Here is a 57,234-nt window from a genome sequence, read left to right on the forward strand (position 1 = left end):
CCAGTACGTGGCAAGCGACGCGGCCCAGCAGGCGGCCGCGCAGCAGGCCGGGTCGGCGCCGCTGTCGGCGGCGCTGTCGGCGAAGGTGATCGCCGCCGCACAGTCCATCAAGTGAGACACCGACCGGCCCGGCACCCGACGCACGGGGCCGGGCCGGCCATCGGCCCGAGACCGACTCGGAGAAGGAAGAGCACAAGATGAGCACGACCGCCGTCCGCCCCGTCACGGGCAACGGATCGAAGGTGCGGGTCGGCGACCGTGTGTTCGCCACGACCACCGTCGTGGCCGGCTCGCTGATCCTGGCGATCCTGGCGGCCGTCGCGATCTTCCTGGTCATCCAGGCCCTCCCCGCCCTGGTGGCGAAGCCGGGCCAGCTGCCGGGTGAGGCGGCGAACTTCTGGCAGTACGTCTGGCCGCTCGTGTTCGGCACCGTCTGGGCGGCGTTCCTGGCGCTGCTGCTGGCGACCCCGCTGTCGATCGGGATCGCACTGTTCATCACGCACTACGCCCCTCGGCGCCTGTCGCAGACGCTCGGCTACATCATCGATCTGCTCGCGGCGATCCCCTCGGTCGTGTTCGGCCTGTGGGGCATCGTCGCCCTCGCCCCGTTCGTGCAGCCGTTCTACCAGTGGTTGGGTGAGAACCTGGGCTGGTTCCCGCTGTTCGCCCCGCCGGTCTCGGGCACCGGGCGCACGATCCTCACGGCGGCCATCGTGCTCGCCGTCATGGTCATCCCGATCATGACCGCGATCTGCCGCGAGATCTTCCTGCAGGCCCCGCGCCTGCATGAGGAAGCCGCGCTCGCACTGGGCGCGACCAAGTGGGAGATGGTGCGGATGGCCGTACTGCCGTTCGCCCGCAGCGGCATCATCTCCGCCATCATGCTGGGTCTGGGCCGAGCGCTGGGCGAGACCTTCGCCGTCGCGATGGTGCTCTCCCCCGCCCTCGTCGTCAAGTTCGCGGTGCTGCAGGCGCAGAACCCGAACACGATCGCCGCCAACATCGCGCTGCAGTTTCCCGAGGCCACCGGTCTGTCGGTCAACGCCCTGGTCGCCTCGGGCCTGGTGCTGTTCGCCGTCACCCTGCTGGTCAACGTCCTCGCCCGCTGGATCGTCAGCCGCCGAGCCGCCTTCTCTGGAGCCAACTGATGGCCATCGCCACGGCAGAACGGCCCACGGCCACCGGCATCCGCACCCACAACGCCCTGGCCGCGGGGCAGTTGCCGCGCGGGTCGGCCTGGATGGTGCTGGCCGGCGGCCTGATCTTCTCGAGCACGTTCTTCGCGCTGCTGGCCGCCGCCGGCGCCACCGCCGGTTTCAACATCGTCGGGGCCGTGTTCGTCGGCACCGTGCTGTTCGACATCGTGCTGTACGCCTTGTCCCGCATCGTCGAGGGCCCGCGCCGCGCGCTGGACCGACTGGTCACCTCGCTCGTGTCGACCGCGTTCATCATTGCGCTGCTGCCGCTGATCTCACTGCTGTGGACGGTGCTGATCGGGGGCCTGGCCCGCTTCGACGTCACGTTCTTCACGCAGTCGATGCGCAACATCATCGGCGACGGCGGCGGGGCGCTGCACGCCGTCATCGGCACGCTGCTGATCACCGCGATGACAACCCTGATCTCGGTGCCGATCGGCCTGCTGACCTCGATCTACCTCGTGGAGTACGGCCGCGGTGCACTGGCGCGCGCGATCACGTTCCTGGTCGATGTGATGACCGGCATCCCCTCGATCGTGGCGGGTCTGTTCACGTTCGCCCTTTTCGCGATGCTGTTCGGCCCGGCCGTGCGCAACGGCTTCATGGGCGCGATCGCGCTGTCGGTGCTGATGATCCCCGTCGTGGTGCGCTCCAGCGAAGAAATCCTGCGGCTCGTGCCCAACGAGCTGCGCGAGGCATCCTATGCACTCGGCGTGCCGAAGTGGCTGACGATCCTGCGCATCGTGCTGCCGACCTCGATCGCGGGTATCGTGACCGGCATCATGCTGGCCATCGCCCGCGTGATCGGCGAGACGGCACCGCTGCTGCTGGTGACCGGCTTCACGTTCAGCATGAACTACAACCTGTTCGAGGACCGCATGATGACGCTGCCGGTGTTCGTGTACACGCAGTACACGCAGGCCGCCGGTGTCAGCGCGCAGGGATCCATCGACCGTGCCTGGGCGGCAGCGCTCACGCTCATTCTCATCGTGATGGTGCTGAACCTCATCGGTCGCCTCATCGCCAAGGTCTTCGCGCCGCGGCGCGGCTTCTGAACCGAAGGAGACATCTGTGTCAAAGAGCATCGACGTCAACGATCTGGACGTGTACTACGGCGACTTCCTCGCCGTGGAGGGCGTGTCCCTGCACATCGAGCCACGCAGCGTCACGGCGCTGATCGGCCCCAGCGGCTGCGGCAAGTCCACCTTCCTGCGCACCCTGAACCGGATGCACGAGGTGATCCCCGGGGCCCGCGTGGAGGGCGAGGTGCTGCTGGACGGCGACGACCTGTACGCGAGGGGCGTGGACCCGGTCGCGGTGCGGCGCAACGTCGGGATGGTGTTCCAGCGGCCGAACCCGTTCCCGACCATGTCGATCCGCGACAACGTGCTGGCCGGGGTGCGTCTGAACAGCAAGCGCATGTCGCGGTCGGACGCCGAGGAGCTCACCGAGAAGTCGCTGCGCGGCGCGAACCTGTGGGAAGAGGTCAAGGACCGACTGGACAAGCCCGGTTCGGGACTGTCCGGCGGCCAGCAGCAGCGACTGTGCATCGCCCGCGCGATCGCCGTGGCGCCGCAGGTGCTGCTGATGGACGAGCCATGCTCGGCGCTGGACCCGATCTCCACGTACGCCATCGAAGAGCTGATCGCCGAGCTGAAGAACGACTACACGATCGTGATCGTGACGCACAACATGCAACAGGCCTCACGCGTGTCCGAGAAGACCGCGTTCTTCAACATCGCCGGCACCGGCAAGCCCGGCAAGCTGATCGAATTCGACGAGACCAAGACCATCTTCACGACCCCGTCGGTGCAGGCCACCGAGGATTACGTGTCGGGGCGGTTCGGGTAGGCGGGGCTTCGCGGGCCGTGCCCAGTCGCGCGGCGTGAGCAGCAGCCGGCTCAGTCGCGTGGCGTGAGCAGGTATCGGTTCAGCGATGCCGTGAACTGCGCGTCCACGGCCAGTGCGGCACCGTCCACCGAGACCACCGGCGCGGCCAGGCGCACGCTCGAGACCAGCCACGCGGCATCCGCCCGCGCCAGCTCGGCAGTGCGGATCGTCTCGTACGCCGTCTCGTGCCCGGCGGTGGCGAGGTGTTCGAACACGCTCACCTGCGTCGTGCCGTGCAGAATGCCCGACCCCGGCGCCGGCGTCACGAAGCGGTCGCCGAACCGCGCGATCACCGAGGCAGTCGGCGCCTCGAGCACGATGCCGTCCGACGAGACGAAGATCGCGTCGTCGGCGCCGCGGCGGTGCGCTTCGCGCAGCGCGGCCATGTTCACGGCGTACGACAGGGTCTTCGCGCCCAGCAGGAGCCAGGGCGCGCGGGCCGAGGTCGTGCTGTCGATGCCGCGATCCAGCGTCACCACACGCACGCCATGGACGCGGACGGCGGTGAAGTCGGCGGCATCCGATGCCGTCACCCATGCGGTCGGGGTCGGCCCGTGCTCGACGCCGCGGCTCAGGATCAGCTTGATGACATGCTCCCCCGTGCCGCACTGCGCGGCCGCGGCGGCCACCGCCTGGCGCCACTGATCCCGGTTCGGGGCAGGCAGGTCGCACAGCGCTGCAGAGTGGGCGAGCCGCTCCAAGTGCGCCTCGAGCTCCTGCGGATGCGCGTCGATGACGCCGATCGACTCGAAGATGCCGTCACCGCGCTGCGAGCTCAGCTCGCCGACGCTCAGCGCGGGCGCGGTCGGGTCGATGGCCTGAAACGTATCGGCGAAGTCGCGCCGCTCATCGTCGGGTGCAGCGGGGTCGATCAGCAGGGCGAAGTGGGCGGCCATGGTCCGAGCGTAGCCGTGTCGCACAAGCAGGCTGGATCGGCCGACGGGTGCGTCGTCCGGCATCGTATCGCGATTCCAGCCTGCTTCTGCGACACACCCGTGCGAACGACCCGTGGAATACCCGCCGGCCGGTCTCGGTTACACTGGATCGGCCGGGCCGCAGTAACCCCGGGCTCCAACTTCTGCCGCTTCGAGCGGCCTCGCGCCGAGAGGCGTTCTGCGGCCCGGCATCTTTGCGCCCGGACGAGGGCACGGCCCGCGGAGCTTGCGGCCCCGCTGGGCCCACACCGCGCCGCCTCAGCGCCTGCGGCACGGCTTCGGCGCGCAACGCACCACCTCGGGACGAGACGCACCGCCTCGGCGCGCAACGCACCACCTCGGCACACGGGGCCGGGAACCGCCTCGGCCCGGCGGGTGCAGTGCAGGTCAACCGAGGTCAGGTCAGGTTCTCGTGCCGCCAGAGGGCGGCGCAGGCGGACAGGTCGGCGGCGTATGTCGACAGCCGCAGCGCCCGCGTGGTCAGGGCGGTCGCCCGCTCGGACTCGGTGTGCTCATAGTCGTCGGCGACGTGGGTCGCACCTGACGCCTGCACTCGGCAGAACGCCGCAGCGCGATCCAGCGCCACGGCGAAGTCGCCCACGAACACGCCACGCATGATCTGGTCGACCACGGCGACCAGCTCCTCGGGTGCGGCCGGCACCGGCGCCCCTGCGATCACCGGATCAGCCGAACTGATCTCGATGCGTCCGCGGTCATACAGCAGCGCCGCCGTCTGCGCATCGTCGTGGATCATCAGCTGCAGCAGATAGAGCCGCCACAGCGCACCCGGCAGCGACCGTGCCGGTGCCTGCGACCACAGCTCCGCGAGGTCGTCGATGCCGTGCGTCTCAGTGAACGCGACGAGCCGGTCGACGATCTGCGCGTCCGGCTGCGCCCGCACGCGCGACAGCAGCGCCGCGGCGGTCGAGTGCGCGACGCGCGACGCCTCGGCAGGGTCGTGCGCGCCGAACAGCCGGTCCAGCTCGTCGGTCGAGCGGCGCACCGGCTTGTGGAACTGTCTGGCGTCGTCGGTCACACCATCAGGCTACCTGGGGTCCGCGGCAAGCCTTCGGGCCCGCCGGCCGACGCCGGCGCGGCCAGAACTCCGCCACACCTGATCGGCAGAAGTCGACACCCCGCCGAAAACGGCCTCCGCGCTGCGGATCGAAGGAGTTCCGGCCACGGATCCCAGGAGCTCCGGCCACCCGCTCGCCGCACTGGCGGCCCTGCGGGCTCGCCCCACTGGGCCGGGTGGCGGCGCCGGCGTGAGCAGAACTCCTCCAAAACCGACCGACCGGGGCCGATTCCGCGCCGAAAGAGACCTGAGGCTCCGGATCGAAGGAGTTCTGCTCGCTGTACGGCCGGGCCGCAACGCCGTCAGGCGGTGCCGTTGATCCGCACCATGTTGCCGGCGGGGTCGCGGAACGCGCAGTCGCGCGGGCCCCACGGCTGGTCCATCGGCTCCTGCAGCACTTCGGCGCCGGTGGCGCGGATCCGCTCGAACGCCGCGTCCAGGTCCGTCGCGGCGAACACGAGGGGGCCGGGCCCGGCTCCCTTGGCGATCAGCCGATGCAGCGCGTCGGCGTCGTCCGGCGAGCGCCCGGCGCCGGGCGCCGACAGCACGACCGCCAAGCCCGGCTGGTCGGCGGTGCCCAGGCTGAGCCAGCGCCAGCCGTTGCCCGACACATCGCTCAGCACGGTCAGCCCGACGGCGTCCCGGTAGAACGCGAGGGCCTCGTCGACGTCATCGACGGTGAGCGGGAAGTATCCGAATCTGATGTCATTCATGTCGGCAAGGCTACGCAGGATGCCGGCGCCGGCGCTTCTCGGATCCTGCTCGATGCCGGCCCGGCTCAGGCATACCGCGTCGGGCGGGTGAGCAGGCGCGCGAAGCATTCCGGCAGCGCTTCGGCATCGTCGTGCCGCCGCTTCCGATACGCGCTCGGCGTCTCGCCGACGATCTCGGTGAACGTTGAGCTGAACGATCCGAGGGATGTCGCGCCCACGGCGGTGCAGGCATCCGTCACACTCGTGCCCGCCCGCAGCAGCGCCATCGCCCGCTCGATGCGCCGGGTCATCAAGTAGGCGTACGGCGTCTCGCCGTACGCGAGCTTGAACTCACGGGAGAAGTGCGCCGGCGACATCAGGGCGCGGGCGGCCATGGTCGGCACATCCAGAGGCTGCGCGTAGTTGCGGTCGATCAGATCGCGGGCGCGACGCAGGTGGGCGAGTTGCTCGGGAGTCTGCGATGCGGATGCCACGCCACGAGGTTACTCGCGGGCCGGCGGCGTTACGCTCGGAGCATGGCCACAAGGATCGTGATCGCCGGCGGCACCGGGACGGTCGGCCGCCTGGTCACCGAGATCGCCGCCGGGCGTGGGCACGAGACCGCGGTGATCTCACGTTCCACCGGGATCGACCTGCGCACCGGCGACGGATTGGATGCGGTGCTGCGGGCCGGCGACGTCGTGATCGATGTCAGCGGATCGCAGGCGATGTCCGCGTCGGCGGCGATCCGCGACTTCGAGACGATGACGCGCAACCTGCTCGCCGCCGAGGAGCACGCCGGGATCCGCCATCACGTCGTCTTGTCGATCGTCGGGGTGGACACCTCGGAGAACGGCTACGGGTACTACCAGGGCAAGCTCGCGCAGGAGCGTGCCGTCGCCGCCGGTGCGGTGCCGTGGACGCTGCTGCGTGCCACCCAGTTCCACGAGTTCGCCGGGCAGATGGCCGAGCGGATGAAGTTCGGCCCGTTCGTGCTGGTGCCGCGGATGCGCTCGCAGCCGATCGCCGCCCGCGCCGTCGCGACGCGGCTCGTCGATCTGGCCGAGGGCAAGCCCGCCGGGCGGGTGGGGGACGTGGCCGGCCCGCGCATCGAGCGGATGGCCGAGCTGACCCGCCGCTATCTGCGTGCCAAGGGCCTGCCCGGGCACGTCGTGGAGATGTCACTGCCGGGCGCGTTCGGGCGCCAGATGCGCGATGGCAGCCTGCTGGCGGGCGTCCACACCCACCTCGCCGAGCAGACCTTCGCGCAGTGGCTCGTCGAGCAGACCGGCTCGGACGGGCAGGCCAAGACACCGCGCCCGGTCGGCATCGCCGGCATCCCGATCGTGCGCGCTCCGCTGCCGGACGCACCCGAGCCGTCGTTGTCGAACGCGCGCGAGCTGATCGCCGGGCTGACCACGGCCGGCATGCCGATCACGTTGCGGATCGAGGGTGCTGAGCGGCCGCTGCCGCCGCGCATCGACGAAGCCGCGTTCCGCGCCCTGCAGGAGGGCGTCGGCCTGGTGCTCAGCCGTGCGCGCGGGGTGGATGCCGCGGCCGTGGTCCGCTATCTGCCGCACGCCGTCGAGGTCGAGGTGTCGCACGAGCCGGGCGGCCTGACGCCGCAGGCGTCCCAGTCCACGTCGTTGTCGCGGTCACGGTCGACGGTGCGGGCGCTGGGCGGTGCGGTGGACTCCGGCGACCGGGCCGACGGCGTGTTCTGGGTGTCGGCCACGATCCCGACGCCGCAGTGACCTGCCGGCGTCGGCATCCCGTCTCGGTTATCACCGCGGGCCGGTCGCGAAGTAGTCTTGAGGTCGAGGGCCTGTAGCTCAGTCGGCAGAGCATCGGACTTTTAATCCGCGGGTCGAGGGTTCGAGCCCCTCCGGGCCCACTCGATGTCATCCTCGCGGGCGCTTCGTGCATCGGCGCGCCGGATGCCTGCGCCGACGCGGCTCACGCGTCCGACGCGGCTCACGCGCCCGAGGCGGCACCCTCGGAAGCGTCTGATGCGGCAGCCGCATCTGATTCAGCGGCTGCGTCTGATGCGGTGCCGGTACTGGCCGCGGACGCCGACGCCGCCTGCTCGCGGGCACGCTGCGCGGCGCGGCGGCCGAGTTCGACCAGAGCAGCCGATCCGGCGACACCGGCTCCCAGCGCGGCCAGCGCCCAGCCCGGCCCGGACTTGACGCGGCCCAGCGCGGCATCCACCGACGGGCGGCCGGGGCCGGCCTCGACCAGCAGTGTGAGGGCTGCGACGATGATGGCGTTCAGCTCCCATCCGCGGTTGGAGTTCCACGGCCCGTTCTTGCCGTGCACCTTGCGCACCGCGGTGGTCATGCTGCCGATCAGTCCGGCCGCGGCCAGCGGTGTGGCGCCACCCGCGATCAGCAGCGCGCCGCCGGCGGTCTCGGTGACACCGACCGCGATCGCATTGCGCCGCACCGGATACATGTCCACGGCCGCCATCATCTTGTCGGTGCCCTCGAGGCCGCTGCCGCCGAACCAGCCGGCGAGCTTCTGCGTGCCGTGTCCGATGAACAGCCCGCCGATGACGACGCGCACTGCCAGTCTTCCGAAACTCACACTCATCCTCCGATTCGCTGCGCCCGTATCGCGCGGACGGGTTTCGCTGTCAGAGAACAGCGCGGGCGGGCGGGATATTCCGGACGGGCGATATGCCCCGCCCGCACTACCGGCTGGCTTCGACCAGTTGCGCGCCGGCATGCGCCAGCTCGGCGAGCGCGGCTGCGCTGGATTCGGATGCGACCCCCGCGATCAGGTCGGTGAACACGCGCACGTGCCGGCCGTGCGCGATCGCATCCAGGGCGGAGGCGCGCACGCAGTAGTCGGTGGCGATGCCGCAGACATCCACGTCGACGATGCCGTGCTCATCGAGCAGCTGCACGACGGTGTGCCCATCGTCGGTGGTCCCTTCGAACAGCGAGTAGGCGGGTTTGCCCTGCCCCTTCTTCACGTGATGGGTGACGGTGCTCACGTCCAGATCCGGGTCGTAATACGCGCCCGCGGTGCCGGCCACGCAGTGCACCGGCCAGGTCGTCACGAAGTCCGGCTCGCCCGCGGCGAAGTGCCCGCCGTTGTCGCTGTCGGCATCGTGCCAATCGCGCGACGCGACGATGATGTCGTAGTCGCCGGCATGCGCGGCCAGGTGCCGTGTGATGGCGGCCGCGACGTCGTGTCCGCCGGCCACCGCCAGCGCCCCGCCCTCGGTGAAGTCATTCTGAACGTCGATGATGAACAGTGCGGTGCCCATGTGCCGAGCCTATGCGAATCGGGCGCCGGCCGGGCCGCCTCATCGGCGCGGTGCGGGCTCGCGTCCGACCAGGAAGTAGGTGATCGGCCCGACGAAGTTGACCAGCGAGATCAGTCGCCACATCCGCTTCGGCCCGCGCACCTGGTCGTCAGTGCGGCGGCTGAGGTCGCCGTGGGCCAAGCCGATGAGTCCGATCTGCACGACCGCGGCCATCACGATCGCGGTGCGGGCTCCTGTGGAGAGCTCACGCCATCTGCGCTTTTCCGCCATGGTGCGATTCTACGTCGGGGCCCAGCCCCGGCAGCCGCCCGTAGACTGGCACGACCGTCCCCGCGGCGGCACCGGCCCGCATCTCCAGGAGAGCCCGATGTTCACGATCACCGATGACGCCAGCCTGATCATCAAGGCGATCGCGCTGCGCACCGGCGGCGGGCGGGCCGCAGGCGGCGTGCGCATCTACGACGGCTCGTCGCGCGGCACCGACCTCGCCCTCGAGCCCGCGGACGGGCCCGAGGACGGCGACACGGTGTTCACCTACCTGGGTGCGCGGGTGTTCATCGCACCCGAGGTCGCCGACACCGTCGACGCGATCATGCTCGACGCCGGCGTCAATGACGACGGTGTGGTCGACTTCGTGCTGGGATCGGCCGGCGGCACGCGCCCCGAGGGGATGACCGGGGTGCGCGGCACGAGCCGGACCGCCGGCTGAGCCCCGAGCACGCCAGATGCAGCCCCGGCTGAGCCCTGGGCGGTCAGCGCCGCGACAGACGAGACGGCCACCAGATCGCCCGCCCGATGTCATAGGAGAGCGCGGGCACCAGCAGTGAGCGCACCACGAAGGTGTCCACCAGCACGCCGAACGCGACGATGAATGCGATCTGGGCCAGGAACAGGATCGGGATGACTCCGAGCGCGGCGAACGTGGCCGCCAGCACCAGCCCCGCCGACGTGATCACCCCGCCGGTGGCCACCAGGCCGCGCAGCACCCCGGAGCGGGTGCCGTGCCGGCGCGACTCCTCCCGCACCCGCGTCATCAGGAAGATGTTGTAGTCCACGCCCAGCGCCACCAGGAACACGAATCCGTACAGCGGCACGGCCGGGTCGGCCCCCGCGAAGTGGAAGAGGTGGTTGAACACCAGCGCGGCCACCCCCAGCGCGGCCACGAACGAGACGACGACGCTGAGCACCAGCAGCACCGGGGCCAGGATCGAGCGCAGCAGCAGCATCAGGATCAGCAGGATCACCACCAGCACGATCGGGATGATCAGGGTGCGATCGCGGATCGACGTGTCGTTGGTGTCGACGTCGGTCGCGGTCGTGCCGCCGACCTTCGCGACGCCGGCGCCGACGTGGGTGGCCAGATCGGCGCGCAGCATGCGCACCACCTGGTCGGCGGCACGGGAATCCGCCGCGTCGGCGAGAGTGCCGATCAGCAGCACCTCGCCGCGCGAGACCGTCGGGGTCGGGGCGGGCGAGCCGGGCGGACCGGGCGCGGAGAACACCGGCTTTCCGTCGGTGACGGTGATCGTCGCCTGCCCGGTCACCGAATCAGCGGATGACGCGGCCAGCGCGTCGATGCCGTCGGTGCGCTCCAGCACCGCGATGGCCGCCGAGGCATCCTGCTGCGGTACCAGCACGTACACCGGGCTGCCGCTGCCGGCGTCGAAGTGCTCGCCGAGCACCGCCTGCCCGTCACGGGCCTCGGAGTGGCCGAGCACCAGGTCGCTGGCGGGAACCCCGTTCGCGTTCAGCTGGAGGATCCCGCTGCCGGCCGCCAGCAGCGCGATCAGGCACACGACCCAGATGGGCCGGGCCCGGCGGGCGATGGACCGTGCCTGCCGCGCCCACAGGCCCTTCACCGGCTGCGTCAGGTCATCGGGGATCATCGCGATCGGATGGCGCGGGATGAACGGCCAGAACGCCGATCTGCCGAACAGCGCCATCACCGCCGGCAGGAACGTGAGGGCGGCGAGCATGGCGAACGCGATGCCGATCGAGGCGATCGGCCCCAGGGCGCGATTGGTGGCCAGGTCGCTGAGCAGCAGACAGAGCAGCCCCGCGATCACGGTGCCGCCGGACGCCAGGATCGGCTCGAACGCGCCACGCCACGCGCGGGTGGTGGCATCCCACCGTCGCCTGCCCTCGCCGATCGCCTCGCGGAATCGGGCGGCGTACAGCAGGGCATAGTCGGTGGCCGCCCCGATCACGAGGATGAACAGGATGCCCTGCACCTGTCCGTTGAGCACGACGACGCCGTTCTTCGCGAGCCACCAGACCGTCAGCAGCGCCACGCACAGCGCGAACGACGCCGTCGCCAGCACCAGGATCGGCAGCAGCGGCGACCGGTACACGACGACGAGGATCAGGAACACCGCCAGCAGGGCCACCCCCAGCAGCAGCCCGTCGATGCCGAGGAAGCCGCCCACCAGATCGGCCGTGAAGCCGGCAGGTCCGGCGATCCACGCGGTCGTACCGGCGGGCAGCCCGGCATCCAGAGCCGTGCGGACGGCGGTGGTGGCATCGATCAGGGTGCCGCTGGTCAGCGGCACGAAGATCTGCGCGGCCTTGCCGTCCGTGGAGACGATCGGCGGTGAGATCGTGCCGTTGACCCCGGGCACGTCCGTCAGGCTCTTGGAGAGCGTGCGCAGATCGGTCAGCTGCGTATCGGTGAGCGCACCGTCGCCGGTGATGACGATCACGGCCGGGATGCTGTCGCTTCCGACGAAATCGGCCAGGCGGTTCTGCACCGCGGTCGAGGCGGCCGAATCAGGCAGATAGGCGGATTGGTTGTTGGTGGAGACCTCGCTGACCCGGCCGAAGTAGGGTCCGCCCACGGCGCCGCCCACCAGCCACACCACCACCAGCAGCACCGGGATCCCGATCCGCAGCCAGCGGGCGGGTTGCGCGGATTGTGCGCGCAGGCTGCGCCGCGTGATGGCCATGATGCAAACTTACCGGCCGGAAAAGGCCGCTTTGTCCGGGCCGGATCGCCTCCGGCGGCGAGGCGGGTGGCGCACCATAGGCTGAGTTGGTGCCCGCAGCTCTGATCGCCCTGTTCGGTGCGTTCGTGTTCGGCTCTGCCGATTTTCTGGGCGGACTGGCCGCGAAGAAGCTCCGCTCGATCGTGGCGACCGCCGTGGCCGCCCTGTCCGGGCTGGTGCTGCTGGTCGTGCTGTATCCCCTGCTGGGCGGTGCGTGGGCCCTGCCCGATGTGCTCTGGGGTGCGGCATCGGGTGTCTTCGGCGCCCTCGCGATCGCGCTCTTGTACGCGTGTCTCGCGATCGGGCCGATGAGCATCCTGTCGCCCCTGACGGCGATCGTCTCGGCGATAGCGCCGATGCTGTGGGGGCTGCTGGTGGACGGCGAGCAGCTGAGCGCGGTCGGTTATGCGGGGCTGGGCGTCGCGCTGGTGGCGGTCGTGCTGGTGGGGTTCATCCCCGGTGCGAAGGCCGTGCGGCCCGCACCGCGCGGGCTGCTGATGGCCGTCGGGTCGGGCCTGGCGATCGGCGGGTTCATGATCGTGCTGAACCAGACCTCGCATGCCAGCGGCATCGTGCCGCTGATCATGAACCGCGCGACCAACGGCGTGCTCACCGCCGCCGTCGTCCTGGTGCTGCTGGTGGGCGCGGCGCGCAAGCGGCTGCCGATGGCGGCGGCGCTGGGCGCGCAGGGCGCCGAACTGGGGGCGACCCCCACCGGCCACGCCGATCTGGAGCGTGCCGTCGAGGACGCCCCGGCGCCGCCCCCGCCGCGCATCCCGGTCAGCGCATGGTGGCTGGCGATCTCGTGCGGCGTCGTGGACTCGACGGCCAATGCCATCATGCTCGGCGCGCTGCGGCTGGGCGACCTGTCGATCGTCTCAGCGCTGACCGCGATGTATCCGGCGGGAACCATCGTGCTGGCGGCCATCATCCTGCGGGAGCGGGTCGCGGCGGTGCAATGGGTCGGCCTGGTGCTGGCGCTGGCGGCCGGCATCATGCTCGCCGTCGCGTGAGGGATGGATGCCGCGGGCGGCCTGAGGCCGGGGCACCGGTGTCGTGCGGGGCGCGGACGCGGCCCGGACCGCCGGTCAGGTGCCCGGGCCTGGGCCGCGGACGCCGCCACCGCCTCGGCTGCCGCACCCATGCCGCCGATGCCGATCCGTCCTCGTCGAACAGTCCCGGCGGCCGCGGCATCCGCGCCCCGGCCGACCGGCTGACCGCTGCGAAGGCGCGGCCGTTGGCGGCCTCGGCGCGTCCCCAGGCCGCCTTGGTGCCGGTTCCGGGCGCCGCGTCGATCGGGCCGGCATAGCCCCACTTCTGCGTGAGCCACTGCTGGACGGCCTTGCACGTGGTCGCGTCGAGCGCGCCGTCGACCGGCAGCTCCGCGCCGATCGCGCGGCGGGCATAGCCGGCCGCGTTCAGGAACGATTGCAGGCCGCGCACGGTGTTCACGCCGGGGTCGTTGTCGATGCGACCGGCGTACCGTCCGGTGCCCTTGAGCATCCGCTGGATGCCGGTCCATCGCCACGCCAGCATCGCCGCCGGCCTGGCGATGCCGGGAACCGGCGCGGGGGCGGCGGGCATGTCCTGATAGACGCCGACCGTGATCGCGTGGTTCTCGAAGTGCCAGCCCTCATAGTCGGGCACACCCCATCCGCCCCACGTGAAGCCGTGCTTCCCGCCCAGCCGCACCGCGATCTGCCACCGTGTCGAGCCCTTCACGGTGACACCGGCGTCGGCACCCGAATCGCGGATGTCGAGCGCACGGGGGCCGGACGGGCCGACCTCGCAGTGCGATGACTCGGACGGCTTGGCCCACTTCACCCCGCCGGACTGCCCGGCCAGATACCTGAGGTAACCGCTCCGCTGCTCTCTGGCGGTGCGCACCCCCGACGAGATGGACAGGCTCAGACCGGTCTCGGCGGTGAAGTCCGCCCGCCACTTCACGAAACGGGCGGCGACGTTGCGCTCGACGCGCTGCCGGTCGATGAACTCGTAGCGGTAGTTCACCACAGCTGCTCCGATCGACGGTGGGCCTTGCTGGCTGAGAGTACGCGATGGCCACCGGTGATACCACAGCGGGCGGCGGGCAGCCGGGCCGACGAAGCTGAGTGGGGGGAGAGCCACCTAAGGGAATCGAACCCTTGACCTATTCATTACGAGTGAATCGCTCTGCCGTCTGAGCTAAGGTGGCATGCGGCGCCGGAGGCGTTGCACGATGTTCGATCTTACATGGCCACGCCGGGGCCGACGAAACCGGGCGCCCGCAGATCGCGGTACATCCACCTCCGAAGCGGCGCCCGACTCGCTCGCGCTATGGAAACCCGCATCCGCGTACGAAAAGAACATGCGCGGACGCAAGAGACGGGCGCCGATGGGCGCGCGAACCAGACGCAGATGTGCGACCCGTCCGGGCCGGCGCCGGCTACTGCGGGCAGCGGATGTCGCCGGAAGGCACGGTCCCCCGCACGAAGTAGTCGTTCACGACGCCATCCACGCAGGCGTTGCCCTTGTTGAAGCCGGTGTGACCCTGGCCCACCCGGGTGATCAGGATGCCGGAGTCCAGCTGCTTCGCCAGCGACTGCGCCCAGCTGTACGGCGTCGCCGGGTCGTTGGTCGTGCCGATCACGAGGATAGGGCCCGCGCCGGGCGCGTGGATCTGCTCCCGCACGCCGGTGGCCTTGACCGGCCACACGTCGCAGAGGTTGACATCCACGCTCCAGTACGGCGCGATCGTCGGGGCCTTCTGCTTCAGCTCGGCCGCGGCGGCGGTCAGCTGCGCCGGGGTGGCATCATCCGGATAGTCCATGCAGTTGTAAGCGTTGAATGCCTCATACGAGTTGTCCTGGTATCTGCCGTTGACGCGGTTGTAGTAGAAGTCGGCGAGCCGGAATGCGGTCGCCGCGTCGCCCCGCGTGACTTGGGCCAGCGCCTGGGTCAGCACCGGCCAGCTGTCCTGCGCGTACAGCGCCGCGACGATCGCCGTCGTCAGCGAGTCCGCGCCCAGCAGTCGCCCGTCGCTGCTCCGCAGCGGCGTGCGATCGACCTTCGCCAGCAGTGCACCGAGGTCGGCCATGCCGTCGTCGACGGTGCCGGCGAACGGGCATCCGCGCGCCTTCAGGCACGACACCATGTAGGCCTTCAGCGCCGACTCGAACCCGATCGCCTGCGTGACGCCGACATCCAGCCCCGACACCGAAGGGTCGATCGCGCCGTCGAGCACGAATCGACCGACGCGCTGCGGGTACAGCTTCGCGTAGGTCGCGCCCAGGAACGTGCCATACGAGTAGCCCAGGTAGTTCAGCTTCTTGTCGCCGAGCACGGCGCGCGTCAGATCCATATCGCGTGCCGCGAACACAGTGGTGATATCGGGCAGGATGCCTCGGCTGTTCGCCTTGCAGGCGTCGGCGAAGGTCTTGCCCGACGCCAGCACCTCGGCGCGCCAGGCAGGCGTGTTGCGGGGGGCCTTGGGGATGTCGAACAGATACGCATCCATCTGCTTCGCATCGAAGCACTTCACCGCGGTGGACTCCCCCACCCCCCGGGGATCGAACCCGATCACGTCGTACGAGCGGGAGAGCGTGTCGCCGACGGCGAACTGCAGCGAGTCGCGCACCAGCGCGATGCCGCTGGCCCCCGGGCCACCGGGGTTGACCAGCAGCGAACCCAGCGGCTTGCCGTCGGACGCACGGTGCCGGATGATCGCCAGATCCACGGTCCCCGAGCCGGGATCGTTCCAGTCCAGCGGCGCCGTAATGGTGGCGCAGTCGAAGCCCGGCGTGCACGATTTCCAGTCGACGGCCTGCGAGTAGAACGGCAGCAGGTCCGCCGCCACCCCGGCGCTGTCCGGCGCGGTGGTCGCACCCGAGGTCGGCCGGCTGCTGTGCTGGTCGTCGGGGATGACCGAGAACAGGCATCCGGTCAGCAGTGTGGCAGCCGCCGCCAGCCCGGCGATGACGGCGATGACACGGTTTCGGGCTTTCACGGGGTCCTTCCGCTGGCGACGGTGATCAGCATGCTCTCGAGGGCGAGCACGGGAGACACGTTGCGTTCGAGACTACGTCGCGTCTTCGCGATCTCATCGAGCACCACCAGGGTGCGCGCGGGGTGCCAGGCGGCGGCGATCGCGTGCAGCGGGCCGGCCAGCTCGCTGTTGATCAGGTCGTCGCCGCGCCCGTACTGCACCATCAGCACGTCCCGATACATCGACTGGAGGTCGGTGAGCACCCGATCGATGCCGTCGCGCAGGCTGCGCGTGGCGCGGCGCTTCTGGTCGTCTTCGAGCGCCTTCAGCTGCGCCCGCACGGCGGGCGGCACGGCGGCGCCCGGCGCGATGCCGAAAGTGGTCAGCAGCCCGCTGCGCTCGGACTCGTCGCGTTCGGCGGTCAGCGCCTTCGCGTCGTCGGTCGCACCGGCGACGATCTCGGCGGCTGCGGCGACGGCGGTGCCGACGCCGCGCACGCCGAGCACGGCGCGCAGCAGCTCGTCGCGCCGGGCGCGGGCGGCGGCATCCGTGGCCAGCCGCTGCGCCATGCCGATGTGCCGCTGCGCATGTCGGGCGGACTGCTCGGCGGTGGCGGGGTCGACGCCGGTGCGCTCGGCGATCAGCCGGGCGATGTCGGCGACCTCCGGATCATGCAGCCGCAGCGTGCGCACGCGCGAGCGGATCGTGGGCAGCAGGTCGGCGGCGCTGGGCGCACACAGCACCCAGACGGTGCGCTCGGGCGGCTCCTCCAGAGCCTTCAGCAGCACGTTGGAGGTGCGCTCGGCCATCCGGTCGGCGTCTTCCATCACGATCACCCGGTAGCGGCCGAGCGAGGGCGCGAAGTACGACCGCTCCACGAGCGCCCGCGCATCCTTGATCGTGATGATGACGCCCTCGGTGCGCAGCGCCGTGTAGTCGGGATGCGTGCCGGCCAACACCTGCCGGGCAGCCCGCTCGTCGCCGGGCTCGGCGATCAGAGCGGCGGCGAACGCGCGGGCCAGCGTCGAGCGGCCCGAACCGGGTGGGCCGGTGATCAGCCACGCGTGCGTGAGCGCGGTCGGGTCGGATGCCGCGGCCTGCAGCGTGCGGACCGCCTCGTCCTGCCCCCAGACCTCGCCCCACGGCACTGGCCGAGCGGCGATCACGGCGGCAGCATCCATGCCGAACAGCCTAACCGGCGCACCCGACACTGCTCGCTGCACCGTCGGTTTGCGCGGTGCTCAACGTCCCCTTCTTGGTGCCGACCGTAGACCACCACCTGCGGGCGGTCTCTCATCCGGCGGGCGCACCAGCATCCACCCACCCGCACTGAGACCACCACCTGCAGGCGGTCTCTCATCCGGCGGGCGCACCAGCACCCACCCACCCGCACTGAGACCACCACCTGCAGGCGGTCACACGTCCGGCGGGTGCACCAGCACCCACCCACCCGCACTGAGACCACCACCTGCAGGCAGTCACACGTCCGGCGGGCGCACCAGCACCCACCCACCCGCACCGAGACCACCACCTGCAGGCGGTCACACGTCCGGCGGGCGCACCAGCCTCCACCCACCCGCACTGAGACCACCACCTGCAGGCGGTCACTCGTCGAGTGGGTGCTCGGCCGATGACCCACCAAAGTGGGACTCGCTTGAGCAGCGGAATCGAGGAGTGGGGAAGCCGATCGAACGGCCGAACCGAAGAGTGGACAGCGGGGCGGTCAGCCGAGCCGGGCGGACACGCGGTCGCGCACCCGCGCGGCGATCTGGTCGACCGGCAGGCTCGCGTCCACCACCAGGAACCGATCCGGCTCGGCCCCGGCGAGCGCCAGGAATGCGGCGCGCACCCGGGTGTGGAACTCGGCCTGCTCGGCCTCGAGCCGATCGTACGGCTTGTCGTCGGCATCCAGTCGGCGGCGGGCGGATGCCTCGTCCAGGTCGAGCAGGACGGTGACATCCGGCAGCAGCCCGTCGGTGGCCCACAGCGACAGATCCCGCACCTGCTGCGGGTCGAGCACGCGGCCGGCGCCCTGGTAGGCAACCGATGAGTCGAGGTAGCGATCCTGGATCACGACGTCGCCGCGCACCAGCGCCGGCCGCACCACGGTGGCGATGTGGTGCGCACGGTCGGCGGCGTACAACAGGGCCTCGGCACGCGGGTCGATGTGCCCGCGATGGTGCAGCACAATGTCGCGGATGCGCTGACCCACCTCGGTGCCGCCGGGCTCCCGGGTGCGCACGACGCGGCGCCCCTGCCCGGACAGCCACTGCTCGAGAGCGGCCGCCTGCGTGGTCTTGCCGACGCCGTCGCCACCCTCGAACGTGACGAAGAGCCCGGTCACTTCTTCTTCGCCGCGGGCTTGCGCGTCGTCGCCTTCTTCGCGACCGGCCGGCGCTTGGGGGCCGGACCCTTCGCGCGCTTGTCGGCCAGCAGCTGCACGGCGCGGGCGAAGTCGACCGCCATCGCGTCTTCGCCGCGCGGCACCGTCGCGTTGGTCTCGCCGTCGGTGACATACGGGCCGAACCGGCCGTCGCGCAGCTTGATCGCCTTGCCGCTGACGGGGTCGGCCTCGAACTCCTTCAGCGCGCTGGATGCGCGCTTGGCGCCATACTTGGGCAGCTTGTAGCGCTCGAGCGCCTCCTCGAGCGTGATGTCGAACAGCTGCTGCTCGGCATCCAGCGAGCGCGAATCGGCGCCCTTCTTCAGGTAGGGCCCGTAGCGCCCGTTCTGCGCGGTGATCACTTCGCCCGTCTCGGGGTCGGCGCCCAGCACCCGCGGCAGCGACAGCAGTCGCAGCGCTGTGTCGATGTCGATGGTGTCCACCGACATCGACGCGAACAGCGATGCGGTGCGGGGCTTGGGCGCCGCGGTCTTCGCGGGCTTCTTCGCTGCCGCCTTCTTGGCTGCGGGTTTCTTGGTCGCCGGCCCCGCTGCCGCGCCGCCGGCGGCCTCATCCTCGGCGGTGACCGCGGTCGCTTCGACGGCGGTCGTCTCGCCCGCGGCATCCGGCGTCGGCTCGTCGGCAGGCAGCTCCTCCTGCACATACGGCCCGTACCGGCCGTCTTTGACGACGATCAACCGGCCGTTCTCGGGGTTCTCCCCCAGCACCCGGTCGCCGGCGACCGGGGCATCGATGAGCTCCTGCGCCTTCGCGGCGGTCAGCTCGTCGGGCGCGAGGTCCTCCGGGATGTTCACCCGCCGAGGCGTGGCATCCGGCGCTGCCGTCGGATCGACGATCTCGAGATAGGGCCCGTAGCGACCGATGCGCAGCGTGACGTTGTCGGCGATGCGCGTCGAGTTCAGCTCGCGCGCGTCGATCTCGCCGACGTTCTCGACGATGTTGCGCAGCCCGGTGTGCCCTTCCGAGCCGAAGTAGAACTCCTTCAGCCAGTCCACCCGCTTCTGCTCGCCGCGGGCGATGGCGTCCAGGTCGTCTTCGAGCCCGGCCGTGAAGTCGTAGTCGACGAGTTCGGTGAAGTGCTGCTCGAGCAGGCGCACGACGCTGAACGCGATCCAGCTGGGCACGAGCGCCTGACCGCGTTTGGTGACGTAACCGCGGCCGAGGATCGTGTCGATGATGCTGGCGAACGTCGACGGGCGGCCGATGCCCTTCTCCTCCAGCGCCTTGACCAGCGATGCCTCGGTGTAACGCGGCTTCGGGGTGGTGGCGTGTCCCTTCGGCTCGACGTCCCGCACCGCGAGGATGTCGCCGACGGCCAGCTGCGGCAGCGCCTGATCGTTCTGCTTGTCGGCGTCGGAGCGCTTCTCGTCGCGGCCCTCTTCGTACGCCTCGAGGAATCCCTTGAAGGTGTAGACGGTGCCGGATGCCGTGAACTCGGCGACCTCCTCGGACAGCGTCACCGCGAGGGTCACCGTCGTGGTCTCGTACGTGGCGTCGGACATCTGGCTGGCGACGGTGCGCTTCCAGATCAGGTCGTACAGCCGCTGCTCGTCGCGATCGAGCGAGCCCGACACGGAGGACGGCGTGCGGAAGTGCTCGCCGGACGGGCGGATCGCCTCGTGCGCCTCCTGCGCGTTCTTGCTCTTGCTCTTGTAGACGCGCGGATTCAGCGGCACCGCCTTCGGCCCATACAGCTGCACGGCCTGCTCGCGCGCCGCCTGCACCGCCTGGGTCGACAGGGCGACCGAGTCGGTGCGCATATAGGTGATGAACCCCTTCTCGTACAGTCGCTGGGCGACGCTCATCGCCTGCTTGGCGCTCATCGAGAGCTTGCGGCCGGCCTCCTGCTGCATCGTCGAGGTCGTGAACGGGGCGTAGGGGCGGCGGGTGCCGGGCTTGGACTCCAGCGCGGTCACGGTCGCCGCGCCGACGGCGGCCACTTCTTCGGCGAGTGCCCGGGCCCGGGCCTCGTCGAGGATGACGACGGCCTTCTTCAGTGCGCCGCGGTCGTCGAAGTCGCCGCCTCGGGCGATGGCCGCACCGGCCAGACGCACCAGCTGGATGCCGAACGCGTCGGACTGCTTGGCGGCGTGGGCCTGCACATCCCAGTACGACGCCGACACGAACGCCATCCGCTCGCGCTCGCGGTCCACGACCAGGCGGGTCGCGGCGGACTGCACCCGGCCGGCCGACAGCCCCTGCTGCACCTTCAGCCACAGCACGGGTGAGACATCCCACCCGTACAGCCGGTCGAGGATGCGCCGGGTCTCCTGCGCGTCGACCAGGTCCAGGTCGAGCTCGCGGGTGTTGCCGACGGCGGCCTGGATGGCGTCCTTGGTGATCTCGTGGAAGACCATCCGCCTGACCGGCACCTTCGGCTTGAGCGCCTCGAGCAGGTGCCATGCGATGGCCTCGCCCTCGCGATCTTCATCAGTGGCCAGCAGCAGTTCGTCGCTGGTCTTCAGGGCGCGCTTGAGCTCGGCGACGGTCTTCTTGCCGCGGTCGGACTCGACGTAGAACGGCGCGAAGCCGTTCTCGATGTCGATCGAGTACTTGCCGACCGAGGTCTTCTTCAGCTCGGCGGGAATCGCCTTGCGATCCGCCAGGTCGCGGATGTGACCGACCGAGCTGAGCACCTCATACCCGTCGCCCAGGTATCCCTGAATCGACTTCATCTTCGTCGGGGACTCGACGATGACGAGCTTCTTGCCATGTGCCAAGGGGGTGGTCCTTTCTCCGAAGCACACCATACACACCGTTTGCTGGGTGCAGCGCCGCGAATGCTCTCAGCCGGCCGGGCTATTTTCCGCCCGCGCCCACGCGGGCGGGCCCGCACGCGCGGAGGCGGCGGCCCGTAGGGCGCCCACCGGCACGGTCACCGACACGGTCGCGGCCAGTCCGTCCACGGTGCACGAGGTGAGCGCCGCACCGCCGGCGGCGGCCACCTGACCGGCCCGGTCGCACGGCGTTCCCGAGGCTGCGCCGGATGCCGCGTCCGCCGCTGCCAGTGCCGCGGCGTCGGCCGCACCGGCGGCGCGCTGGGCCTGGACGGCGGCCATGCCGACCGCACCGAGGCCGATGCTCAGCGCGGCCGCACAGCCCACGACGCCGACGGCCAGTACCGTGCCGGCCATCAGCGCCCCCGCACAGCGCGCACAGCCCGCACAGCCCGCACAGCCCGCACAGCCCGCACAGCCCGCACAGCCCGCACGGTCAGCGCGCTCCGCACGGGCACGGTCCGCCATCGAGCGCGCACGGCCCCGGCCCGCACGGTCACAATCCGCCGTCCAGCGCGCAGGATGACGCCCGCAGCGGCGGAATCGGCACCGGCAGTCCCGCCGGGGCCGACGCGATCACACAGACCAGGTCGTCGTGGCGAGCCACCCGCGCCGTCGCACCGGCCACGGCGCCAGCCAGCACCGACCCGGCGCGGGCGGTGGATTCACCGCGCGCGACGAGCCGGGCGGCGTCGGCGGCGGCATCCTGCAGTCGCACCTGACGACTGCACGCGCCGAGCGTGGCGGCCCCCAGCACGAGCACCAGGACGACCGCGGGCACGGCGACCGCGAACTCGGCGGTCACCGAGCCCCGGTCGCCCCTGCGCCCGGTCATGCCACGGTCAGCGCGCGACGCACCAGGTCGGTGAGGATGCCGCGCACTTCGTCGGAGCGCATGATCACCACGAGCAGGCCGGCGAAGGCGACCGCGGCCATCGTCGCGATCGCATACTCGGCGGTGGCCGCACCGGTGTCGTCGCCGGCGGCGCGGAACAGACGTGCGGCACGCCGGCGGGTGAGGGTGGGAAGAGACATCATCGGACTCCTTATAGATAGGGACGGGTGGGCACGGCATCGGGCGGTCATAGCGACAACGGCGTCGAGGCCAGCACGCTCAGCAGCATCGGGGCGACGCCCAGCAGCAGGAAGGCGGGCAGGGTGCACGCGCCCAGCGGGATCAGCAGTCGCGCCGACAGCCGCGCGACGCGCATCCGGCCCTCGGTGCGGGCACGGTGGCGGGCCAGGGTCGCCGCCGCCCGCAGCAGCTCGGCGGCCGGGACCCCCGCCGAGCGGGACAGCGTGAGGATGCTGCGGGTCTGCCCGTCCGGCGGCGGCCCGCCGGACTCGGCCACGACGCGCTCGGCCCGCTCCAGCGACACTCCGCCGGTCAGTGCGATCGCCATCAGGTCGGCGTCGATGCCCGGCAGCGCGTCGCCCGGATCGGCCGGGCGCGCCAGCGCCGCACTCCAGCGCCGTGCGGCCACGATCAGCGCGAGCCCGGCGACCGCGCAGACGATGCCGAACGGCGTCGTGCTCAGCGTGCGCAGCGTGTCGAAGCCGAGGGCGGCGCCCAGACCCACCGCCACCAGCGGCAGCCAGGACATCAGCCGTGCGGTGCTGGTCGGCTCGGCCAGCGCGACCCGCACCTCGTCGCGCGTCTGCGCCCCGTCGTCGAGCGCGGCCGCGAAGCCGCGCAGGCTCGATGCGAGCGGTGCGCCCACAGTCTGCGCGATGCGCCAGGCCGCGGCGACGTCGTGCCACGCGGGGCCGGCGGCGGCCAGCGCCGTGGGCACGTCCGCTCCCCCGGCCATCCGGTCCACGACGCCGCCGGCGGTGGCATCCCCCGCCTGCGCGAGGTGCCGCCAGGCCTGCTCGGGGCCGATGCCGGCCTGCAGCAGGACCGCCAGACGCAGCACGGTGCCCACGGGCACGCCGGCGGGCGCGGACCGCTGCCGGCGGAGGGTCATCAGCCCCATGTCTGCGCCTCGATCCGCAATCGACCCTTGCGCACGAACGGCCGGCCGATGCCGGCCACGCGGCGGGTGCCGTCACCGGCGCGCTCGAGGTGGATGACGCAGCCGATCGCGCTGGCCACCTGGCGAGCCAGCGCCGCGTCGCCCATTCCGGCCAGGGCCCCGAGCGCTTCGAGCCGGGCGGGCACGTCGTGCAGCCCGTTGGCGTGGAGCGTCCCGGCCCCGCCGTCGTGGCCGGTGTTGAGCGCACTGAGCAGTTCGCGCACCTCTTCGCCCCGGCACTCGCCGACCACCAGCCGGTCCGGACGCATCCGCAGCGCCTCTCGCACGAGTCGTGCCAGGCCGATGCCGCCGGCGCCCTCGAGGTTGGCCTGACGCGCCTCCAGGCAGATGTGGTGGGGGTGATCGATCTGCAGCTCGGCGACGTCTTCGATGGTCACGATCCGCTCGGTGCCTGGCACCTGCGACAGCAGCACCGCCAGCAGCGTGGTCTTGCCGGTGCCGGCGGCGCCGGTGATGAGCAGATTCACCCGCTCCGCGACGAGCTGCTGCAGTCGGGCCCGCCCGGCTTCATCTACCGCACCGGCGCGGGTCAGTCCGTCCAGGCCGAGTGCGGTGGCGCGGGGCACCCGCACCGAGATGACGGTGCCGCCCCGCGCCACCGGCGGCAGCACGGCATGCACCCGGATGCCCCCCGCCAACCGCACGTCCACGCACGGGCTGGCGTCATCGATGTGGCGCCCGCCGAGCCCGATCAGGGCGACGGCGAGTTCGCGGACGTCGGCCTCAGCGGCCCGCCACTGCCGCACGCGGATCGCTCCGCCGCCGCGATCGACGAACAGCCCATCGGCGCCGTTGACGAACAGGTCGGTGACGGCCGGGTCGTCCAGGTACGGCGCGAGCGGTTCCAGAGCCGGCTCGGTCTGTCGTGGCTGCGGCGAACCCGGCTGCCGGGCCGGTGCGGCCGCCTTGCGCACGGCGGTGCCGGTGCGCGGGCGGACGACGAACGGGTCGGGCATGCACCGAATCTAGGCATCCGGAGTCGGCGTCCAGGCCCCGCCACCGGAATCGGTGGACAACCTGCCGCCGCACGGCCGATGGGGAGGAATCGACGCGGCCGGGGCGCAGCCGCGCCGCGCCACGAAGAAAGCTTCGGAAAGTGAGGGCGGCATCCCATGGGGGGAATGGGATGCCGCCACGCGCAACACCGCAGTCGGGGGGTGATCGGGTGCTGCAATGCCAGAATCGAATGTTCGGCCGCAATTGAGCTTACGCACGTTTTCGTCCGCCGACAAACAAATTCCGCTGGGAATGACTGATATATCAAGTGACGATTTCCTCATCGAACGGGCCCCGCGATCGTGCCCGGTTCGCCGCCGCACGCTGGGGCGGGCGGTGCGATAGATCGGATGAGCATCATCTCGGCGCCGGTGAAGTAGGCACCGGCATCCGGTGCCAGGCCGCCGGCGCCGGGCTCGTCGGCGCGGGCGGCCTGGCCGGTGACAAGGGCCCAACCCGGTCGAGAACGCGCAAACTGCGCCATAGGCCGACCCCACCGCGCAGTTTGCCCGTTCTCGGCAGCTTCTGGCATCCGAGGGCCGAAGCCGGCCGTCGTCAACCGACCGACGACCGCCGCACCTGGCCGCCAGACCGGTCGGCCGATCGCCCGGCCCGTCGAGAATGCGCAAACTGCGCCAGAGCCCAAGCCACCGCGCAGTTTGGGCGTTCTCGACGGCTTCCGGCGGTGCGAGACACAGCCCCGGATGCGCGGGCACCCGCGCTCAGACGTAGCTGAAGATGACCTCGACCTCGACCGGCGAGTCCAGCGGCAGCACGGGCGCGGCCACCGCCGAGCGCGCGTGCCGGCCGGCCTCGCCGAAGACCTGGCCGAGCAGTTCGCTGGCGCCGTTGATGACGCCGGGCTGCCCGGTGAAGTCGGGGGTGGATGCCACGAACCCGACGACCTTCACGACTCCGGTGAGCCGGTCCACGCCGCCGACGGCCGCCGCGGCGGCGGCGATCGCGTTCAGCGCCGACTGGCGGGCATAGCCCTTCGCGTCGTCGGCGCTGACCGCGCCGCCGACCTTGCCGGTCGCCGGCAGCGCCCCGCCGGTCATCGGCAGCTGGCCGGAGGTGTAGATCAGGTCGCCGTGCACGACCGCCGGGAGGTAGGCGGCGACCGGCGGTACGACCTCGGGCAGCGTGACGCCGAGGTCGGCGAGCGTCTGCGAAACAGCCATGTCAGTTCCCTTCGAATCGCCGCGACGCGTCGGCAGCGGCAGCCAGTCCGGTGTTCGCCTCGCCGCTGCCGACCGGACGCTTCAGATACGCGACCAGTCCGCCCTCGGGGCCGGCCACGACCTGGACGAGCTCCCACCCCTGCTTGCCCCAGTTGTTCAAGATGGCGGTGGTGTTGTGGATGACCAGTGGCGTGGTCAGGTATTCCCATGTCGTCATGGCGGCGCTGCACTCCTTGAGCACGAAGGTCGAACACGAAGGTCGAACACGAAGGCGATGGACGGTGACTGCCTGGAGGTTTCGCCCAGCAATCTCCTTTACGATCAACCATATGCCCCACTCGAAACGGACGGCGGCCGGCGTTGCCGGCGGTCTGCTCGGCTTGGTCGGACTCAGTGCCGTCGCCGGTGTTCTGATCACCGCGACGGTCACCCCCGCTGTCGCTGTCACGGGCGCGGCCGCCACCAGCGCGATCGACATGTTCAACAACCTGCCGAGCGTGCTCAAGATCGACAAGCTGAGCCTGCCCACCACTCTGGTGTACAAAGACAAGGGCAAAGAGGTCACGCTCGCGACCTACTACGACCAGAACCGCGACCCCGTGACGTTCAAGCAGATCGCACCGGTCATGCGCGACGCGATCCTCTCCAGCGAAGACCCGCGGTTCTACCAGCACGGCGGCATCGACATCACCGGCACGACCCGAGCGATCCTCAGCAACCTGAAGCCGGGTTCCGCGACGCAGGGCGGCTCATCGATCAGCCAGCAGTACGTGAAGAACGTGCTCGTGCAGAACTGCTACTGGACCGCCAAGACCGACGCCGACGTCCAGAAGTGCTACCAGGAGGCGACCGACTCAAGCGGTGTCAACGGCTACCAGCGCAAGCTGCAGGAGATGCGGTACGCGATCGCCCTGGAGCAGAAGTACTCGAAGAACGACATCCTGCTCGGGTACCTGAACATCGCGAACTTCGGCGGCGTGACCTACGGCATCGAAGCCGCCGCCTGGCACTATTTCGGGGTGCACGCGAGCAAGCTCACCCTCGAGCAGGCTTCGACTCTGGCGGGAATGGTGCAGAACCCGAACGTGTACCGGATCGACATGCCCAAGGGGACGACGACCGACCAGCAGGGCCAGGCCGTCAACACGGCCAAGGACGGCTACGTCCTGACCAAGGGGCGCCAGAAGTATGTCCTGGACGCCATGCTGCGCGACGGCAAGATCACCCAGAAGCAGCACGACGAGGCCACCAAGGCGCCGATCGTCCCCAAGCTCAAGAGCGTGAAGACCGGTTGCGCCGCCAACGACCTCGCGCCGTACTTCTGCCAGTACGTGACCTCGGTGATCCTGAACGACCCCGCATTCGGCACCGCAGATCAGCGCAAGCAGCTGCTGCAGAAGGGCGGACTGAAGGTCTACACGACGCTCGACCCGCGGGTGCAGAAGGCGGCGCAGAACGCACAGAACAAGTACGTGCCGAAGTCCGAGAGCGGCAAGGATGAAAGAGGCGTGTCGATCAAGTTCGGCTCGACGTCGGTGAGCATCGAAGCATCGACCGGCCGTGTGCTGGCCATCGCGCAGAACACGGACTATGTCGCGAGTGGGCCGGAGACACCCGGCAAGACATCCCTGGTCTACGCCGGCGGGCCGATAGGCGGCTCCACCGGCTTCGAGGCCGGTTCGACGTTCAAGCTGTTCACCCTGCTGGACTGGCTGGAGCAGGGGCGCTCGTTGAACGAGGTGATCGACGGCACCAGGAAGGCACGCACGAACTGGACCGACTCCTGCGTGCCGAGTGGCAGCCTGGGGGTGCCCTACGACGTGAAGAACTTCGACAAGGGCCGCGGCGCATTCAGCACGCCGAAGTACTTCACCAAGGTGTCGTTGAACTCCGGCTTCGCGGGCATGGCACATGCTCTCGACCTGTGCGACATCGGCAAGGTGGCCGACCGACTCGGGGTCACCCTCGGCAACGGCAAGCCGATTCCGTTGGCGACGGACAAGCCCGAAGGGCCGGCTGAGATCATCGGCGGCGATGCGGTGTCCCCGATGGCGATGGCCGGCGCCTACGCCGCGGTGGCGAACAAGGGCGTCTTCTGCCAGCCGAGGGTGATCGACAAGATCATCGACGCCGACGGCAACGAGATGACCTTGCCCGACCGCACCTGCACGCCGGTGCTCGACCCGAAGGTCGCCGCCACCGCCGCCTATGCGCTGAAGGGTCCGCTGGAGTCCGGCGGGTCCGGGGTGGGCGGCAACCCCTGGGACGGCACGCAGTTGATCGGCAAGACCGGGACGAACGAGACCTGGCAGACGTGGCTGATCACCTCGAACACCCAGGTCACGACGGCGAACTGGGTGGGCAGCGTCAACGGCCACGTGCCGATGTTCGACCGCTGGTACAAGGGCACCCAGCTCTCCAACATCCGGTTCGTGCTCGGCCGCACGATCCAGGGCGCGATCGATGGCATCTACCCTGGGGGCCAGTTCCCCGAGCCCGATTCGAACCTGACCCGCCGGGTGCTGGTCAACCTGCCGAGCGTGGTGGGGATGTCCCAGGACGACGCGACCCGCACGCTGCGGGGCGCGGGCTTCCAGGTGACGGTCGGAGCACCGGTCGACTCCGATCTGGCCGAAGGCCTGATCGCCGCGCAGAGCCCGGGGGCCGGCAAGACCGCCGGCGGCACGACCGTGACGATCAGTCCGAGCAACGGCAAGGGCATCCCCGTGCCCGACGTGTCCGGGCAGCAGCCGCAGCCGGCTGTCTCGGCGTTGCGCGCCGCCGGGTTCAGCAACGTGAACGCCGTCTGCAAGCAGAATGACGGCGGCGACGGCACGGTCAGCGGCACCGACCCGTCGGCGGGCACGGTCGCCGGCCCGAGCACCGCGATCACGGTCACCTACCAGAGCCCCGATTGCGGGGGCGGCCAGGATAAACCCGGCAAGCCCGGCAAGAGCAACGGCGGCGGATGACCCGCACCCGCACGCCCGCGCGCACCGCCCTCACCGTGCTCGGCACGGTGGGGGCGGTCGGCGTCGGCACCGCGGTCTGGGGCGTCGGCATCGAGCGCTACCTCTTCACGCTCCGGCGGCACTCGCTGCGGATGCTGCCGCCCGGCACCGCACCGATCCGGCTGCTGCACATCTCGGACGTGCATATGGCCCCGTGGCAGCATCGCAAGCAGCGCTGGATCGCGGCGCTGGCCCAGCTGCGCCCCGACGTGATCGTCAACACCGGTGACAACCTGGGCCACGCCGACGGGATCGACGGCATCCGGCGCGCCTTCGCGCCGTTCCGCGGCATCCCCGGCATGTACGTGCACGGGTCGAACGATCTGGTGGCTCCGGCCCCGCGCAATCCGCTGAAGTACTTCGCCGGACCCTCTCGGCACGCCCGCCGGGTCGAATCGCTGGATGTCTCCTCGCTGGACGACCTGCTGGTCGGCGACCTGGGCTGGGCGAACCTGAACAACACCGCAGCGACGATCGACGTCGGCGGCCTGCGCATCGATGCGTTCGGCGTCAGCGACGCACACCGGGACTGGGACCGGCTGGACGAGCTGCCGGCCGCCCTCGCGGCGCTGGGCACCGGCGCCGACCTGACCTGGGGCGTCACGCACGCGCCCTACCAGCGCATCTTGAACGCCTTCATCGGCCTGGGCGCGCAGGCGCTGCTGGCGGGCCACACGCACGGAGGCCAAGTGCGCATCCCGTTCTCGCCGAAGGCGCTGGTCGCCAACTGCGACATCCCCCTCGACCAGGCGCGCGGGCTGAGCACCTGGACCCACGGTGGCCGCACCGTGCCGCTGAACGTGAGCGCCGGCATCGGCCACTCCATCTATGCCCCGGTGCGGTTCGCCTGCCGGCCCGAGGCATCCCTGATCACGCTGCTGCCCCAACGCGGCTGACAGCCGGGACTTAGCTGACATCCAGCGTGCAGGAATAGCCTCTCGGATGTGCCCGGTGCGCCGATTTGGAAGAAGCGACACCCGGCCGGCGTGATCGGCGGCCTGGTCGGCCTCGTCGCGCTCAGCGCCGTGGCCGGCGTGCTGATCTCGATGGCCGTCACGCCCACGGTGGCGGTGGCCGGCGCCGCGGCCACGACCGCGATCGACACATTCGACAACCTGCCCAGCGAGCTGCAGATAGGCGCGCTGCAGCTGCCGACCACGATCTATGCGCAGGACCCGACGACCGGCAAACAAGAGCCGCTGACCCGGTTCTACGACCAGAACCGGGTGCCGGTGACGTGGACCCAGATCGCCCCGGTGATGTATGACGCGATCCTCTCCAGCGAGGATCCGCGGTTCTATGACGAAGGCGGCATCGATCTGCTGGGCACGACGCGCGCCATACTGTCCAACCTCGAGGGCGGCAGTGGCGTGCAGGGTGGGTCCTCGATCAGCCAGCAGTATGTCAAGAACGTGCTGGTGCAGGATTGCTACGGCACCGTCAACGCCCAGACGCTGACGCAGCAGCGGCGGCAGGCCGAGATCGAGGCGTGCTACAACGACGCCACCAACGACAGCGGTCCGTCCGGCTACGCCCGCAAGCTGCAGGAGATGCGCTACGCGATCGCGCTCTCGCAGAAGTACTCGAAAGACGAGATCCTGCTCGCGTACCTGAACATCGCGAACTTCGGCGGCGTGACATACGGCATCGAGGCGGCATCCCAGTACTACTTCGGCGTGCACGCGAGCAAGCTCTCGCTCGCACAGGCGACGACGCTGGCGGGCATGGTGCAGAACCCCAACACCTACCGCATCGATCTGTCCGGCAGCAAGGTCAACGGCGCCGGCAGCCACTACGCCCTGACCAAGCAGCGCCAGGAGTACGTGCTGGGGCGGATGCGCGATGGCGGCAAGATCACCACGGCGCAGTACGACGCGGCGATGAAGGCGCCGATCACCCCGCACATCACCCCGCCGACGACGGGTTGCGCCAACACCTCGGTGCAGTACTTCTGCGAGTACGTGACCTCGATCATCACGAGCGACCCGGCGTTCGGCAAGACCGGCGCGGACCGGGAACAGGCCCTGCGTCAGGGCGGGCTGAACATCTACACGACGCTCGACCCGCGGCTGCAGAAGGTCGCCCAGGCCACGGTGTCGAAGTACGCCCCGTCGAAGTGGCCGGGGTACGGCTACGGATCGACGATCGTGAACATCCAGCCGTCGACTGGCGACATCCTCTCGCTCGCGCAGAACACGCATTTCAGCACGACCCCGTCGTCCCCCGACTCCGGCAACACCAGCATCGTGTACGCCGGCGACCACACGCAGGGCTCGAACGGGTTCGAGGCGGGATCGTCGTTCAAGCTGTTCACGCTGCTGGCCTGGCTGCAGGCCGGCCACTCGGTCAACGAGGTCGTCAACGGCAACGTGCGCCTCATTCCGCACATCACGAACTCGTGCCAGGGTGACTGGACCAACAGGACCGGCAGCATCATCCAGAACTTCCGGCACGAGGCGGGCTACTACGGCACGCCGATGCAGTTCACCGCGCAGTCGCTGAACTCGGGCTATCTCGCGATGGCCGCCCAGCTCGACCTGTGCGACGTGATGAAGGATGCCACCAAGCTCGGCGTCACTCTCGCCGATGGCAGCGGGCCGGTGGAGATGACGAACCTCTTCTCGGTGCTCGGATCGAATTCGGTCTCGCCGATCGCGATGGCCGGCGCGTACGCCGCCATCGCCAACGGCGGCGTCTTCTGCCAGCCGCGGGTGATCGCCCGGGTCACGGATGCCGCAGGACAGGATCAGCCCGTGCCGCAGCGCACCTGCACCCAGCAGATCGACCCGGGCATCGCCGCCACGGCGGAGTATGCGCTGCAGACGGTGCTGCGGCCGGGCGGGACGGCGGCGGTCGCCAACCCCCACGACGGCACTGCGCTGTTCGGCAAGACCGGAACCCACAACGGCGAGCAGACCTGGCTCATCACGTCCAGCTCCGCGATGACCTCGCTGGTGTGGTCGGGCATCACCGACAACCACGGCGACCCGAACCTCGACATGTACACGTGGTGGTACCACGGCACCGACCTCGCCGAGATCCGGTACCCCATGTCCGAGCGGATCCAGCGCGCCGCCGACACGTACTACCCCGGCGGGCCGCTGCCCGCCCCCGAGGCGAAGCTCACGGTCTATTCCGGCAGCTACCCCCACCGCGCCGCACCGCACCCGTCGCCCACGCCGACGCCGACCTCTCCCCCCGCGACGATCGCACCGGCCCCGCAGACGCCGTCGACCTCGCCTCCCGGTCCCAAGAAAAAGCACGGCTGAGCGCCCGCCGTCCGGAGCACGCCCGCGGATCGGGTAGACTCGAACGGTTGCCACGGGGTGTGGCGCAGCTTGGTAGCGCGCTTCGTTCGGGACGAAGAGGCCGCAGGTTCAAATCCTGTCACCCCGACTGGTCAAGGCTCCACCTCGGTGGAGCCTTTGCCGTAGAAAGGACCCCGGATGCCCGTACCCCGCCTCGTCGCGTTCGACCTGGACGACACCCTCGCGCCGTCGAAGAGCCCGATCGACCCGCGCATCGCCTGCTTGCTGATCGCGCTCGCCGAACGGGTGCAGGTCGCGATCATCTCGGGCGCGCACCTGGCCCAGTTCACCACGCAGGTCGTGGATCGACTGCCGGATGCCGCAGCCGACGTGCGCGAGCGCATCCATCTGCTGCCCACCTGCGGCACGCAGTACTACCGGCTGTCCGCAGACGGCGTGCGCACCGTCTACGCGCATGCGCTCAGCGACGAGGAGAAGGCGCGGGCGACGGAGGCCGTCGAAGCCGAAGCCCGCCGGCTGGGCTACTGGGAGGCCGAGCCGTGGGGGCCGATCCTCGAAGACCGTGGCTCGCAGATCACCTTCTCGGCGCTCGGGCAGCAGGCGCCGCTGGACGCCAAGAGCGCCTGGGACCCGACCGGCCAGAAGAAGAACACGCTGCGCGCGGCGGTGGCCGCCCGCATCCCAGAGCTCGAGGTGCGCTCGGGCGGATCGACCAGCGTCGACATCACGCACCGGGGCATCGACAAGGCGTACGGCATGGCGCAACTGGCCGACCAGACCGGCATCCCGTTGACCGAGATGCTGTTCGTCGGCGACCGGCTCGACCCGGACGGCAATGACTACCCGGTGCTCGCCCTGGGCGTGCCCTGCCAGGCCGTCACCGGCTGGGAGGACACCGCGGCGTTTCTGGATCGGCTCATCCCGACGCTGTAATGGGCGTCGTTTCGACTCGCTCCGCTCGCGCAAGCGACCGGGGGCGGCCGGTTCTCGAGCGAGGAGCGAAGCGACGAGTCGAAACGCGGTCGAGTCAGGCCTTGGCCGCCGTGCTGGTGCGCGGCGCCCGGGCCCGTACCGGCTGCGCCACCGGGGTCAGCCGCGTCAGCTGCGTCACGTGCCGTGGGCCCAGTTCGGCCAGCGTCGAGACGCCGAGCAGCTTCATGGTGCGCTCGATCTCGCTGCGCAGAATCGCGATCGCCCGATCGACGCCCTGGCGGCCGCCGGCCATCAGGCCGTACAGATAGGCGCGGCCGACGAGGGTGAACGTCGCGCCCAGGGCGATGGATGCCACGATGTCGGCGCCGTTCATGATGCCGGTGTCGACGATCACGGTGGCGTCCTTGCCGACCTCGCGCACGACCTCCGGAAGCAGCCGGAACGGGATCGGTGCCCGGTCGAGCTGGCGCCCGCCGTGGTTGGACAGCACGATGCCGTCCACGCCCAGGTCGATGAGCTTCTTGGCATCGGTGACGGTCTGCACGCCCTTGATCACGATCTTTCCCGGCCACATCCCCCGGATGACCTCGAGGTCGTCGTAGCTGATCGTGGGGTCCATCGCGGCATCCAGCAGCTCGCCGACCGTGCCGCCGGTGGTCGACAGCGACGCGAACTCGAGCTTCGGCGTCGTGAGGAAGTCGATCCACCACCACGGCCGCGGGATCGCGTTGATGATCGTGCCCAGCGTCAGCTGCGGCGGGATCGAGAAGCCGTTGCGCTTGTCGCGCAGCCGCGCACCGCCCACCGGAGTGTCGACCGTGAAGAACAGCGTGTCGAAACCCGCCGCTGCGGCGCGCCGGGTCAATCCGTACGAGATCTCGCGGTCGCGCATGACATAGAGCTGGAACCAGTTGCGTCCATGCGGGTTGGTCGCGCGGACGTCCTCGATCGAGGTGGTGCCCAGCGTCGAGAGCGTGAACGGGATGCCGGCGGCAGCCGCCGCCCCGGCGCCGGCGGTCTCGCCCTCGGTCTGCATCAGCCGGGTGAACCCCGTCGGTGCGATGCCGAACGGCAACGCGCTGGGGCCGCCGAGTACCTCGCACGAGGTGTCGACGCTGGGTGCGGGCGTGAGGATGCCGGGGTGGAACTCGATGTCTTCGAACGCCTGCCGGGCCCGCGCGATCGACAGCTCGCCCTCGGCAGCGCCGTCGGTGTAGTCGAACGCCGCCTTCGGAGTGCGGCGCTGGGCGATCGTGCGCAGGTCGGCGATCGTCAGCGCGGCATCCAGCCGGCGCTTGCGTGCATTCCACTCGGGCCGCTTGAACTGCATGAGCTCGAGGATGTCCTTGGGGTTCGGAATCTGTCTGGTGACCATGAGGTCCTCTCAATCGGCGGTGAGCCCGGATTGTGCGTAATAGCCGGTGATGTGGTCGTGCACGAGCCGCGTCGCCCGGGCCGAGTCGCCGGCGGCGATGGCGTCGATGATCTCGCGATGCTGCGCGCGCAGCCGGTCGGCGGTGGCCGCCCAGTTGCCGACGCGCTCAGCGCCGGCAATCACGTACGACTCGATCGAGGTGCGCAGTCCGGCCATCATGGCGGCGACGACGGAATTGCCGGACGCCTCGGCCAGCGCCGTGTGGAACCGGGCGTCGAGGGCGAGGAACTCCGCGGGCGACAGCTCTGACATTTCCATCGCAGCCAGCATCCCACGCGCCTCGGCAAGTTCCTCGCCGGTCTCGGAGCCGGCCAGTCGCGCGTCCTCGGCTTCGCGGGCCAGCGACCCGGCGACGGCGGTCTCGAGGATCAGCCGGGTGCGGACGACGTCTTCGATCGCGAAGCCGCGGGCGGCCACCTGCAGGCGCAGCAGCGCCGCCATGCCGCCGTGCGGCGTCGCGATCACGATCGCGCCGGAGGCCGGCCCCGACCCGGTGGCGGTGCGGATCAGGCCCAGGACGTCCAGCACCCGCAGCGCTTCGCGCACACTGGACCGGCCGACCCCCAGTGCGGCGGCCAACTCGCGCTCGGGCGGCAGGTGATCGCCCGGCCGGAGCACGCCCTCGAGCAGATCGGACTCGATCTTCTCGAGCACGACGCGCCACGCGCGCGCAGGTGCGTCGGCCACGGGCCCTCCTTATGTGGTCTGACCACGGTATCAGCCTGTGGTCAGACCACGCAACGGGCGCGGTTGCATCGTCGACCGGCGTCCCGGCCACGCCGACGCCGCTCGAGCCTGTGCGGAACTCCTTCGATATCGACGCTCGGCGGCCGTGCACCCCCGTTTCCGGGGCGCGCCGGCGCGGATCGAAGGAGTTTTGCACGCGCTACGGCGCGCCCCCACCGACGGGTGGCATGCTCGTGCCCCGGGCCGCCACGACGCGACCGATCGCACGGCCCTCAGCCCAGGCGCCCGCCCGACTCGCGCAGGTAGCACTGGGCGCACATCGACTCGTAGGTGACCCGGTCGGCGCTGAGCTCGTCGATCGCGACCTGATCACCGTCGAAGACGAACCGACCGCCGACCAGTCGTGCGTTGAACAGCGCCTTGCGGCCGCACCGGCAGATCGTCTTGAGCTCCTCCAGGCTGTGCGCGAGCTCGAGCAGGCGCCGCGAGCCGGGGAACGCCCGAGTCTGGAAGTCGGTGCGGATGCCGTAGGCCAGCACCGGCACGCCGTCGAGCACCACGATCCGCAGCAGATCGTCGACCTGGTCGCGGGTGAGGAACTGCGCCTCGTCGATGAGCAGGCACGCCACGTCGACGGGCGCCGCGTCGTCGGCCGGGATCAGTGCCTCCGCGTCGCGCCGCACCCGCGCCCGGTGCGCCGCGAACAGCGCACGCACGTCGTCGTCCGGACGGATCAGGAAGTCGGCATCCCGGGTCATCCCGAGCCGACTTGAGATGCGATCGGCATCCTTCGTGTCGATGCCGGGCTTGGCCAGCAGCACGTGCTGACCGCGCTCCTCATAGTTGTATGCGGCCTGCAGCAGTGCGGTGGACTTGCCCGAGTTCATCGCACCGTACCGGAAGTAGAGTTTGGCCACCGCCCAAGTCTACAAACGCGCCGCGCGCCCTCAGGCGCTCAGCTCGAGCGCCTCGGCCGTGCCGGCCATCGTCTCGCGGGCAAGCTCGGGCCGGTCGTTCAGCGACTGGCCGTACGTCGGGATCAGCTCGCGCAGCTTCGGCTCCCAGGACGCGATCTGGTCCGGGAAGCACGTCTTCATCAGGTCGAGCATGATCGGCACGGCTGTCGATGCGCCCGGCGACGCACCGAGCAGGCCCGCGATCGAGCCGTCCGCGGCCGAGATGACCTCGGTGCCGAACTTCAGCTGGCCTTCGTGCATCACCTGGGCACGCTGGCCGGCCTGCAGCAGCGTCCAGTCAGCATCCTTGGCCGACGGCATCAGCTGGCGCAGGTCGTCGACCTTGCGGCGGTGACTCTTGGCGAGCTCGCTGACCAGATACTTGATGAGGTCGAAGTTGGTCGCCGCGACCTTGAGCATGCTGAAGATGTTCGAGAACCGCACCTGGGTGACGATGTCCCACATCGACCCCTTCTTCAAGAACTTGGGGCTGAACGTGGCGAACGGGCCGAACAGCACCGAGGTCTTGCCGTCCACGACGCGGGTGTCCAGGTGCGGCACCGACATGGGCGGTGCGCCCACGGTGGCCTTGGAGTAGACCTTGGCGTGGTGCTGCGCGACGATGGCCGGTTCGCTCGTCATCAGCCACTGCCCGCCGATCGGGAAGCATCCGTACCCCTTGGCCTCGGCGATTCCCGAGCGCTGCAGCAGCTTCAGAGCCCAGCCGCCGGCGCCGACGAACACGAAGCGCGCCTTGACCTGCCCCGGCCCGTGGCCGAGGGTGCGACGGTACTTGACGAGCCACTGGCCGTCCGCGGTGCGCGAGAGGTGGCGCACCTCGGTGTTGGTGAGCACCTCCATGCGCTCGTGGCGCAGGTGTGCGAACAGCTGGTGCGTCAGCGCGCCGAAGTCGACGTCGGTGCCGGCGCTCTCGCGCGTGGCTGCGAACGGCTCGTCGGCCTTGCGCCGCTTGTCCATCAGCAGCGGGGCCCACTTGTTGATGACGCGGGAGTCCTCGCTGTACTCCATGTCGGCGAACAGGGTCTGCTCCTTGAGCAGCTCATAGCGCTTCTTCAAGAACGCGACGTTCTTCTCGCCGCGCACGAAGGTCATGTGCGGGGTCGGGTTGATGAAGGTCTCGGGGCCGTTCAGCACGCCGCGGGCGACCAGCGCCGACCAGAACTGACGAGACAGCTGGAACTGCTCGTTGATCGCGATGGCTTTGGAGATCTCGACGGTGCCGTCGGGAGCCTGCGGGGTGTAGTTCAGCTCACAGAGGGCCGAGTGGCCGGTGCCGGCGTTGTTCCAGGCGTTGGAGCTTTCCTGCGCGACGTCGCTGAGGCGCTCGATCGTGGTGATCTTCCAGTCCGGCTGCAGCTCGTGCAGGAAGGTACCCAGGGTGGCACTCATGATGCCACCACCGATCAAGACGACATCGACGGATTCAGTCACGGTCATCTAGTCTAGTTGGCCGCGCTGCGCCGTTCCTCGACAGCGACGGACAGGCGCTGCCCCACGATCTCGGCGATCTGCACCGCGTTCAGAGCGGCGCCCTTGCGCAGGTTGTCGTTCGCGATGAACAGCACCAGACCCTTGCCCTCGGGCGCGGACTGATCGGCACGGATGCGGCCCACGAAGCTCGGGTCCTTGCCCGCCGCGTGCAGCGGCGTGGGCACGTCGGCCAGCGCCACCCCGGGAGCGGTCCCCAGCAGTTCGCGGGCGCGATCGGGGGTCAGCTCATCACGGAACTCGGCGTGGATGTCCAGCGAGTGGCCGGTGAAAACGGGTACCCGCACGCAGGAGCCGGCCACGCGCAGGTCGGGCAGCTCGAGGATCTTGCGGCTCTCGTTGCGCAGCTTCTTCTCTTCGTCGGTCTCGCCCTGGCCGTCCTCGACGAGGGTGCCCGCATAGGGGATCACGTCGAACGCGATCGGCGCGACGTAGGTGCTCGGCGTGGGGAAAGCGACGGCGGCACCGTCGTGCACCAGGTCGATGGCATTGCCCGCGGCCACGGCCGACTGCACCTGGCCGAGCAGCTCCTGCGCACCGGCCAGCCCCGAGCCCGAGACCGCCTGGTAGGTGCTGACGATCAGTCGCTGCAGGCCGGCGGCCTCATCCAGCACCTTCAGCACCGGCATAGCCGCCATCGTGGTGCAGTTCGGGTTGGCGATGATGCCCTTGTGCGCCTGGTCGATGGCGTGCGGGTTGACCTCGCTGACCACGAGGGGGACCTCGGGGTCCATCCGCCAGGCGCTGGAATTGTCGATGACGATGGCACCGGCGGCGGCGAAGCGCGGCGCATGCGCACGACTGCCGGTGGCGCCCGCCGAGAACAGGGCGATGTCGATGCCGGCCGGGTCGGCCTCGGCGATGTCTTCGACGATGATCGTGTGCCCGCCGAAGTCGACCGCGCGCCCGGCCGAGCGGGCGGTGGCGAACAGCCGCAGGTCGCGGACCGGGAAGTCGCGCTCGGCGAGGATCTCGAGCATGACGGTGCCGACCTGGCCGGTGGCGCCGACGACGGCGATGGACAGTCCGGAATCGGAGATGCGGGTCATGGCGAAATCCTCGGGGTGCGGGCGCGTGAAAGTGTGGTGAGACAGACAGGATGCCTCGGATGCAGCGGCGCGGTTTCGGCCGATTCTACCCGGGCTCGCCGAGAGCGCCGCTCAGCATTCGAGCTCAGCGGCCGGTGCCGGCGTAGACGGCGGCGTCGATCTCGCCGTCCAGCCCGAAGGCGGTGTGCACGGCGCGAGCGGCCTCGTCGAGGTCGTCGCCGCGCAGCACGACCGAGATGCGGATCTCGGAGGTCGAGATCATCTCGATGTTGACGCCGGCCACGCTGAGCGCCTCGAACAGCGTCGCCGAGACGCCGGAGTTGGTGCGCATCCCGGCGCCCACCACCGACAGCTTGCCGATCTGGTCGTCGTGGATCAGGTTCTCGAAGCCGACGTCGGCCTGCTCGGCGGCCAGCGCGCGCAGCGCGAGGGATGCCTCTTCTTTGGGCAGCGTGAATGAGATGTCGGTGCGGCCGGTCGCGGCGGCCGAGATGTTCTGGACGATCATGTCGACGTTCGCACCCGAGCGCGCGACGATCTTGAAGATCTCGGCGGCTTTGCCGGTGACATCCGGCACCCCGATGACGGTGATCTTGGCCTGGCTGTGGTCGGTGGCGACGCCGGCGACGACGGGCTCTTCCATGTGCTCTCCCTGAAGCTGCGGGAATAGGTCTGACAGCGCCCTGCGGGCCTTCTCGTCGATGACGAGGGTCCCCTCGGCCGAGCTGAACGTGGAGCGGGCGTGGATGATCACGCCGTGCCGGCGGGCATATTCCACTGCGCGAATATAGAGGACTTTCGCCCCGTTGGCGGCGAGTTCGAGCATCTCCTCACTGGAGATGACATCGAGCTTGTGCGCCTTGGGTATCACCCGCGGATCGGCCGTGTAGATGCCGTCGACATCACTGTAGATCTCGCAGACGTCGGCGTCCAGGGCTGCCGCCAGCGCGACCGCGGTGGTGTCGGACCCGCCCCGGCCGAGGGTCGTGATGTCGCGGGTGTCGCGGTTGAAGCCCTGGAATCCCGCGACGATGACGATCGCGCCCTCGTCGAGCGCCTCGCGAAGCCGGATCGGCGTGACGTCGACGATGCGCGCGGCGCCATGGTGGGCGTCGGTGATCATGCCGGCTTGGCTGCCGGTGAACGAGCGCGCTTCGAAACCCATCGAGTGGATCGCCATCGCCACCAGTGCCATCGAGATGCGCTCGCCCGACGACAGCAGCATGTCCAGCTCACGGGGCGCCGGGATCGGGGCCACTTCGGCGGCGAGGTCCAGCAGCTCGTCGGTCGTGTCGCCCATCGCGCTGACGGCCACGACGACGTCGTTGCCGGCGCGGCGGGCGTCGACGATGCGCTTGGCGACGCGCTTGATGCCGTCGGCATCGGCGACGGACGATCCGCCGTACTTCTGGACGATCAGCGCCACACTGGTACTCCCTGGTCTGAGGCGGCATCCGCGCCCGGAATCCATCTTAGAGACCGCTCCATGTCGGTTCGGCCATGTGTCGCGAGTGTCAGCGGTCGGCGGTGTGCGGCAGCGTGATCGGCCGCGTGTCCGCCTCGGCGGCCGCGATGCCGGGCATGGCCTCGGCGACGATATCGGGCTCCAGGGCGGCACCGGGGGTCCGGCGGAGCCTGCCGCCGGTGGCGGCGAGCCAGCAGCCCAGCAGCACCAGCGGGAAGCCCAGCAGCAGCCATGGCGTCAGCGATTCGCCGAGGATCAGCATCCCGAGCCCGATCGCCACGATCGGGTTGACGTAGGTGAACAGCGGCGCGGTGACCGGCCCCACCTCCGCGATCAGGGCGAAGACGGCGACGAACGCGACGGCCGTGCACAGCACCGCCAGCAGACCCAGCGAGATCATGCTGCGCAGTGTCGGCACCTCGTGCTGGGTCAGCAGCGCGATCGGCAGATAGACGATGCCGATCGCGGTCAGTGCCAGCGTGATCGAGCCGAGCGAGGGCACATCGGACAGCTTCGCCGAGACGATGAACGGGGCGATCGCGTAGAGCACGGCGGTCACCAGCACCTCGCCGACGGCGACGAAGGTGGATGCCGCGTCCGTCACGGCGAGCCCTTGGCCGGCGACGACCACGGCGACACCGCCGAAGCCGACCAGCAGGCCGATCACCCGCAGCGGGCTCGTGGACCGATGCGTGCCGATGCCGAACCCGATGATCGCCGCCCACAGCGGGACCGATGCCACCAGCAGACCGGTAAGCCCCGAGGGGATGGTCTGCTCGGCGTGGCTGAGCAGGAAGAACGGGCCGCCCATCTCGACCGCGCCGAACGCGAGCGCCCACGGCCACTTGCGCAGGGCCGGTCGCAGCGCCTTGCGGTGCAGGGCGAGCGGCAGCAGCAGCAGCGCGCCGACGAGCGTTCTGCCGGCGACCACGGCGGCGGGTGAGAACGAGGTGACGGCCTCGCTGATGAACAGGTAGGGCAGGCCCCACAGCACCGCCATGACTGCCAGCAGCCACCATCCCCTGGCGCTCATCTGGGCATTCCTAGATCGACCGACGGCCCTCGAACGCGCGGCCCAGGGTCACCTCGTCGGCGTATTCGAGGTCGCCGCCGACGGGCAGACCCGAGGCGAGGCGGGTGACGCTGATCTGCAGCGTGTGCAGCAGCCGGGACAGGTAGGTGGCGGTGGCCTCGCCCTCGAGGTTCGGGTTGGTGGCGAGAATGACCTCCTGCACCGTCCCGTCGGCCAGGCGCTGCATGAGCTGCGCGATGCGCAGGTCGTCGGGCCCGATACCCGCGATCGGGCTGATCGCGCCGCCGAGCACGTGGTAGCGCCCGCGGAATTCCCGGGTGCGCTCGATCGCGGCGACGTCCTTCGCGTCTTCGACGACGCAGATCAAGGCCTCGTTGCGCCGCCGGTCACGGCAGATGGCACACCGGTCCTGCTCCGACACGTTGCCGCAGATCTCGCAGAAGCGCACCTTCTCGCGCACCTCGCTGAGCAGCTCGGCGAGATGCGAGACGTCGAAGGACGGTGTCTGCAGAATGTGGAAGGTGATGCGCTGGGCCGACTTCGGGCCGATGCCGGGAAGCCGTCCGAACTCGTCGATCAGGTCTTGAACGATGCCGTCATACATGGATTACTGGAACCTCGTGGGCGATTCGTAGGGCTCTTCGCGCACGAACGTGGCGCCGAGGATCTGGCGGACGACGGCCTCACCGACCCGCTGCACGCCGTCGTCGCGAGTGGATGCCTGAGGCGGACGGGGCGCGGCTCTGGGCGGTGCGGCGCTCACGGCCGCGTCGGTCGGGTCGTCGTCATCCGACTCCCCCGGCGCCTCGATGTCGCCGGCTGCGAGCACGTCGCCCTCGTGCGGCGGTGCGAGGGTCGCGATGAGCGGGGATGCCACGTCTTCGGGGTCGTCATCAACGGGCAGCGCCAGGGCATCGTCGCCGCCGGTCGGGATCGTGGCGACCGCCCACTCGGTGACGGGCGCGGCGGACGCCGGCGCGGAGCGGGGCGGGGCGGGGCGTGCCGATCCGGCCGGGGTCGAGCGGGGCGGGGAGACGGGCGCCGATGCGCCCGGGGTCGAGCGGGGCGCGGATGCCGACGGCTCATCAGCCCGAGCTGACCCGGCCGCCCCGGGAGATCCTGCCGGCGCAGACCCGGTGGCAGCAAAGGATCCGGCGGGCGCAGAAGGCTCGGCGGGCGCCGACCCGGCAGGAGCAGCCGGCCCACCGGAGTGCGGTCGGGGCGCGTCGGCGGGAGCCTGCCGACCTCGCCCGGGAGCGGCCGTCGGGTTCGCCGACGACTGGTCGCGGCCATCGGCGGGGCCATGACCGGTCCCGGCGACGACATGGCGCGCGAGGTACTTCACGCGAATGCCCAGGACGCCGTGGATCGCCTGCCGCAGGTCTTCGCTGGGCCCGGCACCCGCCTGCAGCTTCTTGAACTTCGCGACATCGCTCGCGCTGTCGAAACTCAGCGTGAGCACGTCGTCGGCGAAGTCCACCACGGTGGCCGCGGTCGCCACCAGCCACGAAGCGCGGTTGACGCCCTCGAGTCGCTCCAGGATGGTGGGCCACGAGTCGTCCATCCGCGCGCGCTCGCTGCGCGGCTCGCACTCGGGCGGCTCGTCCATATCGCCCGGCGGCTCGTCGTCGTACGCCGCAGCATCCACTGTCTGAACCGGAGGTTGCCGCAGTATCTGAGCCGCAGGTTCAGAAGCCGAAACGGGTAGCCCCGTGCCTCCGGCCGCCGGTGCGGCGCCACCCGCCGCAGGCGTATCCGCCGGCGCAGGCGAATCCGCAGCCGCCGCAGGCGCAGCCGCCGCAGGCGCAGGCGTCGCAGCGACGCCGCCAGCACCCGCGACCGCTCCCCCGTGCGTGAGCACGCGCGCGATCATCAGCTCCAACTGCAGCCGCGGCGAGGTCGCGCCGGTCATCTCGTCCAGCGCCGCCACCACGATGTCGGCCACCCGAGACAGCCGCTCGGCACCGAAGGCGCCGGCCTGCGACGACATCCGCGCGAGCTCGTCGGCGGGCACGCCGCGCAGCACCGCCGCGGCCGCATCGCCGGTCGCGGCCACGATGATCAGGTCGCGCAGCCGCTCCAGCAGATCGTCCAGGAAGCGGCGCGGATCCTGCCCGGTCTGCACGACGCGGTCGACCGCGGTGAAGGCGGCCCCGGCATCCTGCGCCCCGAACGCGTCGACGACCTCGTCCAGCAGATCCGCCGGGGTGTAGCCGAGCAGCGCGACAGCACGGGCATAGCCGACCGCCGAATCCTCCGACCCGGCGATGAGCTGGTCGAGCACCGAGAGCGTGTCCCGCGGCGACCCGCCGCCGGCGCGCACCACCAGCGGCAGCACACCGGGCTCGATGGTCACCCCCTCCTGCGCACACAGCTGCTCGACGTATTCGAGCATCGCGGCGGGCGCGACCAGCCGGAAGGGGTAGTGGTGCGTGCGGGACCGGATCGTGCCGATGACCTTCTCGGGCTCGGTGGTCGCGAAGATGAACTTGACGTGGTCGGGCGGCTCTTCGACCAGCTTCAGCAGCGCGTTGAACCCCTGCGGCGTCACCATGTGCGCCTCGTCGAGAATGAAGATCTTGAACCGGTCGCGCGCCGGCGCGAACACTGCGCGCTCGCGCAGGTCACGCGCGTCGTCGACGCCGTTGTGGCTGGCCGCGTCGATCTCGACGACATCGAGCGACCCGCCGCCGCCGCGCCCCAGCTCGACACAGCTCTCGCACACCCCGCACGGCGTGTCGGTCGGGCCCTGCGCGCAGTTCAGACAGCGTGCCAGGATGCGCGCCGACGTCGTCTTGCCGCAGCCGCGCGGCCCCGAGAACAGATAGGCGTGCCCGACCCGGTCGCTGCGCAGCGCGGTCATCAGCGGCTCGGTGACCTGGGCCTGCCCGATCATCTCCGCGAACGTCTCGGGCCGGTAGCGGCGGTACAGTGCGGTGGTCACCCGTCCAGCCTACGGTGTGCCCCGGACAGTGTCAGTCCTGGCCTCGCCCGCCACCGGACAGGTCGATCACCGGCACCAGACCGGTGACCACCGGGATCGTGGTGGTGTTCGCAGTCGGCACCGACGCAGACAGCAGCGTGCCGTCTTCGCGACGTTCGCCGAGCAGCTCGTGCAGCGTCGGCCGGCCGGGGATCGCGGGCCCCTGATCGACCAGCGGAACGACGATCTGCTGGCCGGGCTCGACGACGAAGCCGGCCCCGCGCACGGTGAACGACACGAACGTGCCCTCTCCGGCCCGCACCGTCATCCGGCTGCGCTCCAGCGTGATGTGCAACGGCGTGCCCCGCCAGCGGATGACGTAGGACAGGTCGTCCCAGCCCTCCGGCAGCCGTGGATCGAAGCTGAGCTCCCCGCCGTAGTCGCGCATGCCGCCGAAGCCCGACACCAGGATCGTCCAGATCCCGCCGGCCGACGCCACGTGCGCGCCGTCGGCGGCGTTGTGATGCAGATCGGCGAGGTCGACGAACAGCGCCCGCTCGAAGTAGTCCGCCGCCAGCTCCTGGTAGCCGACCTCGGCGGCCAGGATCGCCTGCACGACGGCCGACAGCGTGGAATCGCCGGTGGTCAGCGGGTCGTAGTACTCGAAGTCGGCGAGCTTCTCCTCCGCGGTGAAGTGGTTGCCCTGCAGGAACAGCGCCAGCACGACATCGGCCTGCTTGAGCACCTGGTAGCGGTAGATCACGAGCGGGTGGAAGTGCAGCAGCAGCGGCCGCTGCTCGGGCGGGGTGCGCTCGAGGTCCCAGACCTCCTTCTCGAGGAAGACCTCGTCCTGGGGGTGGATGCCCAGCTGCGCGCTGTACGGGATGTGCAGCGCCTCGGCGGCGCGGTCCCACGAATCCGGTTCAGCCGGATCCAGGTTCAGGCGCGCCAGCATGCTGCGGTAGACTTCGCCGTCGCGCTCGGCCATCTCACGGACGGTGCGCGCGGCGAAGCGCAGGTTGAAGCGCGCCATCACGTTGGTGAACAGGTTGTCGTTGACGACGGTGGTGTACTCGTCGGGCCCGGTCACGCCGTGGATGTGGAACGACTCGACGCCGTCGTGCGAGCGCCAGAACCCGAGGGTGGCCCACAGCCGTGCCGTCTCGACGGCGATGTCCACGCCCTCCCGATAGAGGAACTCGGAGTCGCCGGTGACCCGGACGTACTTGGCCAGGGCGTAGCAGACGTCGGCGTTGATGTGGTACTGGGCGGTGCCGGCGGCATAGTACGCGGATGCCTCTTCGCCGTTGATCGTCCGCCACGGGAACAGCGCGCCCGCCTCGGTGAGCTGATGCGCACGACGCCGTGCCGCCGGCAGCATCTTCACGCGCATCCGCATCGCATTCAGCGCCCACTGCGGGGTGGTGTACGCCAGGAACGGCAGCACATAGATCTCGGTGTCCCAGAAGTAGTGACCGCTGTAGCCCGACCCCGTCACGCCCTTGGCCGCCACCCCCTCGCCGTCGGCGCGGGCGGCAGCCTGCGCCAGCTGGAACAGGCACCAGCGCACCGCCTGCTGCAGGTCGTCGCGGCCGCCGATGCGCACGTCGGAGCGCGCCCAGAACGCGTCCAGCCACGCCCGCTGCCGCGCGATATGGGCGGGCATGCTGGCCTCCATCGCGCGATCCAGGGTGCGCCGGCAGCGGTCGACCAGTTCCCGCGCCGGCACGCCGCGCCGGCCGGTGTGATAGCTGACCAGCTTGACCACGCGCACCGGGACGCCGGCCTTGGCCTGCACCCGGAACACGTTCTTGGCGATGTCGGGCTCGACGAGGGTGCGCATCGTGTACGGATTCTCGGTCTGCACGATGTGGTCGGCGACGACGGCCAGCGACATGCCCGACTGCGCGACCCGATAGCTCAGCGTCGAGCGCGTCTTGTCCTGCCAGAACTCCTGCGGCTGCAGGACGCGCTCTACGATCCGCTCCCCCCGGCGCGGATCGAACCCCGCCTTGCGCGGCGCGGTCGGAACGCCACCGTAGACGTCCTCGCCGTCCTGTCGGTTCACGATCTGGCAGCTGATCGTCACCGGTGCGTCGGCGTCGAGCACGGTGACATCCACGCTCATCAGGGCCAGGTGGCGCTCCTGGAACGAGACCATCCGCTCGAAGTCGACGCGCACGCTCTTGCCGCTGGGAGTCGCCCATAGGATGCTGCGGCGCAGCACACCGTCGCGCAGGTCCAGCGTCCGCTCGTACCCGCGGATGTCGGCGAGGTCGAAGGTGAGCGGCTCGTCGTCGACGTACACGCGCATGACCTTGGCATCCGGCGCGTTCAGGATGGTCTGCCCGACCTCGGCGAAGCCGTAGGCCTGCTCGGCGTGCCGGATCGGGAAGGTCTCGTGGAACCCGTTGATGAACGTGCCCTGCTCGTGCGCGTGCCGTCCCTCGGGATGGTTGCCGCGCAGGCCGAGGTACCCGTTGCCGACCGCGAACAGGGTCTCGGTGACACCGGCGTCCTCGATGTCGAAGCTGGTCTCGACGAGTCGCCAGGGGTCCACGGGGAAGCGGTCGCGATCGATCATGTCAGTCCTTGTCCGGGCGGCGGGATGCCCGTGTCAAGTCTAGGAAGACCGGCGCGACTATTCGACCAGTTCGCCGAGGTCGCGCACCACCAGATGGGCCCCGGCGGCGGCGAGCTGCTGCGCCCCGGTGCCGCGGTCGACCCCGACGACGAGGCGATAGCCCGCGGCGACGGCCGAGCGCACCCCGCTGAGGGCGTCTTCGACGGCCGCAGAGCGGGCAGGGTCCACGCCCAGCAGGCGTGCGCCGGCGGCGAACATGTCGGGCGCGGGCTTGGACGCCAGGTGCTCGTCCTCGGCGAGCACGCCGTCGACGACGACCGCGAACCGCTCGGTCAGCCCCGCGGTGCGCAGCACCTCGGCGGCGTTCTTGGAGCTGGAGACCACGCCCACCGGGGTGCCGGCCTCACGCAGCCGGTCCAGCAGTCGCACCGAGCCCGGGTAGGCGACGATGCCGTCCTCGCGCAGGGCCGCCTCGAAGAATGCGTTCTTGCGGTTGCCGATGCCGCAGACGGTGTCGGCGTCGGGCGCGTCGGACGGATCGCCCCATTTCACCTCGACCGAGCGCGATCGCAGCACGGCGGCCACGCCGTCGTAGCGCTTCTTGCCGTCGACGTGGTCGAAGTAGTCGCGCTCGGTGTAGGCCGGCTGGATGCCCCACGCCGCGAACAGCTCGTCGAACAGGCGCTGCCACGCGTGCATGTGCACCTGCGCAGTGGGCGTGAGCACGCCGTCCAGGTCGAACAGCACGCCGTCGAATCCGGTCAGGTCGGGCAGTGTCATGAGCGGGCCACCTCCAGGGTCTGCCGGGCGATCTCGAGCTCTTCGTCGGTGGGCACCACCAGGACGGTGACGGCTGAGTCATCCGTCGAGACGACCCGGATGCCGCGGCCGCGGGCCGCGTTGCGCTCGGGGTCGACCCGGACGCCTGCGAAGCCGAGCCCCTCCAGCGCCGCAGCGCGCACGTCGGGGGCGTTCTCGCCGACGCCTGCGGTGAACGAGATCACGTCGGCGCCGCCGAGCTGGGCCAGATAGGCGCCGGCATAGCTGCGCAGCCGATGCACGTACACGTCGAAGGCGAGCGTGGCCGCCGCCTCGCCGCGGGCACGGCCGGCGAGCACGTCGCGCATGTCCGAGAAGCCGCTCAGCCCCTTCAGTCCGCTGCGCTTGTTCAGCAGCTCGTCCAGGTCGTCGACATCCATCCGCGCGCGGCGCGCGAGCTGGAACAGCGCGGCGGGGTCGATGTCGCCGGAGCGAGTGCCCATCACCAGGCCCTCCAGCGGCGTGAAGCCCATCGATGTCTCCACCGACCGGCCGCCGTCGACGGCCGTGACCGAGGCGCCGTTGCCGAGGTGGAACACGATCTGCGCGAGCTCGCCCAGCGGCCGGCCCAGGAAGACGGCGGCCGCTTCGCTGACGAACTTGTGCGAGGTGCCGTGGAAGCCGTACCGCCGGATACGATGCGCCGCGGCCAGCTCGGCGTCGATCGCGTAGGTGTAGGCCGCCGGCGGCAGGGTCTGGTGGAACGCGGTGTCGAACACCGCCACGTGCGGCACATCCGGGAAGGCCCGCTCAGCCGCGACGATGCCGGCGAGATTGGCGGGGTTGTGCAGCGGCGCCAGCACCTCGAGCTCTTCGATGCTTTCCTGCACGAGCGGCGTGATCAGGGTCGGCTCGAAGAACCGCGCACCGCCGTGCACGACGCGGTGGCCGACGGCCACCGGTGGCCGCTCGGCCAGACTCGGCCCGTGCTCGGCGAAGGCATCCAGCATCACCTCGAACCCGGCGAAGTGGTCGGGGATGGGCAGCTCGCGTCGGTAGGTGGCATCCAGTATCGTCGGGGTGCCCTCGCCGGGGGCGTGCGGTTCGGGCCGGACGGTGTGCGTGCACTCGCCGACACCCTGCCCGATGCGCTCGACCAGACCGGTCGCCAGCACGAGTTTCGCGGCCATGTCGAGCAGCTGGTACTTGAACGAGCTGGAGCCGCTGTTGACGACCAGGACGATGCTCATGCGGATGCCTCTGCCTGGGCCTGGATCGCGGTGATCGCGATCGTGTTGACGATGTCGTCGACCAGAGCCCCGCGGGAGAGGTCGTTGATGGGTTTGTTCAAGCCCTGCAGCACGGGACCGACAGCGACTGCGCCGGCCGAGCGCTGCACGGCCTTGTAGGTGTTGTTGCCGGTGTTCAGGTCGGGGAAGATGAACACCGTCGCCCGCCCCGCCACCTGCGAGTCGGGCATCTTGGTCCGCGCGACGGCGGCATCGGCGGCGGCGTCGTACTGGATCGGCCCTTCGACCAGCAGTTGCGGCGCGCGCTCGCGCACCAGGGCCGTGGCGGTGCGCACCTTCTCGACGTCGGCGCCGAACCCCGACTCGCCGGTCGAGTACGACAGCATCGCGATGCGCGGCTCGATGCCGAACCCGGCGGCGGTGGCGGCGGACGAGACCGCGATGTCGGCGAGCTGGTCGGCGGTCGGATCGGGGACGACCGCGCAGTCGCCGTAGACCAGGACCCGGTCGGCGAGCGCCATCAGGAAGACGCTGGAGACCACTGACACGCCCGGCTTGGTCTTGATGATCTCGAATGCCGGCCGGATCGTGTGCGCCGTGGTGTGCCGGGCGCCCGAGACCATGCCGTCGGCCAGGCCCAGGTGCACCATCAGCGTGCCGAAGTACGACACGTCGGTCACCGTGTCGGCTGCGCGCGCGTAGGTCATCCCCTTGTGCGCGCGCAGCCGCTCGTACTCGCGGGCGAAGCGGTCGACGTAACCGGCATCGAAGGGACTGAGCACTTGCGCCGCGGCCACGTCGATGCCCAGCTCGACGGCGCGGCCGCGGATGCCGGCCTCGTCGCCGAGCAGCGTGATGTCGGCGATGCCGCGTGCCAGCACGGTGGCGGCGGCGCGCAGCACCCGATCGTCGTCGCCCTCGGGCAGCACGATGCGGCGGCGGTCGGCGCGGGCCCGCGCGAGCAGCTGATAGCCGAACATCAGCGGCGTGACGACGCTGGAGCGGGCCAGGCCCAGCGCGCGGGTGAGCTCGTCGACATCGACGTGCTGCTCGAAGATCGCCAGCGCCGTGTCGTAGCGGCGCTGCGAGTCGGCGGCGAGCCGGCCACGGGTGCGCATGATCCGCAGCGCGGTCTCGTAGGTGCCGTGCTCGGTGGTGATGATCGGCAGGGAGGCCCCGAGCCCGTCGATGAGGCGGTCGATGGCCTCGGGCAGCTCGAACGGACCGTTCAGCACGAGGCCGGCCAGCGACGGGAAGGTGCCGGATGCGTGGGCCAGCAGGGTCGCCAACAGCACGTCGGTGCGGTCGGCGGCGACGACGATGACGGCGCTGTCCTCCAGACGCGGCAGCACGTTGACCATCGACATGCCGGCCACGACGACGTCGAGCACCTCGCGGCTGAGCAGCTCGGCATCCCCCTTCAGCAGCGTGCCGTCCACCGACGCCATCACGCCGCGCATCGACGGAGCGACCAGGAAGCGATCCTCGGGCAGCGCCCACACCGGAACCCGGCTGCGATCGGCGCGGGCCGCACCGCGACCCTCCACGGACGCGTCGACCACGTGCGAGATGGCGGCGACCGTCTCGGGCAGCGCGGCGGGGTCGGTGCGGTTGGCCACGACCGCGAACAGCTGGGCACGGCCGTGCGCCAGCTCGGTCAGCGCGAGCGCGGCGATCTGGCCCATCTGCTCGGGGGTGCGCGCCGTCGTCTTGCCCAGTTGCTCGCCGAGCCCCTGCTGCGACCGGCCGCCGAGCACCAGCAGCACGGGGGCGCCCAGGTTGGCGGCGACGCGGGCGTTGTAGCCGAGTTCGGCCGGGCTGCCGACGTCCGTGAAGTCGCTGCCGAGGATGACCACCGCGTCGCACTGCGCCTCGACCGCCTTGTACCGCTCGACAATGACGCCCAGGGCCGCTTCGGGGTCGGCGCGCACGTCGTCGTAGGTCACCCCGACGCATTCGTCGTAGCTGAGGTTCACGCCGTCATGGTCGAGCAGCATCTGCAGCACGTAGTCGCGCTCGGTCGTGGACCGCGCGATGGAGCGGAACACGCCGACCCGCGGGGTCGCGTGACTGATCGCATCGAGCACCCCCAGCGCGACCGTCGACTTGCCGGAATGGCCCTCTGCGGACGTGATGAAGATGCTCTGCGCCACGCCTCAAGCCTAGGTGCGCCGCTGTGCGCACGGGCATCGCCGCCGAAAGATTGAGACTCTCCGCGAACCCGGCAGAGCCCGGTTGCCCTTGCTACGTTTCCGTCCTGGGGGAGTTGGCCGAGATGCCGTCTCGCGGAGAGCTGTGAACAGTCTAAAGGATGCCGCGGCTGTGCCTGCGCGGGTTACGATCGGATAACGCGGGCGACGACGCCCGGACCCGGAACCGAAGGACTGCCCATGACGCAGACGACGACATCGGACCGCGCCACCGCTGAGACATCCGAGGCGGCCGACATCAGCGCCGAGCAGTTCGCCGACCTCACCGGGCGGATCATCACGCAGGTGTCGCGGGTCATCGACGGCAAGCCGGAGGCGGTGCGCAGCGCACTCGTCGTGCTGCTCGCCAATGGCCACCTGCTCATCGAAGACGTGCCCGGCGTGGGCAAGACGATGCTGGCCCGTGCGATGGCGGCCACCGTGGACGCGACCGTGCGCCGCATCCAGTTCACGCCCGACCTGCTGCCCGGCGATGTCACCGGTGTGAGCGTGTTCAATCCGGTGGAACGCGAATTCGAGTTCAAACAGGGCGCGGTGTTCGCCAACATCGTGATCGCCGATGAGATCAACCGCTCCTCCCCCAAGACCCAGTCCGCGCTGCTGGAGGCGATGGAGGAAGGCCAGGTCACCGTCGACGGGCGCACGCATCCGCTGCCCGACCCGTTCCTGGTGGTCGCGACGCAGAACCCGCTCGAAATGGAGGGCACCTACGCACTGCCCGAGGCCCAGCGGGACCGCTTCATGATGCGCATCTCGATGGGCTACCCGGATGCCGCCGCCGAGGCGCAGATGCTGCGCGAGCGCGACACCGCCAATCCGCTGGACGCGGTCGAGCCGGTGCTGGATGTGGCCCGGGTGCGCGCCCTGATCCGGTGGGTGCGCCGCGTGCACGTGTCACCGCCGATCGAGCAGTACGCGGTCGCGCTGGCGCAGGCCACCCGTGCGCACCCGGACCTGCGGCTGGGTGCGAGCCCGCGCGCCACGCTGCAGCTGGTGCGCGCGGCGAAGGTCTGGGCCGCACTCGGCGGGCGCGCCTTCGTCATCCCCGATGACATCTCGGCGCTGCTGGTGGCGGTGTTCGCGCACCGGCTGATCCCCACCCGCGCCACGAACGTGCGCGGTCGCAGCGGCGGCGACGCGGTCACCGCCATCCTGGAGCGGCTGATCGCGACCGTGCCGGTGCCGCTGGCCGCACACCCCTGAGCCCATCATGAATCACGCGTGGCCACTGACGATCCGCGGCACCACCGCGACCATCCTCGCGCTGGCGTTCTTCATCGCCGCCGCGCAGTTGGGCTCGGTGCAGCTGCTCGCGTTCGGGGTGCTCCTGCTCGCGCTGGTGGCCGTGAGTCTGATCGCACTGCACATCGCGCGGCGGGATGTCACGCTCACGCGGTCATCGAATCCTGCCGTCGTCGCCGCCGGCGGGCAGGCCCGGGTGACGGTGCACGTGGCCGTTCGCACCGCCCTGCCCACGACGCCCGGCACCTGGGCGGACGCGGTTCCGGCGGGGCTGGCCGGGCGCTCGGACGGGCGCTTTCCAGCACTCGGTTCCGGACTGCGCGGCGGCGACCGTGCCATCGACCTGGTCTACGACCTGCAGGCGCGCCAGCGCGGCGTGCACTGGCTGGGGCCGCTCGAACTGACCATCCGCGACCCGTTCGGCATCGCCCGCCGCTCCGCCGAGATCGGCGAGCTGACCCGGGTGATCGTGACGCCGGAGTGCGTCGAACTGCCGCCGCTGACCGCGTTCGCCGGGGCCACCGGCGGTCTGCTCAACGCCACCACGACGCGCGTCGGGCAGGGCGCCGACAATCTGATCGCCCGGCCGTACCAGCCCGGCGATTCGATGCGCCGCATCCACTGGCCTGCGACCGCGCACAACGATGCGCTGATGGTGCGCCAGGAGGAACAGGAGTCCACCCCCGAGGCGACCGTGGTGCTCGACCGAGCCACCGCGCGCTGGGCCGCCGCCGCCGCCGAGCGACCCGGCGCCGATCCCGCGTTCGAAGCGGCGGTGCGCGCATGCGTGTCTGCGGCGAATGCGCTGGTGCGCGACGGCTACGCCGTGCAAGTGCTCGACACCGACGGCACGCCGCTGTCAGAGGTGCTCGCCGGTGGCGAGCAGTCCGCGGTCGTGACGCTGGTCACCCGGTTCGCGATGCTGACCACGCACGGCACGGCCGGCCTCGGCACCCTGGCGCGGCTGTGGTCGGGGGCGAACACCGGCCCCCTCGTGCTGGTCACCTCGGCGCTCGGAGCCGAAGAGGTGGAGGCGCTGGCGCCGCTGCCCGCGCACAGCATGCACCCCGTGCTGCTGGCCACCGGTGTCGCCGGTGACGCGCTCGAGCGCGCCGTGGCGACCGGCTGGTATGCGGCATCCATCGCCCCCGGCACCGAGCTGCGCGACGCCTGGCTGCAGGTCTCGCAGACCGATCTGATCGCGGCGGAGGTGGCCGCCCATGGCCGTGCCGGCTGACCGGGAGCTGCCGCGCACCGCACCGGTGGCACTGACGGTCGGCGTGTGGGTGGGACTGCTGGCGGCGATGCTGCCGCTGCTGAGCGTGATCGTGCCCGGCGGCTGGATCGCGGGCGTGGTCATCGTCACCGCGGCAGTGCTCGGGGCGGGGCTGGTCGCGCGGTGGTACCGGTTTCCGGCGTATGCGATCGCGCTGATCGAGACCGCGGTCTGGATCATGCTGATCACCGTGATCTTCCTGCGCGAGGCGGCGATCGTCTTCATCATCCCGACACTGCGCGCGTTCGGGGCCACCCCCGACATGGTCGGCACGGCGCTGCATGAGATCCAGATCGGCGTTTCGCCGCTGGCGGCCTCCACCGCGCTGTCGTTCTGCATCGTCACGGCCGCCGGAACGATCGCCGTCGTGGTCGATCACATCGCCATCACGGCGCGGATGCCGCTGGCGGCGGCGGTCGCTCTGGTGGCGGTCTCGCTGATCCCGTCGATCGCGGTCGCCTCGCCGTTCGACGTGATCAGTTTCGTCGTGCTGGCCGCCGCCATCCTGTTCCTGCTGCGCACCGAGACGCGCACCCGGTATCACCCGCCGCGCACGGCGCCGAGCGGGCCGCGGACGACATCGGCCATCGCGCTGGCGATCGGCCTGGTCGCGGTGCTGGTGGCCGTCGTCGCGACCCCGCTGCTGCCCGAGCCGCCCGCGCGCGCCGGCGCCGGCGTGGGCGGCACCAGCATCAACGCGAACCTCGACCTGGGCAGGAATCTGCGCGAACCCAACCCCGTGACGGTGCTGACCGTGCAGACCTCGGCGCCGTCCGCACCCTACCTGCGCGTGGCGACGCTGTCCGCGTTCGGGCAGCGGGTGTGGACGCCGGACGTCACCCCGGCGGTACCGGTCGGCGACGGCGCCGGCTTCATCGGCACGCCCACCGACCCCGACATCACGGTGCAGAAGGTCACTACGGACATCCACATCGACAGCCTCAGTGCACGGTTTCTGCCCATTCCGTTCCCGGCGACGAGGGTGACCGGTCTGCCCAGCGGCTGGGAGGCGATGAGTGCGAACCACACCATCATCGCGAACGGTGTGCTCACACACGGCGGCATGGAGTATCAGGTCACCACCGAGGTGCCGCAGCCGACGCTGGAACAGATCCGCGCATCGGATGCGCGCGGCGGCGACCCGGCTGCGATGGGCGCCCGCGGACGCGTTCCCGCGATCATCACCGAGGATGCGCGTCGGGTGACCACCGGCACCGACGACGACTACGACGCGCTGATCGCACTGCAGAGCTGGTTCCGCGGGTCGGAGTTCACCTATTCGCTGACCGCGCCGGTCACCGATGGGTACGACGGGTCGGGGATGGCCGAGATCGCGGCGTTCCTGAAGCAGAAGGCGGGATACTGCATCCACTTCGCCACGGCGTTCACGGTCATGGCACGAGTGCTGGGCATGACCGCGCGCGTGGTCGTCGGATACCTGCCCGGCACCGCGAACACGTCGCAGCTGTCCAGCGGAAAGCAGCTGGAGTACGACGTGTCGAGCACGCAGCTGCACGCCTGGTCGGAGGTGTATTTCGAGGGCATCGGCTGGGTCGCGTTCGACCCGACCAAGAGCCTCGGGCAGCCGACCGGCTTTCTCTCGGCGCAAGAGGCGGCCGGTGGCGGATCGACCGACCCCAGCGCTCCGTCCGCGACGCCGAGCACAACACCGACCGACACGGCGCGCGATCCGAACGCACCGAACCCGGAAGACGCGCAGGCCGGTGGCGCCGGCGCGACGAGCGTCAATCTGCTGCCGTGGGGGCTGGGTGCGGGCGGCATCGTGGTGGTGCTGCTGGTGCCGATGCTGATCGCTGCGCTGCGGCGTCGCCGGCAGGATGCCGCGGCCCGGGCGGGTGACCCGCTGGCGGCGTGGTCTTCGGTGCGGGACGTGGCGATCGATCTGGGCATTCCGGTTCCGGTCAGCGAGTCGCCGCGCGCGTTCGGAGCGCGGCTCGTGCACGACCACGGGTCACCGCAGCGCGAGACGGCTCTGCTCGTGGACGCCGTCGAGACGGCCGCGTATTCGCCGGGAGACGGCGGCACCCCCCCGCGCGCAAGCGCCGATGCGGCGGCGGCGGTGCGCACCGGCCTGTACCTGGGCGTGTCGAAGCGGCAACGGGCGCGAGCGCTGCTGCTGCCGCGCTCGCTGATCGTGCGCCCCGGCAGCGCATTCGCGCGGGCAGGGGCATCCACTTCGACCCGCTAGGATGGTCTGCGGCCCTGTGGGCCACCCGGAGGATTCGCCTAGTGGCCTATGGCGCACGCTTGGAAAGCGTGTTGGGTGCAAGCCCTCGGGGGTTCGAATCCCCCATCCTCCGCCACCGTTTCGCCTAGGGAACGCTGGGATCGCGGACCTCACGAAGAGCCTGTGGCACACGTAATGGCACAGTTAACGTCACATGGGCGTCGCTCGAGGGCTGGATTTGGACGTATGCCTCGGTGGACTTCGCCTTCCGGATCGAGCCAGGATCTGCACGTACACCTGAACGGGGCGATGCCGCTGCCGGCGATCCAAGAGATTCTGGTCGACGAAGCGACGGTCTTGCCGGAAGGGCTCCACGTTGAGCGTGACCTACTTCGGCGGAAACCAGCGCCATCGCTAAGCGCATACCTGACTCCATGGCAGGTGCTGCGACTTCTCCCCAAACGACGGGACAATCTTGATCGGCTCACAAGTGCTACCTTCGCCGAGTTCGCCCAGAACGGCGTCCGTCTCGTCGAGCTTCGTAGCAGCGTCCTCTACCTCACGAGCCTGCAGAAGTGCACCCCTGCCGAGGCAATGCACGCATTGATCGAGTCGACCGGCGAAGCGGCGCGGCGCCACGAGATCAAGCGCGGAAGCGGCCGCCTTCATCGGCGCCGCCCCGTTCGAACGCACCCCGGGCCGGGTGATGCAGCGCAACGGGACCCGCCTGAAGACTCTCACCACGACCCGTCGCTGTTGGAACGGCGCCGGCGGGTCGATCAGGCGCTGTTCGCGGTCGTGATGGAGGCCTACGTCCACGGTGTCTCGACTCGGAAGGTCGACGATCTCGTGAAGGCGCTCGGCGCGGACACCGGGATCAGCAAGTCCGAGGTGTCGCGGATCTGCGCGAATCTGGACGAGGACGTCGCCGGCGATGCCCCGCGGCCTCCCTCTCAAGCCAGGGGCCACCGGCACTCATCGAGGTCAACTCGCTATCAGCGACGCGACTGCCTTCTGGACGGCCGCGGCCGCTTGTGCCGGAGACACGACGGGTTTGCACTGGTGAGCGAGAGCGTCGTACCACTCGGCATCAGTGGGCAGCCGGGTGAAGGCGACCTTGGACGCGCTCGTGTACGGCCCGTACCTGCCGAACAGCTTCTCCGCCTCGGCGTCGACCTTCCCGGCCACCGCAAGCGCCCACAGGTCGTACAGGTCACGCGGCGCCGCCCGGTCGTTCCACGACGACAGCTTCGAGGCGACAAACGCCGCCGGCGTCAGCACCCGGAGCCTTGCAGACGGAGCATCGCTGTAGCGCTGCTCGATGTCGACGATCTCGGTCGGCCAATCGGGGTACCCCTCGGACGACAGCAGCTGGACCTGAACGCGCGTGGTGCCGACCTGCATCACGGAGGGGTCGGGATGGCGGGTCTCCCGAATATGCGGCGTGAACGTCACCGTTCCGAACGTGCGACGGAACCGCGTGACGATGGTGGCTTCAATCCTGTCGCCGAGCTCGCCGCGGTCGCCACGAGCGATCAGGTCGATGTCCTCCGACAGCCGCACGTCAGCGAGATGCGTACGCGAGAGCGCTGTGCCACCGAAGAACACGACGTCGTCCGTGTCGATGCTGGCGATCGCGGCGAGAGCATGAGAGATGACGTGGTCGCGGACGACCTGGCTTGCCGCCACTCCGAATCGCTGCTCCACGGCGACCTGCTCGTCGGGGTCGAGCACGCCGGGGATCGGCCGCGGTCGGCCGTCACCCCTCTGCGCCATGCCGCACATCCCGATCCATCGCCTTCAGCATTGCCCTCAGTGTCGCGTTCGCCCGGCCGTGGGTGTCGACGATCGACTGAAGATCTTCAACCCGAACCCGGGCCTGCAGATTGCGCGCCGCCGCAACGGCCTCGTCGGGCATCCCGCCCTGTGCCGGCTTCATCGTCAGGTCGTACAGCGTCTGGGCCGGCGTGGTGACGAGTGCTGGCCCGAGGTCCGTGGTTTCCAAGACCGCATCGAGGCGATCGAGGTCACGAGGGATCAGGCGAACCCATCCT

The 57,234-nt window shown here is 70.3% G+C and carries 50 protein-coding genes, 4 tRNA genes, 1 other RNA gene and 2 pseudogenes (2 of these 57 running past the window's edge); 19 read left to right on the plus strand and 38 right to left on the minus strand.

Features of this window, described 5'->3' with window-relative positions; translation table 11 throughout:
- From pstS to pstB, 4 genes are all read left to right on the plus strand, one after another.
- Positions 1–115 carry the end of a phosphate ABC transporter substrate-binding protein PstS gene (pstS, locus tag ABD705_RS05605; protein WP_344781405.1) on the plus strand. 989 nt of this gene lie to the left of the window's left edge, so 115 of the gene's 1,104 nt are visible here — the last part of the coding sequence; its start codon lies beyond the left edge, outside the window; its stop codon occupies positions 113–115.
- An 82-nt stretch (positions 116–197) separates the two neighbouring features.
- On the plus strand, positions 198–1,148 hold the full coding sequence (gene pstC, locus ABD705_RS05610) for a phosphate ABC transporter permease subunit PstC (protein ID WP_344781407.1): 951 nt from the start codon (positions 198–200) through the stop codon (positions 1,146–1,148).
- Entirely contained in the window at positions 1,148–2,251 is a 1,104-nt protein-coding gene (gene pstA / locus ABD705_RS05615; RefSeq protein WP_344781409.1) for a phosphate ABC transporter permease PstA, read from the plus strand. The genes pstC and pstA overlap by 1 nt, the downstream gene beginning before the upstream one ends.
- A gap of 16 nt (positions 2,252–2,267) precedes the next feature.
- Positions 2,268–3,047, plus strand: coding sequence for a phosphate ABC transporter ATP-binding protein PstB (gene pstB / locus ABD705_RS05620; protein ID WP_344781411.1), 780 nt, complete (start codon positions 2,268–2,270; stop codon positions 3,045–3,047).
- 50 nt (positions 3,048–3,097) lie between these two features.
- Here pstB and ABD705_RS05625 read toward each other — a convergent pair whose 3' ends face one another.
- The 4 genes from ABD705_RS05625 to ABD705_RS05640 form a co-directional block, all read right to left on the minus strand.
- Entirely contained in the window at positions 3,098–3,982 is an 885-nt protein-coding gene (locus ABD705_RS05625; RefSeq protein WP_344781413.1) for an aminodeoxychorismate lyase, read from the minus strand.
- Between the two features lie 436 nt (positions 3,983–4,418).
- On the minus strand, positions 4,419–5,057 hold the full coding sequence (locus ABD705_RS05630) for a DNA-directed RNA polymerase subunit beta (RefSeq protein WP_344781415.1): 639 nt from the start codon (positions 5,055–5,057) through the stop codon (positions 4,419–4,421).
- 341 nt (positions 5,058–5,398) lie between these two features.
- Positions 5,399–5,809, minus strand: coding sequence for a VOC family protein (locus ABD705_RS05635; RefSeq protein WP_344781417.1), 411 nt, complete (start codon positions 5,807–5,809; stop codon positions 5,399–5,401).
- Between the two features lie 65 nt (positions 5,810–5,874).
- Complete coding sequence (locus ABD705_RS05640) at positions 5,875–6,282, minus strand: helix-turn-helix domain-containing protein (protein ID WP_344781419.1); 408 nt, start codon at positions 6,280–6,282, stop codon at positions 5,875–5,877.
- 42 nt (positions 6,283–6,324) lie between these two features.
- Here ABD705_RS05640 and ABD705_RS05645 point away from each other — a divergent pair, with 42 nt between their 5' ends.
- Together ABD705_RS05645 and ABD705_RS05650 are read left to right on the plus strand one after the other, a co-directional pair.
- Positions 6,325–7,542 carry an NAD(P)H-binding protein gene (locus tag ABD705_RS05645; protein WP_344781421.1) on the plus strand — a complete coding sequence of 406 codons (1,218 nt, stop codon included), beginning with the start codon at positions 6,325–6,327 and terminating at the stop codon, positions 7,540–7,542.
- A 67-nt stretch (positions 7,543–7,609) separates the two neighbouring features.
- Positions 7,610–7,682, plus strand: a tRNA-Lys gene (locus ABD705_RS05650).
- Positions 7,683–7,762: 80 nt separating this feature from the next.
- On the opposite strand, the gene ABD705_RS05655 is transcribed toward ABD705_RS05650, so the two are convergent.
- The 3 genes from ABD705_RS05655 to ABD705_RS05665 all read right to left on the minus strand — a co-directional run bounded on the left by ABD705_RS05655 (position 7,763) and on the right by ABD705_RS05665 (position 9,332).
- Complete coding sequence (locus ABD705_RS05655; protein WP_344781424.1) at positions 7,763–8,374, minus strand: DoxX family protein; 612 nt, start codon at positions 8,372–8,374, stop codon at positions 7,763–7,765.
- A 106-nt stretch (positions 8,375–8,480) separates the two neighbouring features.
- A complete protein-coding gene (locus tag ABD705_RS05660) occupies positions 8,481–9,062 on the minus strand; it encodes an isochorismatase family protein (protein WP_344781426.1) in 582 nt (193 codons plus the stop codon).
- Positions 9,063–9,101: 39 nt separating this feature from the next.
- Positions 9,102–9,332 (minus strand): PLDc N-terminal domain-containing protein, encoded by a 231-nt coding sequence (locus tag ABD705_RS05665; protein ID WP_344781428.1) that lies wholly within the window; start codon positions 9,330–9,332, stop codon positions 9,102–9,104.
- A gap of 97 nt (positions 9,333–9,429) precedes the next feature.
- Here ABD705_RS05665 and ABD705_RS05670 point away from each other — a divergent pair, with 97 nt between their 5' ends.
- Positions 9,430–9,771, plus strand: a complete 342-nt coding sequence (locus ABD705_RS05670) for a hypothetical protein (protein WP_344781430.1) — start codon at positions 9,430–9,432, stop codon at positions 9,769–9,771.
- A 43-nt stretch (positions 9,772–9,814) separates the two neighbouring features.
- Here ABD705_RS05670 and ABD705_RS05675 read toward each other — a convergent pair whose 3' ends face one another.
- Positions 9,815–12,004, minus strand: a complete 2,190-nt coding sequence (locus ABD705_RS05675) for an MMPL family transporter (RefSeq protein WP_344781432.1) — start codon at positions 12,002–12,004, stop codon at positions 9,815–9,817.
- 89 nt (positions 12,005–12,093) lie between these two features.
- Here ABD705_RS05675 and ABD705_RS05680 point away from each other — a divergent pair, with 89 nt between their 5' ends.
- Entirely contained in the window at positions 12,094–13,056 is a 963-nt protein-coding gene (locus tag ABD705_RS05680; RefSeq protein ID WP_344781434.1) for an EamA family transporter, read from the plus strand.
- On the opposite strand, the gene ABD705_RS05685 is transcribed toward ABD705_RS05680, so the two are convergent.
- The 14 genes from ABD705_RS05685 to sp36 form a co-directional block, all read right to left on the minus strand.
- Complete coding sequence (locus ABD705_RS05685; RefSeq protein ID WP_344781436.1) at positions 13,037–14,056, minus strand: M15 family metallopeptidase domain-containing protein; 1,020 nt, start codon at positions 14,054–14,056, stop codon at positions 13,037–13,039. The genes ABD705_RS05680 and ABD705_RS05685 overlap by 20 nt on opposite strands.
- Before the next feature lie 108 nt (positions 14,057–14,164).
- Positions 14,165–14,237, minus strand: a tRNA-Thr gene (locus ABD705_RS05690).
- Between the two features lie 231 nt (positions 14,238–14,468).
- Positions 14,469–16,028, minus strand: a complete 1,560-nt coding sequence (locus ABD705_RS05695) for an alpha/beta hydrolase (protein WP_344781438.1) — start codon at positions 16,026–16,028, stop codon at positions 14,469–14,471.
- Positions 16,025–17,188, minus strand: coding sequence for a DNA polymerase III subunit delta' (locus ABD705_RS05700; protein ID WP_344781440.1), 1,164 nt, complete (start codon positions 17,186–17,188; stop codon positions 16,025–16,027). Before ABD705_RS05700 ends, ABD705_RS05695 begins: the two co-directional genes overlap by 4 nt.
- 542 nt (positions 17,189–17,730) lie before the next feature.
- The gene (tmk, locus tag ABD705_RS05705) at positions 17,731–18,351 is read right to left on the minus strand and encodes a dTMP kinase (protein WP_344781442.1); all 621 of its coding nucleotides are present in this window, start codon (positions 18,349–18,351) and stop codon (positions 17,731–17,733) included.
- Positions 18,348–21,131 (minus strand): type I DNA topoisomerase, encoded by a 2,784-nt coding sequence (topA, locus tag ABD705_RS05710; protein ID WP_344781444.1) that lies wholly within the window; start codon positions 21,129–21,131, stop codon positions 18,348–18,350. Before topA ends, tmk begins: the two co-directional genes overlap by 4 nt.
- Positions 21,132–21,197: 66 nt before the next feature.
- The gene (locus ABD705_RS05715) at positions 21,198–21,545 is read right to left on the minus strand and encodes an Rv3654c family TadE-like protein (RefSeq protein WP_344781446.1); all 348 of its coding nucleotides are present in this window, start codon (positions 21,543–21,545) and stop codon (positions 21,198–21,200) included.
- Positions 21,546–21,684: 139 nt separating this feature from the next.
- On the minus strand, positions 21,685–22,023 hold the full coding sequence (locus tag ABD705_RS05720; protein ID WP_344781448.1) for a TadE family type IV pilus minor pilin: 339 nt from the start codon (positions 22,021–22,023) through the stop codon (positions 21,685–21,687).
- Entirely contained in the window at positions 22,020–22,226 is a 207-nt protein-coding gene (locus ABD705_RS05725) for a DUF4244 domain-containing protein (RefSeq protein ID WP_344781450.1), read from the minus strand. The genes ABD705_RS05720 and ABD705_RS05725 overlap by 4 nt, the downstream gene beginning before the upstream one ends.
- A gap of 44 nt (positions 22,227–22,270) precedes the next feature.
- The gene (locus ABD705_RS05730; protein WP_344781452.1) at positions 22,271–23,164 is read right to left on the minus strand and encodes a type II secretion system F family protein; all 894 of its coding nucleotides are present in this window, start codon (positions 23,162–23,164) and stop codon (positions 22,271–22,273) included.
- Positions 23,155–24,180 (minus strand): TadA family conjugal transfer-associated ATPase, encoded by a 1,026-nt coding sequence (locus ABD705_RS05735; RefSeq protein WP_344781454.1) that lies wholly within the window; start codon positions 24,178–24,180, stop codon positions 23,155–23,157. Before ABD705_RS05735 ends, ABD705_RS05730 begins: the two co-directional genes overlap by 10 nt.
- Before the next feature lie 320 nt (positions 24,181–24,500).
- Entirely contained in the window at positions 24,501–24,704 is a 204-nt protein-coding gene (locus ABD705_RS05740; RefSeq protein ID WP_344781456.1) for a hypothetical protein, read from the minus strand.
- Positions 24,705–24,942: 238 nt separating this feature from the next.
- The gene (locus ABD705_RS05745; RefSeq protein ID WP_344781458.1) at positions 24,943–25,401 is read right to left on the minus strand and encodes a RidA family protein; all 459 of its coding nucleotides are present in this window, start codon (positions 25,399–25,401) and stop codon (positions 24,943–24,945) included.
- 1 nt (position 25,402) lies between these two features.
- The gene (gene sp36, locus ABD705_RS05750) at positions 25,403–25,618 is read right to left on the minus strand and encodes a Sp36 family protein (RefSeq protein WP_344781460.1); all 216 of its coding nucleotides are present in this window, start codon (positions 25,616–25,618) and stop codon (positions 25,403–25,405) included.
- 112 nt (positions 25,619–25,730) lie between these two features.
- On the opposite strand from sp36, the gene ABD705_RS05755 reads away from it, so the two are divergent.
- The 5 genes from ABD705_RS05755 to ABD705_RS05775 all read left to right on the plus strand — a co-directional run bounded on the left by ABD705_RS05755 (position 25,731) and on the right by ABD705_RS05775 (position 32,614).
- Entirely contained in the window at positions 25,731–28,373 is a 2,643-nt protein-coding gene (locus ABD705_RS05755) for a transglycosylase domain-containing protein (protein ID WP_344781462.1), read from the plus strand.
- A complete protein-coding gene (locus ABD705_RS05760; protein WP_344781464.1) occupies positions 28,370–29,308 on the plus strand; it encodes a metallophosphoesterase in 939 nt (312 codons plus the stop codon). Before ABD705_RS05755 ends, ABD705_RS05760 begins: the two co-directional genes overlap by 4 nt.
- Positions 29,309–29,356: 48 nt before the next feature.
- Positions 29,357–31,681 carry a transglycosylase domain-containing protein gene (locus ABD705_RS05765; protein ID WP_344781466.1) on the plus strand — a complete coding sequence of 775 codons (2,325 nt, stop codon included), beginning with the start codon at positions 29,357–29,359 and terminating at the stop codon, positions 31,679–31,681.
- Positions 31,682–31,734: 53 nt separating this feature from the next.
- Positions 31,735–31,808 (plus strand) — tRNA-Pro (locus tag ABD705_RS05770).
- A gap of 50 nt (positions 31,809–31,858) precedes the next feature.
- Positions 31,859–32,614: an HAD-IIB family hydrolase gene (locus ABD705_RS05775; RefSeq protein ID WP_344781468.1), complete on the plus strand. Its 756-nt coding sequence runs from the start codon at positions 31,859–31,861 to the stop codon at positions 32,612–32,614.
- A 94-nt stretch (positions 32,615–32,708) separates the two neighbouring features.
- Here the strand turns inward: ABD705_RS05775 and ABD705_RS05780 are convergent, their stop codons facing one another.
- From ABD705_RS05780 to ffs, 14 genes are all read right to left on the minus strand, one after another.
- Complete coding sequence (locus ABD705_RS05780) at positions 32,709–33,989, minus strand: alpha-hydroxy acid oxidase (RefSeq protein ID WP_344781470.1); 1,281 nt, start codon at positions 33,987–33,989, stop codon at positions 32,709–32,711.
- 9 nt (positions 33,990–33,998) lie between these two features.
- On the minus strand, positions 33,999–34,736 hold the full coding sequence (locus ABD705_RS05785; RefSeq protein WP_344781472.1) for a FadR/GntR family transcriptional regulator: 738 nt from the start codon (positions 34,734–34,736) through the stop codon (positions 33,999–34,001).
- Positions 34,737–35,008: 272 nt separating this feature from the next.
- Complete coding sequence (locus ABD705_RS05790; RefSeq protein WP_344781474.1) at positions 35,009–35,653, minus strand: thymidine kinase; 645 nt, start codon at positions 35,651–35,653, stop codon at positions 35,009–35,011.
- Between the two features lie 30 nt (positions 35,654–35,683).
- Positions 35,684–37,150 carry a malate dehydrogenase (quinone) gene (mqo, locus tag ABD705_RS05795; RefSeq protein ID WP_344781476.1) on the minus strand — a complete coding sequence of 489 codons (1,467 nt, stop codon included), beginning with the start codon at positions 37,148–37,150 and terminating at the stop codon, positions 35,684–35,686.
- A gap of 5 nt (positions 37,151–37,155) precedes the next feature.
- A complete protein-coding gene (locus tag ABD705_RS05800; RefSeq protein ID WP_344781478.1) occupies positions 37,156–38,250 on the minus strand; it encodes an aspartate-semialdehyde dehydrogenase in 1,095 nt (364 codons plus the stop codon).
- Positions 38,251–38,374: 124 nt separating this feature from the next.
- The gene (locus ABD705_RS05805) at positions 38,375–39,676 is read right to left on the minus strand and encodes an aspartate kinase (RefSeq protein ID WP_344781480.1); all 1,302 of its coding nucleotides are present in this window, start codon (positions 39,674–39,676) and stop codon (positions 38,375–38,377) included.
- An 88-nt stretch (positions 39,677–39,764) separates the two neighbouring features.
- Positions 39,765–40,748: a DMT family transporter gene (locus ABD705_RS05810; protein ID WP_344781482.1), complete on the minus strand. Its 984-nt coding sequence runs from the start codon at positions 40,746–40,748 to the stop codon at positions 39,765–39,767.
- 10 nt (positions 40,749–40,758) lie between these two features.
- The gene (gene recR, locus ABD705_RS05815; RefSeq protein WP_344781484.1) at positions 40,759–41,352 is read right to left on the minus strand and encodes a recombination mediator RecR; all 594 of its coding nucleotides are present in this window, start codon (positions 41,350–41,352) and stop codon (positions 40,759–40,761) included.
- Positions 41,353–41,355: 3 nt separating this feature from the next.
- A complete protein-coding gene (locus tag ABD705_RS05820; protein ID WP_344781486.1) occupies positions 41,356–43,692 on the minus strand; it encodes a DNA polymerase III subunit gamma and tau in 2,337 nt (778 codons plus the stop codon).
- Positions 43,693–43,723: 31 nt separating this feature from the next.
- On the minus strand, positions 43,724–46,255 hold the full coding sequence (locus tag ABD705_RS05825) for a glycoside hydrolase family 65 protein (protein WP_344781488.1): 2,532 nt from the start codon (positions 46,253–46,255) through the stop codon (positions 43,724–43,726).
- 57 nt (positions 46,256–46,312) lie between these two features.
- Positions 46,313–47,035: an HAD family hydrolase gene (locus ABD705_RS05830; protein ID WP_344781490.1), complete on the minus strand. Its 723-nt coding sequence runs from the start codon at positions 47,033–47,035 to the stop codon at positions 46,313–46,315.
- Complete coding sequence (locus ABD705_RS05835) at positions 47,032–48,264, minus strand: acetate/propionate family kinase (protein WP_344781492.1); 1,233 nt, start codon at positions 48,262–48,264, stop codon at positions 47,032–47,034. Before ABD705_RS05835 ends, ABD705_RS05830 begins: the two co-directional genes overlap by 4 nt.
- Positions 48,261–50,417, minus strand: a complete 2,157-nt coding sequence (gene pta, locus ABD705_RS05840; protein WP_344781494.1) for a phosphate acetyltransferase — start codon at positions 50,415–50,417, stop codon at positions 48,261–48,263. The genes ABD705_RS05835 and pta overlap by 4 nt, the downstream gene beginning before the upstream one ends.
- Before the next feature lie 48 nt (positions 50,418–50,465).
- Positions 50,466–50,562: signal recognition particle sRNA small type (gene ffs, locus ABD705_RS05845), an RNA gene on the minus strand.
- A 92-nt stretch (positions 50,563–50,654) separates the two neighbouring features.
- Between ffs and ABD705_RS05850 the strand changes: the two genes are divergently transcribed.
- The 6 genes and pseudogenes from ABD705_RS05850 to ABD705_RS05870 all read left to right on the plus strand — a co-directional run.
- A complete protein-coding gene (locus ABD705_RS05850) occupies positions 50,655–51,677 on the plus strand; it encodes an AAA family ATPase (RefSeq protein ID WP_344781496.1) in 1,023 nt (340 codons plus the stop codon).
- 7 nt (positions 51,678–51,684) lie between these two features.
- Positions 51,685–52,953, plus strand: a complete 1,269-nt coding sequence (locus ABD705_RS05855) for a DUF58 domain-containing protein (protein WP_344781498.1) — start codon at positions 51,685–51,687, stop codon at positions 52,951–52,953.
- Positions 52,937–55,201 (plus strand): transglutaminase TgpA family protein, encoded by a 2,265-nt coding sequence (locus ABD705_RS05860; RefSeq protein ID WP_344781500.1) that lies wholly within the window; start codon positions 52,937–52,939, stop codon positions 55,199–55,201. Before ABD705_RS05855 ends, ABD705_RS05860 begins: the two co-directional genes overlap by 17 nt.
- Before the next feature lie 27 nt (positions 55,202–55,228).
- Positions 55,229–55,316 (plus strand) — tRNA-Ser (locus ABD705_RS05865).
- 173 nt (positions 55,317–55,489) lie between these two features.
- Positions 55,490–55,765 (plus strand): annotated as a pseudogene (locus ABD705_RS16070) (hypothetical protein); the annotation flags it as partial.
- A gap of 64 nt (positions 55,766–55,829) precedes the next feature.
- Positions 55,830–56,110: pseudogene (locus ABD705_RS05870) on the plus strand (transposase); the annotation flags it as partial.
- 54 nt (positions 56,111–56,164) lie between these two features.
- Here ABD705_RS05870 and ABD705_RS05875 read toward each other — a convergent pair.
- Together ABD705_RS05875 and ABD705_RS05880 are read right to left on the minus strand one after the other, a co-directional pair.
- Positions 56,165–56,956 (minus strand): nucleotidyl transferase AbiEii/AbiGii toxin family protein, encoded by a 792-nt coding sequence (locus tag ABD705_RS05875; protein WP_344781502.1) that lies wholly within the window; start codon positions 56,954–56,956, stop codon positions 56,165–56,167.
- On the minus strand, positions 56,940–57,234 hold the final stretch of the coding sequence (locus ABD705_RS05880) for a type IV toxin-antitoxin system AbiEi family antitoxin domain-containing protein (RefSeq protein WP_344781504.1). The gene runs 368 nt beyond the window's last position; the window shows 295 of its 663 coding nt (coding positions 369–663); the start codon falls outside the window, past its right edge — the gene reads right to left on this strand; the stop codon is at positions 56,940–56,942. Before ABD705_RS05880 ends, ABD705_RS05875 begins: the two co-directional genes overlap by 17 nt.

This window comes from Microbacterium kribbense (assembly GCF_039537285.1).
Classification (GTDB): Bacteria; Actinomycetota; Actinomycetes; order Actinomycetales; family Microbacteriaceae; genus Microbacterium; species Microbacterium kribbense.

What these genes read in the sequence shown, in the direction of transcription:
- pstC (WP_344781407.1), top strand. Translation starts at nt 198, where the DNA reads ATGAGCACGACCGCCGTCCGCCCCGTCACGGGCAACGGATCGAAGGTG.
- pstA (WP_344781409.1), top strand. Translation starts at nt 1,148, where the DNA reads ATGGCCATCGCCACGGCAGAACGGCCCACGGCCACCGGCATCCGCACC.
- ABD705_RS05625 (WP_344781413.1), bottom strand. Translation starts at nt 3,982, where the DNA reads ATGGCCGCCCACTTCGCCCTGCTGATCGACCCCGCTGCACCCGACGAT.
- ABD705_RS05635 (WP_344781417.1), bottom strand. Translation starts at nt 5,809, where the DNA reads ATGAATGACATCAGATTCGGATACTTCCCGCTCACCGTCGATGACGTC.
- ABD705_RS05645 (WP_344781421.1), top strand. Translation starts at nt 6,325, where the DNA reads ATGGCCACAAGGATCGTGATCGCCGGCGGCACCGGGACGGTCGGCCGC.
- ABD705_RS05660 (WP_344781426.1), bottom strand. Translation starts at nt 9,062, where the DNA reads ATGGGCACCGCACTGTTCATCATCGACGTTCAGAATGACTTCACCGAG.
- ABD705_RS05665 (WP_344781428.1), bottom strand. Translation starts at nt 9,332, where the DNA reads ATGGCGGAAAAGCGCAGATGGCGTGAGCTCTCCACAGGAGCCCGCACC.
- ABD705_RS05670 (WP_344781430.1), top strand. Translation starts at nt 9,430, where the DNA reads ATGTTCACGATCACCGATGACGCCAGCCTGATCATCAAGGCGATCGCG.
- ABD705_RS05675 (WP_344781432.1), bottom strand. Translation starts at nt 12,004, where the DNA reads ATGGCCATCACGCGGCGCAGCCTGCGCGCACAATCCGCGCAACCCGCC.
- ABD705_RS05700 (WP_344781440.1), bottom strand. Translation starts at nt 17,188, where the DNA reads ATGGATGCTGCCGCCGTGATCGCCGCTCGGCCAGTGCCGTGGGGCGAG.
- ABD705_RS05715 (WP_344781446.1), bottom strand. Translation starts at nt 21,545, where the DNA reads ATGGCCGGCACGGTACTGGCCGTCGGCGTCGTGGGCTGTGCGGCCGCG.
- ABD705_RS05720 (WP_344781448.1), bottom strand. Translation starts at nt 22,023, where the DNA reads ATGACCGGGCGCAGGGGCGACCGGGGCTCGGTGACCGCCGAGTTCGCG.
- ABD705_RS05725 (WP_344781450.1), bottom strand. Translation starts at nt 22,226, where the DNA reads ATGATGTCTCTTCCCACCCTCACCCGCCGGCGTGCCGCACGTCTGTTC.
- ABD705_RS05730 (WP_344781452.1), bottom strand. Translation starts at nt 23,164, where the DNA reads ATGGGGCTGATGACCCTCCGCCGGCAGCGGTCCGCGCCCGCCGGCGTG.
- ABD705_RS05735 (WP_344781454.1), bottom strand. Translation starts at nt 24,180, where the DNA reads ATGCCCGACCCGTTCGTCGTCCGCCCGCGCACCGGCACCGCCGTGCGC.
- ABD705_RS05740 (WP_344781456.1), bottom strand. Translation starts at nt 24,704, where the DNA reads ATGGCGCAGTTTGCGCGTTCTCGACCGGGTTGGGCCCTTGTCACCGGC.
- ABD705_RS05745 (WP_344781458.1), bottom strand. Translation starts at nt 25,401, where the DNA reads ATGGCTGTTTCGCAGACGCTCGCCGACCTCGGCGTCACGCTGCCCGAG.
- sp36 (WP_344781460.1), bottom strand. Translation starts at nt 25,618, where the DNA reads ATGACGACATGGGAATACCTGACCACGCCACTGGTCATCCACAACACC.
- ABD705_RS05755 (WP_344781462.1), top strand. Translation starts at nt 25,731, where the DNA reads ATGCCCCACTCGAAACGGACGGCGGCCGGCGTTGCCGGCGGTCTGCTC.
- ABD705_RS05760 (WP_344781464.1), top strand. Translation starts at nt 28,370, where the DNA reads ATGACCCGCACCCGCACGCCCGCGCGCACCGCCCTCACCGTGCTCGGC.
- ABD705_RS05775 (WP_344781468.1), top strand. Translation starts at nt 31,859, where the DNA reads ATGCCCGTACCCCGCCTCGTCGCGTTCGACCTGGACGACACCCTCGCG.
- ABD705_RS05780 (WP_344781470.1), bottom strand. Translation starts at nt 33,989, where the DNA reads ATGGTCACCAGACAGATTCCGAACCCCAAGGACATCCTCGAGCTCATG.
- mqo (WP_344781476.1), bottom strand. Translation starts at nt 37,150, where the DNA reads ATGACCGTGACTGAATCCGTCGATGTCGTCTTGATCGGTGGTGGCATC.
- ABD705_RS05800 (WP_344781478.1), bottom strand. Translation starts at nt 38,250, where the DNA reads ATGACCCGCATCTCCGATTCCGGACTGTCCATCGCCGTCGTCGGCGCC.
- ABD705_RS05810 (WP_344781482.1), bottom strand. Translation starts at nt 40,748, where the DNA reads ATGAGCGCCAGGGGATGGTGGCTGCTGGCAGTCATGGCGGTGCTGTGG.
- recR (WP_344781484.1), bottom strand. Translation starts at nt 41,352, where the DNA reads ATGTATGACGGCATCGTTCAAGACCTGATCGACGAGTTCGGACGGCTT.
- ABD705_RS05825 (WP_344781488.1), bottom strand. Translation starts at nt 46,255, where the DNA reads ATGATCGATCGCGACCGCTTCCCCGTGGACCCCTGGCGACTCGTCGAG.
- ABD705_RS05830 (WP_344781490.1), bottom strand. Translation starts at nt 47,035, where the DNA reads ATGACACTGCCCGACCTGACCGGATTCGACGGCGTGCTGTTCGACCTG.
- ABD705_RS05835 (WP_344781492.1), bottom strand. Translation starts at nt 48,264, where the DNA reads ATGAGCATCGTCCTGGTCGTCAACAGCGGCTCCAGCTCGTTCAAGTAC.
- ABD705_RS05850 (WP_344781496.1), top strand. Translation starts at nt 50,655, where the DNA reads ATGACGCAGACGACGACATCGGACCGCGCCACCGCTGAGACATCCGAG.
- ABD705_RS05855 (WP_344781498.1), top strand. Translation starts at nt 51,685, where the DNA reads ATGAATCACGCGTGGCCACTGACGATCCGCGGCACCACCGCGACCATC.
- ABD705_RS05860 (WP_344781500.1), top strand. Translation starts at nt 52,937, where the DNA reads ATGGCCGTGCCGGCTGACCGGGAGCTGCCGCGCACCGCACCGGTGGCA.
- ABD705_RS05875 (WP_344781502.1), bottom strand. Translation starts at nt 56,956, where the DNA reads ATGGCGCAGAGGGGTGACGGCCGACCGCGGCCGATCCCCGGCGTGCTC.